Raw genomic sequence first — 57,245 nt, 5'->3', positions numbered from 1 at the left:
CGGCGATGGCGTTCATGCACGGAGCGCAGGACGGCCAGAAATTCATGGGTGTTTTCCTGCTGGGCGTCTTTCTCGCCAGGGGCAGGCGCATGTCGAATCCTTCGTGATCCCGCTGTGGCTGATGATTCTGTGTTCCGCCATCATGGGTTTAGGCACCAGTATCGGCGGTTACCGGATCATCAAATCCGTCGGCATGGACATGGTTCGTCTGGAAAAATATCAGGGCTTCGCAGCGGATACCGCGGCGGCGCTGTGCCTGTTGGTTTCCTCACTAACCGGTGTTCCGGTCAGCACGACCCACACCAAGACGACGGCGATCATGGGCGTCGGCGCGGCGCGGCGGCTGTCCAACGTCAACTGGGGCGTCGTCAGAGAAATGGTAATGACCTGGGTTCTGACCTTTCCAGGATGCGGATTGATCGGCTTTCTGATGGCGAAGTTGTTCTTTATTCTCTTTTAATGGAAGGAGTTGTTTATGGGCAAACAATTTGATTATTTCAACGCGTTTCTGGAAATGGGCCGGCATTCGTTAAGGGCTGGGGAGTTGTTGAAGGAAACGCTGGAAACGTATGACCCGGCTGTGCTCAAGGAGCGGATGGCACAAATTCATACTGTGGAACACAGTGCGGATACGCTGAAGCATCAGCTGACCGATCAGCTGATCCGCGAATTTCTGCCGCCGATTGAACGTGAGGACATCATGGAGCTGTCCGATGTGATCGACGATTTGACCGACGCGATCGAGGACGTTGTGATCCGGCTGTATATGTATAATATTCATCAAATCGACCCGCCGGCGCTGCAGTTCTGCGGCTTGATCATCGAGTGCATCCGCACGCTGCAGCAGGCGCTCGAAGAGTTCCGGCATTTCAAAAAATCCACGACGCTGGAAGATCTGATCCGCAGAGTTAACGAACTGGAGGAGAACGGCGACCGGCTGTATGCCGAAACGATGCACGAACTGTTCGCCACGCCGCAGGATCCGCTGGCAATCATGGTCTGGATGGAAATTTATGAACGGCTGGAAAAGTGCTGCGACCGATGCGAGGATGTGGCGAAGGCGTTGGGCCGCGCGGTGCTCAATAATTCATAGTCAAAAGACTCAGCTTCCATAACCTCTGGAAACTGAGCCTTTTTCTTTCTGTAATCTTATCCGTTATTATAAGGATCACCGGTGATGCGGCGTTTTTTCAATCGTGCACAGCCGGCGTAAAATCACAGATCTCAAACGATCCGGATTATTTCGCCTGCCACTGTATTTTTCCCTGACTGATCGTCATCCAGCTGCGGACATCCTTAAGCTTCTGCGGCGGCAGCGTAAACAAGTCCTGATCGCAGATCGTAAAGTCCGGCAGGGCCCCGACCTGAATTACGCCCTTGCGGCCTTCCTCAAAGCTTTGCCAGGCTGCGGTTTCAGTCATGCAGCGCAGCGCCGCTTTCAGAGAGAATCCCTCCTTTGGGCGGTAGCCGCTCGCTTCGGGATGGCGCAGATCCTTGCGCGTAACCGCACAGTACAGATTCGCAAATGGATTGAGATCCTCTACCGGACAATCCGTGCCGAACGAAACCGCCACGCCGCGCTCAGCTAATGAACGGAAGGCATAGGAAGTCTGCGCCAGTTCGTTTCCCACCCGCTGCGCGACGATATGTTGATCATAGTGAAGGAAGATCGGCTGAACCAGCGCCGCGGTATGCGTGGAGGCAAACCGGTCGATCAGCGCAGAATCGGTGATCTGGCAATGTACGATTCCATGCCGCAGCGGATTATCCGGACATGTCCGGTTCACGTGTTCAAACGTATCGAGCACCATTTCAATCGCCGCATCGCCGATCGCATGGCAGACGCATTGCAGTCCATGGGCATGCGCCAGTGACACCAGCGCGTCCAGCTGCACGCGGGTCATCGTCGCAATCCCCCGTGTCGATGGATCGTCGGCATACGGCTGACGCATCCAGGCTGTCCGCGCGCCCAACGAGCCGTCGGTCAACAATTTCAGCGGGCCGAACACCAGCACCTCGTCCGGCGGCGTTTGTTTCCTGATTTCCAGGTAACGCATTAATGATTCGGGATCGGTCAGCGTGCACTGCAGAACGACCCGCACCGGCATCCGGTCTTCCGCGCGCAGCTGGCGATAAGCCTCGAGCATCAGATCCAGGTTTTCACTGGTAATGTCATTGGAATGCACAGTCGTCAGCCCCGCCCGGGCCGCCGCGTCCAACGCCAGCGCCAACCGCTCCTTGATCTGGTCCACCGTCAGCGGCGGATCCAGCGGCTTTAACAACAGCATTGCGTTTTCGCGGAAGATTCCGGTCGGACAGCCTTGCTCGTCAACGTCGATCTGACCGTCCTGCGGCTGAACGATCGCCCCGGTGAAGCCCAGCCGCTGCAAAGCGCATGTGTTTACACAGGCAATATGTCCGCAGGCCCGTGTCAAAACCACCGGCACGCGCGTGCTGATGCGATCCAGATCCGTGCGGTTTAAGATCCGGCCTTCCGCAAAATAATCATGATTCCAGCCTCGGCCATGGATCACGCTGAAATCCGGATGTGCCAGAATATAATCCCGGCTGAGGGCAACAACCTCCTCAATCGAGGCAGCATTCTGCAAGTCGATGTTCTGCAGCGTGCAGCCCTTGTTGTAACAATGCAGATGCGTGTCGCACAATCCCGGCAGGACCAGCCGGCCCTGCACGTCGATGACCTGATCACTCTTTTGGCACCGGGCTTTTACCTGCGCGTCGGTGCCGACCGCCAGAATTTGAGATGAGTCAAAGAGCACGGCACTGGCAAATTGATCGCCGCCCAGCCAGATTTTCGCATTTCGTAAAATCGTTCGCATTTTCTTTCTCCTTTTCGCTATCGTGAGAGCAGGTCATCGCAGAAAAAAATCAGCGGTTCCCCAACCTCTGATTCCAATTTCTTTCCTTCAAACAGGAATGCAGTGAGCCCCACCAAGAGTTGTTGGCGATTCTAAATCACTGATTGATAAGCCGATGTTTATCAATGAAGTAATGATACACAATCCTGTAAAAAAAGTCAATCATTCGTGTAAGAAGAAAGCGTCATAAATCAGACGCTCATTTAATTTCTTTCATTTTCTTACATTTTGTTTCATTCCGTCAATTCGAAGTTTTCGGATCCAGAATCTTTTCCGCAAATAACTGGAATTGCAGCCCGACGTGCGGCACCACTTCGCCCTGAGCGATCATGTCCAAAAACATCCCGCGCGTAACCTTGCGTGTCGCGACCACTTCTTCCGGCTGCAGCGACAGTTTTGCCGCGTCAAATTCCTGATCACAGCGATACAAATCGACAATCGCACGCCCCTTCACGACCGTGCCGATGTAGACCAGCGCTTCCGGGCTGCACCGCAAGCCAACTTCCTCGCGCAGTTCGCGGCAGGCGCCTTCCCGGCTTGTTTCGCCAGCCAGCACCGAACCGCCGGTCATTTCCCACAATAATCCATGGGGTTTATCAGGATGGCGCTGTGTCAGCAGCAGCTCCCCCTGCCGGTTCACCGTCCAGATTTCCACGACCAGATGATACTCGCCTTCCGCCATCGGTTCCCCGCGGCGATGTTGACGGCCAAGCTTTTGCCGATCCCAGGTATAGCAGTCCCACATTTCCATAATCGAAAACTCCTTTACTTTACCGTAAGCTGATTCTTGCCTTACCCTTTCGCAGCATACAAAGCTTCGTCAGCGTGGCGAAAGCATTGCAGCGCCGATTCGCCCGGCTGCTGGCGATGAATCCCCAGGCTGAGCGTCATCGGGAACTGCGGGAACAAGTCCATCATCCGCTGGCTGAACTGGTTCTGCAGCCGCCGCAGCATCACTTCCGGCTCCTCGCTTTGCGGCTGCTTCAGCACCAGACAAAATTCATCGCCGCCAAAGCGGTAGGCATGCATGAATTCCGGAGTTTCATTTAACAATTTTCCAACGTACCGCAGCACCTCATCGCCGGAAAGATGACCGAGCTGATCATTGATTTGTTTGAAATCATCAAGATCCAACAAGACGAGCGTGTAATCCCGCTCCGTTTCCAATTCTTCAAAGCAGCGGTTCAGCGCGATCCGGCTGCCGACTCCGGTCAGAGCGTCATGACTGACTTCCCGCTCTAACGAAATCCGCTCCGCATCCCTGCGCCGGCTGATCTGTTGACGGCGGCGCTGGAATTCCAGCAGCTCCCAACAGGCAGCCAGCGTACCTGCCTGCACCATCAGGCAGATCAGAATATCGCTGAAGTAATACGCGGTGACGATCTTGTCCGGATCCCAGGAAGGCATAAACGCGCTGAGAACACATAACGCCATCCCCGTTGCCGCAATCACGACCGTCAGCCGCTTGCGCTCATATAAGGTTGTCAGCAACGTCGGCAGCACAAACATCATATAAACAGAACTGAACGCCCCGTGGATGACCGTGATGACAAAACACAGTAGGGTCATCGTCAGCGACACAAGTCCATCCTTTTTCGTTTCTTCCCAATGCCGGGTATTGATCAGCCGCCGGCAGCCCAGCACCAGCGTTGCGTTGATCAATGTTGGAACCGCGATATAGCGAAGCAGATATTCCGGCACAGTGCAGCTGATCAATGCCGCGGCGTTCAAGACAAAAAACAATAGAATCTCCGCCGCAGCCGTTCCCGCCGCCAGCACCGCGCACACCCGCCAATGCAGATTCCGCCAGTACGTTGAAAGCTGGCGTTCCTGTTTCTCAATTTCCGACAGTATCTGTTTCTCTTCCACGCACAGCTTCCTCCTGTCTTTTGCTCTAAGTTTATCACACTCCACAGCCTGTTCTCAAGGAATTTCCAGCTTCCATCCCACTTCCCCTTCCGCTTCGATCCGCCGCTTCGGCTTTTTAGGCTTCGCCATGCGCTGCTTTCGCTGAAACGCCAGCCTTTTTCAGCATGACGGATCGAACAAGAACCCGCAGCCGGACTTTACTGTCTTTTTCAACTCCTTTGGATCGGATGCCTGTTCGGTTATACCTGCGCTTCTTGCCTGCGCAAGGAAATGTATTGCATTGCCATAGTGGGTCTCTCTGCCGGTGCTGGCAAAACTTTCTCATGAAAAAAAGCCGCCGGACACGCCGGGCGGCTCATGGCTTATTCGACGGGAACCACCAGTCCGTTGTAATGCTCGCGGATATAGGCGCGGACTTCATCGCTGGTCAGAACGTCGATCAGAGCTTTTGTTTTATCGCTGTTTTCCTCGCCTTCGCGAACGGCGATAATATTTGCATACGTCTTCGCGCCTTCGGAATCAGCCTGTTCCGAGGTCAGAAGCAGATCGGTGATCTTGGCGTCCAGCGCATAGTTGCCGTTGACGATCGCAAAGTCCACGTCGTCTTTGGTCTGGGCTACCAGCGAAGCGTCTATCTCTACAATGCTGACGTTATACGGATTCTCAACGATATCCACCGGCGTCGCCTTTAAGCCCACGCCGTCTTTCAGCTTGATATAACCCAGGCTTTCCAACAGCTGCAACGCCCGCGCTTCATTGGTGCCATCGTTGGGCACGGCAAAGCTGCAGCCGCCCTGTTCGATCGCGGATAAGGCTTTTGACTTGCCGGCATAAATGCCTAACGGTTCAAAATGGATGCCCCCGGCCGTGACCAGATGCGTGCCGTGATCCTCATTGAACTGCTCCAGATAAGGATCATGCTGGAAATAATTCGCGTCCAGATCGCCCTGTTCCAGCGCGGTGTTCGGCGTAACATAATCCGAGAATTCCACGATTTTCAGCGTGTAGCCCTTTTCTTCCAAATACGGCTGGGCATATTCCAGGATTTCAGCGTGCGGGGAGGTCGAGGCCCCGATCGTGATCACAGTTTTTTCCGTTCCGGTTTGATCCTGCGGCGCGGCGGACGGCTGCGCAGCCGGTTTTGTGGAGCAGCCGGCGATCAATCCGGCGCAGGCCAACAGAACACTGACATGTTTTAACGTTGTTTTCATCTTCATTTTCTCCTTCTCATTTATAACAAAAGGCTCCCATCCTCGAAAAAGGACGGAAGCCTCCGTGTTACCACCTTTCTTTACCAAGCCATCGCTGACTCAGCCTCATCCGGTCGTTCTCTGTCCTGCAGGGAAGAACCGTGTTCGCGGTAACGGGCGAACCCGTCGGCCGCTCACCTGGACGTGTCCAGCTCACAGCCGCGGCTTGCAGATCATCTTTCCACGGACTTCCCTTCGGCCTTTCACCCTCTGCCGATCGCTTTTTCAGTTGGTTCCGCGGTACTCTTCTGCGCACTGCCTTTTTAATTGAATTTTAATTGGAATCTGATTTTACTGAAGTCGATTGCTTTATTTCCAAGCCGGAATCAGCGCGCCGTCATACTGATCGTTAATAATCTGAGCAACAGCGTCAGTCTGGAATAACTCGCAGATCTTCTTGTAAACCGCATCGTCCTTGTCCGCAGTACGCGCGGCGATGATGTTGATATACGGGTTATCCGAGCCTTCCTGAACCGATTCCATGAAGATCGAATCCTTGTTCGGGGACAGACCGGAGTCGATCGCGATTGTGCCGTTGATGAAGCCCGCGGTCACATCCGGCAGAATGCTTGGGATCGTATTCGCTTCAATTTCGATAATTTCGATGTTGACGTTGTATTTCGTAATGTCCGTGACGGACGGGGTATAACCCTTTTCCGGATCAACTTCGATAAAGCCCAGGCTTTCCAGCAGCTTGATCGCACGGCCGCCGTTGGTTACGTCGGAAGCGATCGCAATCTTATCGCCGTCTTTGATTTCGTCGATGCCGGCAATCTTCTTGGAATACAGGCTTAATGGTGCCAGCACCGTTTCACCAATCGCCGTCAGGTCGTAGCCGTTGGCTTCACAGTCCTTATCAAAGTAGGCGTAGTGCTGGAAGCTGTCGATGTCGATATCGCCGGCGGCCAAGGCTTTGTTGACCATCGCGTAATCGCTGAAGGTGACAAATTCGATTGTGACGTTGTCCTTCGCCATTTCATCAATGATTGGCTGCCAGTATTCGTTGTTTTCGCCGATGACGCCGACCTTGACGGTGCGGGCCTCAGAACCTTCCGGTGTCGTGTTGTTTTCTTTCGGTGCGGCGCTGCAGCCGGTTAAGACCAGCGCAGCCAGGATGCAGCAGAGTAGTTTTTTCATTTTCAGTTCCCCCTTAATGTGTTGTTTTCTTTATGATCACGTCGCCGATCGCCTGCGCGATCGTTACGAGAATCAAAATAATCAGGATCGTGACCCAGATGACGTCCGGTTCGCTGCGCTGATGTCCATAGCGGATCGCGAAATCGCCTAACCCGCCGGCGCCGACAACACCGGCCATCGCGGTCAGGCCGATCAGCGAGATGAACGTGATCGTGGTTGCCCGGACAATCGCAGGAATCGACTCTTTCAGATAGACCCGGAAGATGATTTGTAACGGCGAATCGCCCATCGCCTGCGCCGCTTCGATCAGGCCGCCGTCAACCTCCGCCAGCGCCAGTTCAATCTGGCGGGAGAAGAACGGCACCGTGCCGATGATCAGCGGGATGATCGCGCCTTTGACGCCGATGCCCGTGCCCATAATCGCCCGCGAGAGAAATAAGGTCGCCGGGACTAAGATGATAAACGGAATCGAACGCAGGATGTTGATAATTTTATCAAGAACCCAATAGACCGGATGACATTCCATGATGCCTTCCTTGCGGGTGACGATCAGCACGACGCCGAAGAACAGCCCGAGCACAAACGAGATCGATCCCGACCAGCCCATCATCTGGAAGGTTTCCAGTATGCTCTGGATCAGCTTGGGGATCTTCACCATCACGTTGGGAATTAATTGTTCCAGCATTTCAGCACCTCCACTTCAATGTTGTAATGCTTTAATTCAGCTTCCGCCTTGCGCATCGCGTCTTCGCTGCCCTCCAGCATGACGATCAGACTGCCCAGCGCGGCCTGCTGGATCACCTCGACGTTGCCGAACACAATGTTGCACACAACGTCGTATTTCTTGGACAGCTGCGAAATCAGCGCTTCCTTGGTTTCCTCAGCGCCATACGTCAGCTTCAATAACCGCTGGCCCTTATGCAGCCGCACGATTTCCGCACCGTTGTCGATCAGCTCGTAAATCTTGGTGATCGGATTGGTGGAATTGATGAAATCGATCGTCATCTGCGCTTTCGGATGCGAGAAGATATCCAGGATGTTGCCGGTTTCGACGACCTTGCCCAGCTCCATAACCGCAACGCGATTACAGATTTCCTTGATGACTGCCATTTCGTGCGTGATCAGGACGATCGTGATGCCCAGCTTCTGATTGACTTCCTTCAGCAGCTTGAGAATGCTGGAGGTTGTCTGCGGATCAAGCGCGCTGGTCGCCTCGTCGCACAGCAGCACTTTCGGATCGTTAGCCAGCGCCCGCGCGATCGCGACACGCTGCTTCTGTCCGCCGGACAGCTCCGAGGGGTAAGCGTTCAGCTTCTCGCTCAGCCCGACCAGTTCCAGCAGATCCTTGACCTTTTTGTCAATCTGGGCTTTAGTGAGCTTGCTTCCTTTTAACGGATAAGCGATATTCTGATAAACCGTACGCGAACGCATCAGATTGAAATGCTGGAAGATCATTCCGATCTTCTTGCGGATCTTGCGCAGCTCTGCTTCCTTCAGCTGGGTGATATCGACACCGTCGATCAGCACCTTGCCGGAGGTCGGCCGCTCCAGCAGGTTGATGCAGCGGACCAGCGTCGATTTCCCTGCGCCGGAAAATCCGATGATGCCGAAGATATCCCCGTCTTCGATTTTCAGGTTAACATCCTTGCACGCCTCAACGTTCAGGTCCTTCGTCGTAAAGGTTTTATTGACTCCGACCAGTTCTATCATGTTCCTCTTCCTTCCTTAAAATAAAAACTCCCGTCCCCAACAAGGACGAGAGTTGATTTCCCGTGTTACCACCTTAATTCGCAGTCCGCTTTCACGTTCTGCCTCTTCCGGTACGCGTTGAATAACGTTATACCGTATCACGTTAACGGGTGAATCCGTCATAGCCTAAGTTTCCCTCGGTATGCAGCTCCAAGACCATTTTCACAACGATTTTCACTGCCCTTTTTCAGCGCCCGGGCTCTCTGTCAAGTTTCCATCGGAGTTACTATTCTTTTCAAAGCCTTTGTTTATGTACCTGATTATAGTTCACTCTTTTTTCAGAGTCAACCCCTTTTTCAAAATTTCCCGCAAAAACGCCCTGATTTAAGCTTTATAGGCCTGCTCGTAAAGCTCCTGGAGAAGATGCATCTCCAGCGGAAATTCCTCGCGGTCATCCATGTCAAACTGAGTAATGCCTTCTTCCTTCGCAATCTTTCCGACCTGACGGTAACGGCCTTCCCAATCCTGCACTTTAATTTTTGGATCTTGTATCAAGTACTCCAGATACTCGCGGTTATCTTCCCACAAATTATAGCCTTTCCCGCTGATCAGCTCCGGCTCTGACAGAGGCTCACCCTCATTTATAACCTTGGTGACCACACAGTTAAAGCTCCAGCCTTCACCCAGATCATAGTCAATCTGGATCTTCGATTTTTCTTTGAGTTCCAGATGGCAAAGCGAAACCCGGCTGGAATCTTCATAATCCCCCAGCTCAAATTCAGATGGAGAATATTGTTTATTCTTCAACTTGAGCGTAAATAAATGTCCGCCCATTCCATGAAAGGCGGCGATCGCCGCACAGGCCAGCTCCGTTAAATTGAGAAGTGCCGGAAGGCGAACTTTGCGCCAGCTTTTTGTTCCCTCGAGCGTAATTTTAAATTCGATAACCTGCCTGCCGAATTGCTCATAATCGGGGAACGAGTTTAAAATATAGAAAAATTCCTCATCGGAAATCGACTCGTTTCTCATTACCAAGGATCTTAAAACGGCCTGCATATCCGCCTCGACCTGATCCGCATCCATCCCTAAGCCGATAAGCCGCTCTGTAAAGCTTTCAATTTCAGACGGGTACTTTGTCCGGATTTGAGCGGTTATCGCGCTGAGATGCTGTTCAATAAGTTGTTGGATCATATACTTTCTCCTTTTTTTAATATTCAGGCTCTTTTTACTTTAAGGTTAACACAGGCAATCAGAAAAATAATAGACCGGCGTTCTGATTCAGCAGTAGGTTATTGCCCCTCTATACAGGATTTGACCTCATGTGAGTGGAAACCCTCCGCTTTCTTCGTTAAGTCTCTCTTTGTTTCGCACTGCTGCCGGATGAACAGACTCACTGATAATCTTTATTGCAATTTGCTCCTCCGTGTAATCCGGATGTTGTGCTTTGATTTTCAGAATGGTTTGAATACATGCTTCTTCTTCCTCTAGAATATCCGCTATTTCAGCAGCTTGCATTCCTTTCTTCGCTTTTTTCAGTGTAATTGTAATAAGCTTCAACAGAGAACCTTGATCTTTACCTTGCTTTAAGGCCAGCTCCCGCGCCTGTTTCACAGCTCTTTCCCGTTCCTTGCGGATCTCTGAATTCCGCATCATTTCTCTGTCCAGCCGCTTTGTTTCCCACATGTACTCGATCGTGCTCATCGGAATCTCCATCATTTTCTCCACCGCCCTTCTGCATCCTTCATCCATCGCTATGATCTGTTGAATCCACGCCGCTTTGTCCGGATCGCCTGCAAATTTTAATACCACGCGCCACCGGTCCAACGGCGTTAAATCCTTGACTGGAATCCGCTGTAAGCGTTCCACTTCTGCTAATTCAATAATACTCACTTGAATGTGTTTTGTCAAGGTTCTTCCCGTTTTCTCACCGGCTAAATAAAACACATCGCTGCTCACATCCGGATCGTCAAAAAAGCAGAAATTCGTGATCATGATCACGCGCACTGGTTTCAGTTCCCGATAATCTTTTCCCTTTGTCTTCTGGCCGGAAAGCAGACGCGATAAATAGAAAACAATGCGGATTCCCTGCTCCTCGGGATTCCCGTTTTGCTGGATTTCCAGATCAAAATAAATCTCCTCGTTGATCACCCCGCAGATATCATAACGAATTGCTTTGTCGTCAGGATGTCCTGCTTTTTTCTCATTCGGCAACAACCGCACCTTTTTAAAATCAGGATCAATCGCATGGAAAAGACTCGTCAGACATATCAAATCCTCAGGATCACCGATCACAGTTTTAAAGACCCAGTCGTCCAACAAAGAAATCCTTCTCTTCTTTTGCTTCTTCCGTTCAAGTAGATTGATGGACATTCCCCCACCTCCTCTACAAGTTAATATTGCGGTAATTTCAAAAAAGCCTTCCTCTTTTTCATGAAAATTCAATTATTTTCGACAAAATCGCAAACTTATTTGTAACCATTTTCAAATTAAATTCCGAACACTGGAAATGGTCTTGCGAATCGACGAAGTAATTGAATCAGACATTCATTTCTTTTTGCTTTCAAACTTCTGATTATCCTTAACTTCACTTCAACGACTTTATTGAACCAAGAAAAGATAAGCATAAGCCCGAAAATCTTCAACATGTCTGACTTTATCCTGGCTGCGAAAAGATAAATTTGCCAACCCCTGAAAGCAAATGGGATTCAACAGAAAAAATCGACCCCGTCTTGAAGGGAATCGATTTCTTAACTATATTTTTCCTTTATTCTGTTAAACGCTTATCTTACTCGCATTACCGACTGTTTATTCGACTTTTAGATGAAAATATTCAAAAATCAGTTCCGGATTGGAATTCACGATCAGCGATGCTGGAAACTCCGCGGCGGCGCAGACTTCCTCACACCGCTGGAACCGGCCGATCGCGTCGCAGTAATGCGCGTCGCTGCCAAACAGGACCGGCACGCCGTGCTGCTTGCAATACCGCAGCATCCCAAGCATATTTTCCCGGCCGCCGACCCGCGAGCTTTTCGGATTCATCGAGGAATTGTTGACCTCGACTAACGTATGGGTCGCCTTGCATGCCAGAACGACCGCTTCCTGATCGATCGGATAGCGGGAATCGTCCGGATGGCCAAGAATCTTGACATAAGGATTCTGCACGGCATTGATCATCGCCTGCGTGTTTTCCGCTTCCGTATGCGCGGTGCCGAAGCATGGAACGTGCAGGGATGCGATCGCGTAATCAAGCATTTTCAGCGTGCTTTCGTCCAGATCGACATGTCCTTCAACATCCATCACATTCAGCTCCGCGCCTTTGAGCACGCGGATTCCCTGCACGAATTCCGGGACGACATGAAGGTTGCGGAAGTAGAACAGATGCGTAGAACCCGGCATCTTCGGCGTATGATCGCTGACGCCGTAAATCGTTAGACCGTGTTCCCTGGCTGCAGCGATGTTCTCGTTCAGCGTGCTGTACGCGTGTCCGCTGACGACGGTATGCGTATGCAGATCAAGGTAAATCATGCGTTTTCCTCCAGATACTGCAGGCTGATCTTACTGTTCAGTTCGCCGAAGAAACCGATCCGTTTGCCGCGCAGCGAAGTTGGCAGACCGCTGGACAACTGGCTGTCAAATTCCACCTGACCGTTTTCGTCCAGGACGACGACGCGGGCAATCCCATCAATTTTCAGCGTGTCAATCGGCGCGGCACCGATATACCAGTGAATCAGTGGATCGCGCAGCGTCATTTCCCGCACGTCCAACGGCGGCAGGTTCTCACAGAGAACATAGTGGTACTGACCGTTTTGAATCGAACCATCCGCCAGCCACAAAACGCTCGACATTTCGCGCGAATAATTGCCCGGAATCTCAATCGCCGGCACCGCCTCATAATCGTTGAGGATGCGCAGCGGATACGGGGCTAAAAGCAGGTCGTCGTAGCCCTTTTCCATCTGCACGGTAAAGGTCATCGGGACATTGCCCAGCGTGCGCTGCTGCAGATATTCGTTATCCATGATCCACGTCTTATCCGTCAGATTCTTCCAGCCGCTTACTTTACCGGACGGCTTGAGCTTCTGCAGAAAAACCTGGCGTTCAGCCTGTTCCGCCACGACGCTGCCCGGCATCTGATAAACAAGATACAGCTTTTCGCCCTGCGGCACAAACCCGATTCTTAAATCGGCCATGCCGAAGACCGACGTGCCGGGCTGTCCCGCAAACCAGCCGTGATCTTCCTGCAAGCCGGAAACTTCCAGCCGCCAGCCGCCCTTGGCTTCGCGAACCTCCAGCGTCAGATCGCCATGTTCAAAGCGTGCCCGCACGATCTGATCCTTATTGCCGTACAAACCAGTAATTTCCACCGGATGCACGACGGTTTTCAACGCCGGCAGCGGCGTCGCTTCAAACGCGCAGCCCTGAGCCTTGAGAATTTCATAAACCAGTGCCTGATTGAGCTTTGAAGCGCTGCCCTTATCCGTACACAGGACAACCGCGGCGCTCAGCTGACAATCCGGGATAATCAGGGAATGGGAGTTGAACCCGAACGTCGAGCCGGACTTGCACAGCGCCTGTTTGCCAAAGCCCTCAAACAGCCGCATCGACACGCAGTCCCAACCCAGACCATAACGTTCCGTGGTATTGTCCGCAACGATCAGCTCTTTCGGTTGTTGATCGCGATTCATTTCCGTCAGACCCGCTTCATCAACCAGTTTGCCTTCACGCAGCGCGTCTAAGAAACGGCATAAATCCGCGGCCGTGCTGTAAATCCCGCCGGAACCAATGCCGTTGACATATTCCTGCGGGAAGTCGAGACCAAACGGTGATTTCGCTTTGATGTATTTGCCATCCATGATTTCATGGATTGGGAAATCGGTATGCTCCATGCCTAACGGCTCGAGAATCTTCTCGTAAATATAGGAGGAATAGCTCTGCCCGCTGACCACCTCGACTAACAGCTCCGCCAGGGAAAACCCGTCGTTGCAGTAAACGCTGAACTTTCCCGGCTGATCCTTCAGCCGGCTCTGCGCCGCGTATTCAATTTCTTCCTTCAGGTGATTACGGTTGCGGGCGTTGGTGTATTTCCCCTTGAAGCAGTTGCCCGGCAGTCCGCTGCTGTGATTCAGCAGCATCCGGACCGTAATATTTTTATACCGGGCATCCGGCATCTTGAACATCGGCAGTTTTTTCACGATCGGCTCGTCAAGCGACAGCTTGCCTTCCTGCGCCAGCATCATCACGGCCGCCGTGGTGAACATCTTGCTGATGGAGCCGATTGAAAACATCGTTTTCTCCGTGATCTTCGCGCCCTTCGACGCCGTCCGGCCGCTGCGGTAATGATAAATTTCTGCTCCCTGCTGAAAGATCGCGACATCCATCGCACGGACCTGATGCTCGGTGAAAAAGGCTTCGCACAAAGCGTCCAGCTTTTGATTTTCCATTGAGTTCCTCCTCTTTTTCTATTTTCAGTATTCCTGCGCGGCAGCGCATCAATACAATAAAGTCTAAAGACCCATACATTATACTGGATTTACCCTTAAATCACAACCGGACGAAAGCGTTTCCGCGGCAATTTCAGGATGATTTTTCATCGCGTTGTGAGTATAATGAAAACCATGAGGTGAACGGAATGAAGGAATTTCAAATGTTTTTCTTTGACGTCGACGGAACGCTGCTGGATAATCGCAATCACCGGATTTCGCCGGCGGTCATGGAGGCGTTAACACGCTTGCAGAAAAATGGAAAAAAGATTGTGATCAGCTCGGGACGGGATGTGAATACAATCCTGATGATGCCGCAGCTGGCGGCGATTGCGTGGGACGGCTATATCTGCCGCAATGGCAGCGTCATTGCCGACGCACAGAAAACGGAGCTGTTCCGGGTTTTCTTTGATCAGGCAACGATGGCGGGGTTAGAAGCGGTCTCCGCGCAGCTCCGCTCACCGATCCAGTATATGGGTCATGACGACTGGCTGAATTGTCCGCCGACGCCGGATTTCATCGCGGCCTGCGAATTCTTTCACCGCGATCCGGCCGCGATCGACGTCCGGGCGACGCGGTCAGACGATCAGGCGACGATGGCGCTGGCCTTTGACGCAGCGGACAGCGATTATGCGGCTTACCGGACGATTCCCGGTTTGACGGTGTTGCCGACGCCGTTTCACTATGCCGATCTGGTTCTCCGGGGTATAGACAAGGGCGTCGGGATCACCCGGCTTTGCCAGCACTTCCATATTGATCCCCAGGCCACAATGGCGTTTGGCGATGGGATCAACGATCTGGAAATGCTGCAGGCGGCAGGAGTCGGCGTAGCGATGGGCCAGGGCCGGGAAGAAATTAAAGCGATTGCCGACTACGTCACCGATTCCGTCGAACAGGACGGCATCGTTACTGCGCTGCAAGCTTTCGGTCAGCTCTGAGCGGAAATTTTCGCTTTTCTTTGATTATTTTATTTGACTTAGTCAAATTTATGCTTATACTGAAGAAGTCAGGAGGTGTTTTATGTCCTATCCTTTCTCATATTTAATCTGCCAGCTGCGCCGGGAATATACGTCCACGCTGCAAACGCGGCTGGATGCCTTCGGGTTAACCGTAGGGTTGTTCCCTTATCTCATCTATCTTGAGCATACCGGCGCCTGTACGCCGTCCGCCATGGCCCGAAAGCTGCGTCAGGATAACGGCCACATCACCCGCTGTTTAGACAAGCTGGAAAAGCTCGGCTGTTTGATCCGCACGCGCAGCGCGCAGGACGGCCGGGCGTTCACCGTTTCGTTAACCGAAAAAGGCGAACAGATCTGCCAGGAAATCACTGTCGCCAACCAGCAATGGGAGCAGGGGGCGCTGGCCTGTCTTTCACCGGATCAAGCGAAACAGTTAACTGCGCTTTTAAGTCAGGTTGTCCTGAGCTTAAGGAGTGAAAAATGACGCACGCCTGCGTTAAGCCGATCACCATCGGCAAATGTGAACTGAAAAACCGGATCATCTTTGCCCCCACCACCCTGGGCTTAAAGCCGGAAGAAAAAGCCGCGAAGCTAAGCGCGATCGCTCAGGGCCAGACCGCCCTGATCATCCTGCCGGATATCCCGGTTCTCGGTTCCCAAAGTTTACAAAACCCCCGCACTTTCGCCGCTTACCGGCAGCTGATCAGCGAGCTGCATCAACAAGGCGCAAAAGTATCCGCCCAGCTGCATCTTTCAGACGCCAATTTCAAAGCGATGCTGAAATTAATTCCCGCGCTGCTGACACACAGACTCACCGCGGATCAGCTGCGTCAGAAACTGAACGACTCCGCCGCGGTCACGGTCAATCAAATGCGTGAAAAACGGATTCGCGAAATCCTTGCGGCTTTCGGTCTCAGCGCCCAGCAGGCTCAGGCCGCGGGCTTCGATATGATTCAGGTACACGGCGATCGTTTGATCGGCAGCTTCAGTTCGTCACTGATCAACAAGCGGACCGACGAATACGGCGGTTGTCTGGAAAATCGGATGTGGTTTGCTTTGGAAGCAGTGCGGCAGGTCCGGCAGCACTGCTCGCTGCCCATCGACTACAAGCTGGCCGTCCGGCAGATCAATCCGGATTATGGCAAAGCGGGCGTGCTGGAACAGGATCTGGATCCGGTCGTCGGCTGGCTGGAACAGGCAGGGGTCGATTGTTTCCACGTCACCCTGGCGAATCACGGCGCGCTGACCGACACGATTCCGCCCGCGAATCACCCGGCGTTTTCCGCAGAAGGTTGTTTTCTGAAATTTGCCGATCAAGTCAAAGCGCTGACCTGCAAACCAGTGATCGGCGTCGGGAATCTGCGCCATCCAGAATTCATCGACCAGGCGATCGAAAGCGGTCGGATCGACGCAGCCGCAATGAGCCGGCAGCTGATCGCTGATCCCGACTGGACCGCGAAACTGTTGGCTGGTCATCCGGAAACGATCCGGTATTGTGCCGGCTGCAATCAAAAATGTCTGCAAGGTTTGATGAGCCATCAGGGAATTCATTGTATTTATGATCAGAAAAGGAGTGATATCCAATGAAAATCGCAATCGTAGTTCAAAGTAATACCGGCAATACCCGTCAGCTGGCAGAAGCAATTCAATCCGCCCTGCCGGACGAAATGCTTATTTATTCCGGAGCGCCTGCGCCTGAAGCGCTGCAGGCAGACTTGATTTTTGTCGGTTCCTGGACAGACAAAGGCGTCTTCGCCAAGCCGGTCCTGGATTTTTTGGCCCAGTGTCATCAGAAGCAGCTGGCCTTGTTTGCGACCTGCGGCTTTGGCCAGTCGGACGAATATTTCCAGGCGATCCTGAAGCGAAGCGCCGATCAAGTTCCTGCCGACAACACGATCTTGGGCTGCTACGCCTGCCAGGGAAGAATGCCGGAAACCGTTAAACAGCGGTATTTGGCCTTGCAGGCAAAAGAGCCGGAGAATCCGCGCTGGGCTTCCCTGCTGGAGAACTTTGACGCCGCTTTATCGCATCCGGACAGCGCAAATCTTGAAGGTGGCCGGCAATTTGCCCAGCGTATTTTGACAGAACTCCAATAAACCGCAAACCTGAAATCAGCGAGGAAAGATAAACCTTCCCCCGCTGATTTTTATTTTGGACTGCCGCTTAGAATTCTCTTCCTTCCCGCTCGGCAAAAAACATATCGGTAATAAATTCCGGCGATTCCGCCCACAGCGCATTTTCCGTCGGCTGCAGCGTTTTGTACGTTTATGAACGGTAGAACTCCAGCATCGCGTCTTCAAAAGATAAATTGAGTTGTTCCTGAATGATATTCACAACGGCTCGGATCTGTAAACATACATTCATCGTTATGTCCTTTCCGTTAAACGTGTAAATAGCCTCCATCATAGACCTGTCTCCTTTCTAAAGTTAGACTTGTTAACCGAATTCTTTATTCTGTTATTTAATTATGCTTTCTTAGTTTGCAACCCATGCTGAAGCTTGATTATTTCTTCTTCATTCTCCTTCGTTAATTCGCTTATTTGATAAGAACGTATTCTTTCATTGACTAATACCGGAATAAGAAATCCGTGCTGAACAAGACCAGCAACTCTGTTGATAACCGTTTTATTGGTAACTCCTAATTTTTTTCCAAGTTCAATCGGAGTAAATTCTCTAATTCCATTTTCAAACAAATAACTAAGCAGCTCCTTCTCCCTTTTTTTCAAATAGGTCAAGCTCGAAACAACATTACTTTCCTTTGTTTTATATGACAAATCATAAACTTTCTTTGAGTAAAGCTCCATCATTCTTAAGAAATAAGTAAGCCAAATTTCTGGATGCGGCGGATTATTTCTGCCTGAATAATATAAAGCAGGCAACCCCATTTGCAGGGAATTGTAGTATTCTTCTGCATCATAAGCAAAATATTCTTCTAACGAACCAATCCCCTGAAATCCATATCCAAAATAATCGAGCAGATATCCAGAAATCAATCTTGCCGTTCGACCATTCCCATCTTCAAATGGATGAATTGTAACTAATTGATAATGGGCAATCGCCGCGATCAACAACGGATGATCATCAGTATGATCAAGATAGTCTACCAATTCATCAAGCAGTATCGGAACATCAATATACTCAGGCGGAATATAATCCGCGTTCCCGCTCAAAGAATCATAAACCGCAAATAAAACGCCTGCCGGCATGGGCCCCCGCAATCCTATTTTTTCTTTGGAAGCTCCCTTTTCCACGATCGCCTGAACTTCCAAAATCATTCTTTTTGTAACTTTTTCCTTTTTTTTCAACTTATTCTCTAAATATAAAAGTGCCAGATAATAATTTCTAACTTCCTGTTCTGGTTTTAGGAAATGCTTGTGAGGGCCGCTTTCCACTATTTTTCACTAAAATTACACTATTTTTCATTATTATCTTCTTGAAAATAGGATGAAAAAAAGCGGGATTTCCACTTTTCATTTCTTATGCACTAATTTATACGTCCAATTTTTTACCCTGTATTCTTAACCGCAATGATCAATCTTCGCCCATCCCCGCAGCTGCAAGCAGCGCTAACTGGACCTTGGGATCAGCGAAGCAATTCACAGAAGTTAACTCCACAGGAGGAACCGAAGAATCAATACATTCTCTCCAATAAGCCAGATGTACTTGATCAATCGGATGCGCAGAATCTTGGACATCCGTCCCCTCACCCTGCAGATCCACCCAGATCAAAGCCATTCCCTTCGCGTCTTCTTCCATGAAAATTGCTTCCAAAGCCATTTTTTCATCGCTCAGCGTTTCCTGAACCTCCGCCTGTCTTTGGTTCAATACAGCCATCCATTCGCGGGTCAGCTGCTCTTTCCCCGGGCGTACCGCATAGCGGGTCAATGTGAGTTTCATGATAAGATTTCCTTTAATAAATCAGATGTCAGGACTGAACAAGCGATGAATTGACCTGTTCGCATCAATTCGTCGATTTCGTTCACAGACGCCCAGCAGGCTTCTGTCACTTCTTCGCTTTGCAGAACAAGCTCGTAAATACTTCCATTGAACCGGACATGAAACAGGGAAATTTTCCGGCTTTGATGGAATACAATTCGTACAGAAAGACAAGTTTCAGAATTAACCAAAATTCCAAGTTCTTCCTTCAGCTCACGCTGTACTGCATCAAGACTGGATTCGTGAAATTTCACCATCCCGCCGGGGCATTCCCAGTGTCCCCCATCGCTTTTCCCAACTGCCCGGCGGGTGATCAAAACTTGATGCTGATCATTTTCAATCACTGCGACCACGCCCAGAAAGTATCCGTTTTTAAGCACCGCATCCCGCAAAACAGGATAAGAAAAGCGCCGGCCGTGTTCATCGCAAGCCGCTAATAGCTCCTGTTGAAATTGATGTGTTGTATCCATATCCCCGTCTCGCTTTCCTCAGAAATTCTCTTTTAGTCTTCCTTAACAGATCATTGCTTTAACGGCGCAAATTTCTCGTCATATTCATCCTTTGAGATCGCCGGCGCCTCATAGACCCAGTCAATGCTGAACGACAGCGCCTTCGGCGCGTCGATCTCGCTGTTCAAATTAAACACCCGGTGGATTGCTTTCTTGTTGTCTTCGATTGAGCCCTGATACAACCGGACAATCGACATCCGATTCGGCGCCCGGTCGTTGACGCCGGAAATCCGCGCGCCGATCACATTGAATATGTTCTGATTCTGCACATAGCTGCGGTTCATCTTCTTCATCGTTAAGTTAAACAAGCCGATCATCTGTTCCATGCTTAGATTAGTCGACACGTTCTCGCCCGCCGCATCCAGCACCTTCAGCGCCTTATTGACATCCTTCAGCCGCACCGCTTCCGTCAAAATTGCCTGAATCACCTGCTGCTGATTGCTCTGACGCTGAAAATCTCCGGAATTATAAGAATGCCGTTCCCGGGCAAACGCCAGCGTCTGTTCGCCATTCAGCCGGTTAACGCCCTGCGGCACCCACACTGTCTGATGTCCACGTTCATCGGAGGAATCCTGACCGACAAATTCCTTCGGATTGTCGATGATCACGCCGCCTAAAGCGTCGACGATTTCAATGATACCGTGGAAGTTGCTTTCAAAGTAGAAGTCCACATCGACGTCCAGCAGCTGTTTCACCGTATCAATCGTGCATTGGCGGCCGCGCACGCGGGAATTGTTGATCTTATCCGACTTTTGATTGGTATAGCAGGCGATCGGCACATAGCTGTCGCGCGGGATGGACGTCAGCAGCACCGTCATGCTGCCTGGATTGACCGTTGCCAACATCAGCGCGTCGCTCCGGTCGTCGTCCACGCCGATGATCAGCACGGTGAACGGCTCCTTCGTCACGTCCTTATCGCTGCCCTGCTCGGTATGAATCGTCAGCGTGCGGTTAAAGTTATGCACATCGCGCAGCGCCGCCAGCTCCGGCGCGATTTCCTCGTTCGTTTCAAACATGCCCTTATAGTTTTCCGGCAGGGCGGCCACGTCGATTTCCTTGTTCAGCAGCCCTTTTAAAAGCCGTGTATAATCGGAATATTCACGGTATGTTACCTTTAACTTTAATTTTTCAATCTCGTTCTTCGGCATTTGATAGCCCTGCTGCGCCTGTTCGTCATCCAGAATCCCAAACACCTTGCCGTTGAGATCCTGCGCGCTCTGCAGCGCGGCATGCTCATCATCACCCAGCACGACAAAAGAAACGCCGACGGTTTCCTGCGACGATCCCTGATCCATCATCTTGTCCAGATTGACGTTCAGCCGGCCTTCGACATACACGCCAAACGCGCTGATCAAGCCGATCACGACCGCCGCCGTCATCGCGGTCTTCAACAGGCTGACGCTGCGCCGGCCAACGGCCAGCATCGCCAGGAAATTCAAAATCAGCGCCGCCGCCAGAACGATCAGATTCAGACGGATAAACAGCGTCCGGCTTAACGAGCTGAACTGCGTCAGCCCGAGCATCGCCAGCACCAGAAACAAATCGGCGGTCAGCACGAAAAAAGCCATGATCTGATTGATCAAGGTTAAATCACGCCGGACCTTCTTTTTCTTGTGCGGCTGAGTTTTACGTTTGTCCATGTCGGCAGTCCTCCAGAGGTTTAGCATTTGAACATCGCGGATTGCGATGCGTTTATCCGATTTACACTGGATTTATTTTAACATAGAGTCCTGCGCCCTGCAGAAGTTTCTGCGCTTTGTAAGAAATTTGAAAAACTCCCGGATCAGGATTTCCGGGAGCGAGGACGCGATGAATGGTTGACAGGATTGAATAATTTGGAGATCTCGTTGATCAAAATCAGGCTTGCGGACAAACCGAACACGACGGCCCAGCAGGTCCAGTCCAGCGCTGCGGTTTTCAGAATCATCTGGAAGATCGGCAGATTCACCACCATCACCTGCAGCGCCACGCCGATCACAAACGTCGCTAACAACAGCTTATTGCGGAGAATCCCAACCTTGAAAATCGAGTGGTCCAGACTGCGCAGATTCAAGCTGTGGAACAGCTGCGCGATCGACAGGACCATGAACGTCATCGTATGTGCTGTACGGGGATCATAGTTTGATCCGAATTTGAACGCGACTAACGAGATCGTGCCGATATACAGACCATTGAGCACCATGAACGCCCAGCCGCCGTTGGCGAACAGACTTTCCGTCGCCACGCGGGGTTTCTGATCCATAATATAGGGATCCTGTGGTTCGGCGGCCAGCGACAGCGCCGGGAACGCATCGGTAACCAGATTGATCCACAGAATCTGAATCGCCGAGAGCGGCGCCGGGGCGATCGGCATCAGCACGATTGCCAGAAACAGCGTCGTGATTTCCCCCAGATTGCAGGAAAGCAGATACAGCACAGCCTTCTGGATATTGAGATAAATGTTGCGGCCTTCCTCGACCGCGCTGATGATCGTCGCGAAATTATCGTCCGTCAGAATCAGATCGGACGTCTGCCGCGATACCTCCGTTCCGCTGCCCATCGCGATGCCGACGTCGGCCTGCTTCAATGAAGGCGCGTCGTTCACCCCGTCGCCGGTCATCGCCACGATCTTTTCATCCAACTGGTAGGCTTTCACAATCCGGACCTTATCCTGCGGCGTGGCGCGTGCGACAATCCGGATGCGCTGACAGGCCTGAGCCAGCTGATCATCGCTCAGATCCTGCATCTGCACCGAGGTCAGCACCTGCGCCAGCGATTGGGCGATGCCTAACTGGCGGCCGATGGCCAGCGCGGTCTCCGGATGATCGCCGGTGATCATCACGACGTCGATGCCTGCTTTATGCGCCAACGCAATCGCTTCTTTGACACCTTCCTTCGGGGGATCGATCATCCCTGCCATTCCGATAAAACATAACCGGGTTTCAAACTGACTCTCGTCCAGCGAGGCGACGGTGCGCGTCGCCAGCACCAGCACGCGCAGCGCTTCGCCGGCCATCTGTGCGGCGGCTTCCTCAATCTGCCGCCGCATCGGCGTTGTCAGCTCCACCCGCCGGCCATCCTGCCACAAATGCGTACATAACGGCAGCACGCTTTCCAACGCGCCCTTGACATAGACGATTTTTTCCAAGCCCGTCTGATGCACAGTGCTCATCCGTTTGCGCCGGGAATCAAACGGAATCTCGGCAACACGCGGGAACTGCCGGATGATCTGCGCGGCGTCGACGCCGTTATCCAGCGCCCAGCGCATCAGCGCCACTTCGGTCGGATCGCCGATGACACCCTCTGCGTCAAGCTTGGCGTTGCCGCACAGATAGAAGCCTTCCTTCAGCCTCCGTTCCGTCACTTTCTGCGACGTTGTCTGGATTTTACCATTCAGATAGTACGCGACAACCGTCATCCGGTTCTGCGTCAGCGTCCCGGTTTTATCCGTACAGATGACCGAAACCTGGCCGAGTGTTTCCACGGCGTGCAGCTTGCGCGCGATCGCGTGATGATCGCTCATTTTCTGGACGCCCAGCGCCAGGGAAATCGTCACGACCGCCGGCAGTCCCTCGGGAATCGCCGCCACCGCCAGGGAAATCGACGTCAGCAGCATTTCAAACAGATCGCGTTTCTGAATGACGGCGATCACAAAAATTGCCGCACAGATGATGACCGACAGCGCCCCCAGCACCTTTGACAACTCAGCCAAACGCCGCTGCAAGGGCGTCAGCAGCTTTTCCTCATGCTGCAAAAGCTTCGCGATCTTGCCGATCTCGCTGTCCATTCCCGTCGCCACGACCAACCCCGCGGCGTTGCCGTCCAAAACGATCGTCGAGGAAAACGCCATGTTTTTCTGATCCGCCAGCGGCAGCGTCTGATCCTTAGGGTAACGCGCCGAGGCATCCTTATCGACCGGCACCGATTCGCCGGTCAGGCTGGATTCCTCCACTTTCAGATGTACGGTTTCAATCAGGCGCAGATCCGCCGGCACGAAGTTGCCGGCTTCCAGAAACACCAGATCGCCCAAAACCAGCTCGGCTGCGTCGATCTGCTTCAGCTGTCCGTCACGCTTGACCACAGCTTTCATCGCGGTCATTTTTTCCAGCGCGTGCAGCGCTTTTTCCGCCTTCCATTCCTGGAATACCCCGATCAGCGCGTTGATCGTAATCACCGCAACGATGATGACGGAATCCATCACCTCATGCAGAAAAATGGAGATCACGGCCCCGAGGATCAGAATCAGGATCATCGGATCATTGAATTGTTCCGCGATTTTTTTCAGCAGTGATTCTTCTTTTTTCTTTTCCAGCTCGTTGCCGCCGAAGCGCTGCAGCCGGGCGGCCGCTTCTTTTTCACTCAGGCCCTCGCGGGCATTAGTCAGTGTTGCTGCTTCCAGTTCCTGTATAGTTTGACGATAGGGCATAGCACTTCTCCTTTACCTATTCCCATCTATATCGCAAATCCCCTCGGATTAGAACGCGGCGCAGCGCCGGATCGTCCGCAAAGCGTGCCAAAAAAAGCCGGATTCCTCCGGTTTTGGACTTTCTTTGACAAATGTTTATGAATTGCGGCGGCTGCCGCCCCATTCCACAACAGTAAATCCGGTTCTGGCCGGGGCCGGGTCTAACGTCTGCGGCTCCATTACAACCGCCTCGTCCAGACCTTCCGAGAGCATATAGACGCGGATCAGTGTATCCGGCTGCGGCTGGCATTGAAGCGGAACGAGCCGGGCATAATCGGCGCAGGGAAACGTAATCCGGTTATAGTCGGATTGGGAGAGGACCGGCAGCCAGTAGGTGATGAAATCGGCGCTCTCCCTTTCATTTAAGCCCAGAATCGCCAGCTTTTCCTCTAAGAAACCGACGGTATCCTCACGGGCTACGACAAACCCTTAATCAAAGTCGAAGTCATCCGGGATCTGCGCTTCGTAATAGAGATATGGATAGCGGCGATCCTGAATAATCAAATCCTCTGCCGTCACCGTGCCTGACCATCCCTGCCGATACTGCGGATAGCTGAGCGTCGGCGGCGTCCCCAAGGTCAGCGTGAAGTCGATTTCCGTATCCTTATAAAGATAAATCACCGGTTTATCCGCGCCGATTTCAGACTTTTCCGGTTCTCCTTCAAAGCAGGCCGGAATTTCTTTTAAATCACACAGGTTCATCAGCGCAGCCCGGTCAGCGTCTGTCAGCGGAGCATCCCAGCCCTGAAAGTAAATCTGTTGGCAGGAATTCGGTTCTTCCTTCAGCATCGGCCAGAGCTGTTCCCACGTCAGCTTCTGCGCTTGTGCCGCTTCCCATTGCGCCGGGGTGAACGCATAAACATCGGGAGTACAATACAAAAGCCAGTAGGGATGATCTGGATCCTCTGACTTCATCAGCGAATAAGTTCTTAACAGGGCATATTCCTCCATGATCCTTACCGGATCATATTCGCCATTATAAGCGTAATCGCAGTCATAGCGAAGCATCAGGTTCTCGATGTACGCTTTTTCCTGATCCCCCAGCTCCAGCTTTGTGTCTACAAAGCTGTAAAAGAGCTTCTTGCCATAGCGATATTGATTGTCAAGCAGCTCATCCTCCAGCGGGAGAATCCCCCGGCGCCGTTTCTGTTTTCTGCGAATCAAAATCATATTTTGTCACGCTCGCGGCGTCCTCGCTGGCAAACGTCACCGCCGCTACCGGATCGATATCCTTGCGATATTCCCCCGCAATGAAATAACAGCCCATTTCCTGCGGTCCCAGTGTGCGGTTGATCGGAATTTCGCGGATTCCGCCTCGGTTGCCTTTAAGATCCAGAGAAAGGATCTGAATTTCCTGATCGGTATGATTGGTGATCGCAACTTGATTTAAGGGTTGAGTAATATCGCGGCCTGTTTCATCCGCAGGTGAAAGTGTAATGGTAAACGCCGTCTCTGCCGAGATGACAGCCGGCGAAACGACGGGAGTCGGTTCTATCGGCGAAGAAGCTGGTACGCATCCGCCAAACAGGACAGCCAGCACGGCCACGATCCTGAGGCTTCGCTTTTTCCGCTGCATAATTTTCCCCCATTCCCACGTCTTGAATTCTTAGTCAGCCTGCGTTTATTGACATTGCCGAAGCAGTTCTTCCGCCTGACGGCGCTGTTTCGGATAGTAGAAATATTGATCCTCATGCAGGGAGTAGCCGTGCACCGCCAGCACTAAAAACCGCCGCGCCTGCCGTAAATCTGCTTCGGTCCCTTTCCCTTCCAAATAACATCGACCTAAGCGCAGGCAGACCTCCGGATAATCCATAAGCTCTCCCGTTTCCCGCAGATGCTGAAACAGCTTGCGGTAAAACTGAAACGCCCTGATTTCATCCTTTTTAACAAATTGACCACATTGGTAAGCGTCGGCAACCTTCATAATCGCTTCGGGATTTCCCAGCTTCGCCGCCTGCACAAAATAGCGGAATCCTTCGGCCGGATTCTTCGTCACGCCCCGCCCATAGGTATAACAATAACCCAAATTCGTCATCGCCTGACCGTTGCCCAGACTGGCGGATTCCAGATAATACCGCACAGCCGTCCTGAAGCCTTCCGGCGTTTCGCTTTGATACGCTTTTGCACCTTGATTCAATAATTCGTCGCTGCGTTCTTTTTGCATAATATAGTCCTCTTTATCTGCTTTAATCATACCGCAAAACAAGATGATGTTCATTTACAAATTGTTTATTATTCATATGAAATAAAGATGGAAACCTATTTTCGCAGCATTCCCATCTTTTTAACTTTTTGTGCTTTTTCCAGCCTTTGTTTACTGACCTTCTATATCTCACATTAAATTCCGTTTTTCTTACTCTGCGCTGAGTTCACGCAGCTGTTCCAGAAGCAGAACCCCGCAAAGCAGCACCGTCACCGAGGACAACGGACAACGCCGCTGACCGTCGATCGTCAGACAGGCATCCTTGTTGACACAGCAGTTGTCGATCACGATATCCGCCGTTTCAAACAAGCGCCGGCCGCTGGGATGATCGGACTTGATCACCGGCGACTGCTTCATGTTCGTGATCGCCGCAACTGTCGTTTTATTCGACCACAACAACCGCGCCAGCTCGACGTTCATCACACTTTTTCCGGTGTTGGACGGCATCAGGAATACGTCCTGGGGTTGAATTTTATATTTATCAATCAACATCTGGGCATAGTCGCGCTGCTTCTGCGTCCAGCCGCTCTGGACTGGATCGAATACCATCAATTCCTGTTCCAGAATCGGAACGACGTTATCCAGCGTCTTCTCCTGCGCCATCAAATCCTGAAGCATGTGCGAATGACCGCTGCCCATGACGATCAGCCGGCCTTGCTTCCGCTCCAGCTCCTCGGTGACTTTGGTTATCGAAGGCAGTTGGGTCTGTTCAAATTGTTCCAGAATTTCCAGCATGCTTTTATTCAGCTCATGCACAGCGCTGGCGGGATCGATCCCGGCCGCCGCCGCAAAACTGACGGCATTGACCGCCTGGGCGCCATAGACCTGCAGCATAGGCAGAAAACGTTCTTCTACGCTGAACAATCCCGGCGCTTCCGTCTGCCGGTCCGCCTGCAGCATCTGCCACTGAATCCCCAATCGCCGGCAGTGCTTTTCCATCGCGGCATACAGCGGCGTATCCTGACTGTGGAAGGACAAAACCAAATCATTCCGCTCTATTTTCCAGGCTTCGATCAGCACCCTGGCATATTCCGGACACCGGATTAACGAGGCATAGCGGCGATCGTAGGTCATCAGCTCACGGGGAAACAGACCGATGATTTCAGGATGTCCCTGCAGCCGGGCCGTCAGCTCTTCCGCAAACCAATGATCCTCGCCGATCCCGAAGGCATACACCTTCCTGCCTTCCGCCAGCGCCTGCGCTAACTGTGTCCCGATCCGGACAAACTGATCCATCTGCGATTCTGTCCAGCCCAGCCAGACCTTCTGGAACAAACGGCACTCTTCTTTCAGCATATTCAACACCTCTTCTCTAATTATACGGACAACGACGCAAAAAGGAAGCCTTCGCTTCCTTAAAATTGAATGACTATTCGACGACGATCCGAACTTTGTCGCCTTCCGCCGAAACCACGTCGACCAGTTCGCCGACCTGACCGTCTTCAACCAGTTTCATGATCAAGTCAAGATCCACGCCTTTCAGATCCACGTCCATTCCGCTGAGCTTCATCTGTTTGGTGAAATCCAGACCTGCGCGGATTAGCGACACCGGCACATTGACGCGCACCCGATCGTTATTGGCCGACTCAACCTGAATCCGCAGCATTTTCGGATGGGAAGGCGCGCTGTAAATCAGCGGACGCACCTCCGATTCAGCCGGTTTGGACGTCTTCTCCGTGCGTTTTTCACTTTCTTCGATCGCGTCCAGCAGCCGCAGCCCTTCTTCCACGCTCAGCGTGCCATCTTTGACCATTTCCATAATTTTTTCTCGGGAGTTCATGTTGTTCCTCCTACTTTTTTAACAGCGCAATCGCTTCTTCGGCGCTGATCTCGCCCTGCTGCAGCCGTGAGAGCACATCGTCGGCACGGACGGCAGGTTCTGCTTCCTGTTTGACCGGAAAGCCCATCTTGGTAATGATCGTATCCAGCATTTTCTTCACAGTCGGATAGGAAATATTGAATTCCTTTTCCATTTCCTTGATGTTGCCCTGAACCCGGATAAAGGTCTCGACGAACTGCAGTTCATCTCGATTCAGATAACTGAAACGGGATAAGGCAAACTCGCCGGTAATCTCCGTATGACAGCGGGTACAGGTTAACCGTGTCGCAAGCAGCTGATTGCCGCAGACCGGACACGTTCCGAACACTTCATTTCGCATCGTGTTTCCTCCTTATCCTAAAATATCAATGAGCACCCGATTCGGGCCGGATTCCACCTCGACCAGCCGGAATGGCTCGCAGGCTTTCAATTCCCTGACCGACGTCTGCACCAGTTCCAGAATCGCGTCGCGGTTATCCAGCAGGAGCTGCACGCTTTCATCGCGCGACTGAGCCGGAACATACTGCGATCCCCACAGCACAACTTTCAAGATTGCCGCGGCGGCGCTCAGCGGAATTGCCGGAATCACGACATTTTGTTCAGGCGACTCCACAATGATTTTAATCTTTTTGGCCATCCTCGTGTCCTCCTGAGAACATTATAAATTATATTTGAATTATTTCAAGAACTTTTTAATATTTTTAATATATTTATTAATTATTTAAATATCATTAATTCAAAATTTTATGAATTCCGTTTCGAATTCGAATGTAGACATAGGCCGAATGCAGGTCGGAAAACGTCTTCATGTGGTGATAATAGGAAAACGCCGGATCGCTTAACATATCCAATACGATGTAGCGCCAGCTGACGCCGGTTTCCGCCTGAATCCAGGCAGCCGCGCCCCGTTCCGGTTTGATCTGCCAACTTCCGCATTGCAGACACTGCTCCTGAAGCTCAACCACCATCCCGTCAAGCTGCTCGCACGGATGTTGATCGTCAAGAAAATAACGCACAAAAGAACATGCCTGTTTCAGGCTGTTCCAGACTTCTCTTTCCGCTTCGCCAACCCGCGCAACGGCGATTAATACCGGCGGATGATCCTGCGCATAACGAATAAAACGTTTCCGGCAAAGCTGCGCGTCATAACTGTCGCCGAGAATATCAGAATCCAGGTAAACCAGATCCATGACTGGGACCTCCTTCCGCATTGCTTCTATTCTTATTTTACCACGATCAAGCGCTTTCAACCAGAACAAGAAAAAAGACGGAACCAAAGCTCCGTCTTCATTCACATTCATTTATTTGCGGGAGAGAAAGAAACTTGGGATACCGCTGTTGTCTTCCTCGTCTTCTTCCGTTTCCTTTTTGATTTCTTCCGTGATCTTATTCGCGACCTTGACCGACGGTTTCGCCTGGGAAGGCACCTTGATCTTCGGCAGATCAAAGCCGGTGGCGATGACTGTCACGATGATCGATTCGCCGATCTTCTCGTTAATCGCTACGCCGAAGATGATGTCGATGTCATTGCCGGCCGCTTCGCGGATGTATTCGACCGCGTCGTTCGCGTCGTAAATCGAAATGTTCGCGCCGCCGGTGACGTTGACGATCGCCTTCTTGGCGCCGTTGATCTGAGCTTCCAATAACGGCGACTGAATCGCTTTCTGCGCCGCTTCCTGAGCCTTGTTATCGCCTTGGGAAATACCGATGCCGATCAGCGCGCTGCCCTGACCTTCCATGACCGAGCGCACGTCCGCAAAGTCGAGGTTAATCATGGCAGGAACCGCGATCAGATCGGTGATCGTCTGCACGCCCTGACGCAAAACGTTATCCGCTTCTTTAAACGCTTCAACAAACGGAATCCGGCCGATGACCTGAAGCAGCTGGTTGTTGGAAACGATGATCAGAGAATCAATGAATTCGCTCAACTGACTTAAACCGGCTTCGGCCTGCGCCATCCGCCGCGGTCCTTCAAAGGAGAACGGCTTGGTGACGATGCCGACGGTCAGCGCGCCCATTTCCTTGGCGATCTTCGCAAACAGCGGAGAAGCGCCGGTGCCGGTGCCGCCGCCCATGCCGGCGGTGATAAAGACCATATCGGAACCCTGCATCGCTTCACGGATTTCTTCTTCATTTTCCAAGGCCGCCTTGCGTCCCATTTCCGGGTTCGCGCCGGCGCCTAAGCCGCGGGTCGTTTCCCGGCCCAGTATAATTTTGTTTTCTACCGGAGACTTGTTGAGATCCTGCATGTCGGTATTGGCGACATAGAATTCAACGCCCTGAACGCCTTCCTCGACCATGCGGTTCACGGCGTTGCAGCCGGCGCCGCCGATGCCGAAGACTTTAATTTTCGCAACCTGATTGTATTCTAAATCCATCTTCATTCATCCTCTCGTTTCCTATTTCTGTTTGGCTTCAAAAAGCATGTCTTTTAATCGTTTTGTAATCGAATCGTCAACGCTGGTTTTTTCTTTCTTCAACCCGCCGATCGTCACCGCTTTTTCAAACTGTGCGGCGTTCACGCCGACCTGATCGGTATTTAACAGCGGCTGCTGATCCTTGTAGGCATAGAACAATCCCAGACACCCGGTTAACGCACTGTCGCGCACACCCAGGGTTTCCGGATAATACACCTTCGCCGGCGCTCCCAGATGATCCTGGACATATTCCGCGATTTCCTGCAGCTCGCCGCCTTCGCCGACGATCACAATCTGCGTCTTGCCCGCTTTGAGGATCGGACGGCACATTTGTTCAATCTGTTCCATCCAGGATTCCAGCGGTTCCCGAATCGCTTCGCACAGTTCCTTTTCGGAAAGCGTGTACGTTTTTGTATTTTTTGACCAGATATAGATCGGCGTCTGCACCGGACGACGCTGATTCAATCGCGTGTTGTATTTGACCAAGCGGACGGCTTCCGCCAGCGGCAGTTCGTACCGTTCCACCAGCGCCTGGCTCCACTGATCGATTCCCTGTTCGATAATCTCACAGCTCGCCAGCTTGCCCTTGGACAACAGCGACAGAGTCGTCGTCTGTTCTTCCAGCCGGATTAAAATTAAATTCTGATCCATCGTCTGCTCGAACAACGCCGCTTCCTTCGCGATCGCAAAGCTGTCCAGACTGATATCCAGCACTTCCAGCCCCGCCTGTTCGACACAGCTGACATATTCAAACGCGATCTTACGGTTCGCGCATAACAAATCGACGTCCACCGTCAGCTCGTCGCACAGCTCGCCGATCGGCATCCGCCGCGTCGAGATCCCATTGCACGTATACCGCACGCACACTGCGCTGATCAGCGCCAGTCCGTTCTCAATTTTCGTTTTCATGGCGTTTTTAACCGCTTCCCGAACATCAAGAACGGTTACCCGGCGGTCAAAAGAAGAAACCGGCACCGTAATCTTCAGCGATTTGCGCATCATATCCCGCGAGGGAATGGATAACAAAACCCGTTCAATCCGTGCACCGATCATGCGGGAAGCGTTTTCCGCCGCCCTCCGGATCGCTTTGACAATTTCATTGGGTTCCGTCAGCTGATGAAACTGAACGCCCGCCACAGGAACCCGTTCGACTTTGATTATATTAAAGCGAGTATTGAAGAACTCGCCTACCAGCAATCTAACTTCGTGATCCGCTATCTCCAGCGCCGCGAAAATCTGCTTGTCCATGCCTTTTTCGACCCCCTGAGCTACACATATATACTATATCATAAAACACTATTCAACAAAAGAATTTTTCCAACAATTCGCTTTGCCTTCCACGCCGGATAAAAATGATGTCAGCTTCCTGCGAACGCTGGCGATTTTGGCAGAAATCCGGCGGTTTTTCGTATTTCCAAGCCGCCGTTGTAAAAAAATCCTTTTTCTTTATCACCTTTTTCGGATAACGCCTTGCATTTTTTGGATGATCATGTTATAGTTTACAAGCGAAATTAAGACAGAAAGGGGGGTTACGGTTAATGTCTAGAGTATGTGCCGTATCCGGTAAAAAAGCCTTATCAGGAAATAAGCGTTCTCATTCCCTGCACGCATCCCGCCGCAAGTGGAACGTTAATTTACAAAAAGTTAAAGTGATGGTTGATGGTAAGCCACAGCGAATCCGTATTTCCGCCCGTGCTTTAAAAACACTGAAGGCTCAGCAGAAAAACGGTTAATTAAAAAGGAGTTCACGCTCCTTTTTTTCTTGGCTCAAGTTTCTCTCTGGCTGGTCTCTGTCAGGTTAAAGCCGGAAGACGCTGCTGCAAGCAGGCTAATTATTTTAATCTCGGTATTTAGAAAAAAAATTATTTAACAGGACCGCAGCCCAGGAAAATTGTTCTTTTTCCGATCGTCTGCGGTCTTTTTTTTCCAGATACTTCCAGGCGTTTTTCACTCAACTTTTGCTTTATTTCAGGATCGAACGATTACTCCGGCTGGGCATTGTTTTCCGCTTCCCGGATCGGGATCGTGTACTCCCCTTCGCTTTGCCATAGGCCGTCGCAATGCAGCCAGTCCGGTCCTTCGCAGCGGACAAGCCAGAAACGATAGTGAAGCCGGTCTTCCGCGATCCCATCGTAAAGCAGCCACAGCGTCTGACCGCCGTCGCTTTCCAGCAGCGCCTGCTGCCCATCGGTGCTGAGCGAAGCTTCCTTTTGCGCAAAGGCTTCATCCAGCAGGATCTGCATCGCCTGTGCGGGGGAACGGCGGTTAATATACATATAGGTTGTATCATAAAGACCGCTGACAAAATAATGCACCAATTCCGGCACCGCTGGAAACTCAGGTTCCAGCTCCACGGGCTCCAGTCCGCTCATTCCTTCCTCCAGGGAAGGCATCAGCGCTGCCAACACGGCGTTCTCCGCCCGCATCAAACGGAGCTTATAGGTCATCGTAAACGCTTCGCCGCTGGGTCCGGCGCCCTGGTTGCCTGGGGAAACCGCCCATTCGTTCGTTTTGACCTCCACGAGCTGATCGGCATCGGTCCCCGCCAGCACTTGTACAGAAGCCAGTTCCACGCGGATATCGACGCCGTTAACCCGATAGCCTTCATCCCGCTGACGCAGGGTCAACAAACTCAGCCAGAGCGGATCGGTGCTGGCGGTGTCCAGCTTCATTGCGCCGTTGGGTAATGGCTGCGATAACGTCGGATCCGCAAGGATCGTCTGACGCATCACTTCAACCAACGGCGTTTCGTCTTCCTCCGGAAGGTCCGGGGTCTGAAATAAACCGACATCAGGCAGGGGCGAGGTGCGGACAAAGTTCAGCGGCGCGGTCGGGTTCATTGCGACCGGACAGAGAATCAGCGAACCGTCGATGAACAGATCCTGTTCGTTCAACGTTCCCTCCTCGCTTAACACCAGCGTCCACTGCGGCAGTCCGTCCCGGCACAACGCCAGCGCCAGCGTCCCGAACGGCACCGCGTCGTCATAAGCATAATCTTCCTGAAGCGTTCCATTTTCCAGATGAATTCCCGTGCGGTCGACTACGATTTTCCAGCCGGCCGCGTTGGTTTCCATCAACGACCATTCGCCCTGGATCGCCGAAGCCATGTTATGATAGCTGATCGGATCGCCGCGGTCGCCAAACGTCGCGATCATCTGATGAACGCTCCGGTCCAGCGTTTGATAGGTGATTGCACAGACATCCTCGGCCAGCCACTGCAGCTTCACCGGCCCTTCCACCGTATAGGGAAACGTGTCTTTTTCACGCCGGTAAAGACCATAGCGGCTGCGGCAGAGCACAGTCTTCCCGGTTGTTTTATCCTGCTTGATCACGACCTGATGACGGCCGTCAGCGGAAAAGCTGATCGTTGTCGGCCGCTGCTGGATCGCCTGCTGCAGCTGCCAGCCAAACCCCGCCATCAGCACCAGCGCGATGCCCAAGCCGCTTTTTCGCCAGCTGGGCGTGCGGATCACAACGCTGCCGGATAAAGTCAATGCCAGAACCAACATTAAATTTAACAGCGGTGAAATCCAGTCCGCAATGTATTCCCAGCCTCGGGCACGGACGATCGTGTACGTCACAATTTGAAGCGCAAGAATTCCGACCGCCACGATCAGGCATACGATGGCCGCCGCAGTCCAGCCGTGGCGTCGCTGCCGGGTTTGCCGCGCCTGATCCAGCTCGACCAGTGAAGGCGATTCGGTTTGAGGCGTCTCCGTCTGCGCAGCGGCAGGGTCATCCTGAACGAGCTCGTCGACTGAAATTCCAAAGCAATTCGCTAACTGACGCAGCTTGTCCAGACTGGGAACTGATTGTCCGGCCTCCCACTTTGACACCGCCTGCCGGGAAACCGCGCATTTTTGAGCCAGCTGTTCCTGTGTCCAGCCGGCCGCTTTGCGCCTCCGCTGAATATTTTCCGCTAATTTCACCATCGTCCACTCCTTCCGACAGAAATCAGTGTAGCACGATCAAAACGGCATTTCCAGCCCAGAAACCGACAAAACAAAAAGGCAACCGACGGTTGCCAGGATCCTTCATCCTTCAGATTTATTCAACATGAAAAAGCAGGGAGATCTGATCTTCCGAACAATCCGCATGCCCGCTTTCCCGAGCGATTTCCACGCCACCCTGCCGGAAGTAAAACGCCAGCGCGCGTTCGTTGTGCTCATTGCAGCGGCAGCCAAAGACCGTGAATCCCGCCTGCTTCACCCGGCGTTCAATTTCCTGCCAGACCTGCCGTCCCAGCCCACGATGTTGAAAATCGGATATCAAATAGAGGGCGTTGACGCTGATCGGCGGCCCGGTCCATCCCGGACGGGGTTTTCCCAGCACAAAATAACCAGCGTCCTCCCCTTCCTCGCAAAGCAGCACGACCTGATTTGCCGGATCCGCGATCAACCGCCGGAATTTTTCCGCGTGCCGGGCTTCGTCAAACTTCAGGAGTTTTTGCGCTGGATAAATTCCCGTATAGGTTTCCTGCCACACCCGGCGTTTCAGCTTTGCCAGCCGGTCCGCCAACCCGGCGTTAGCTTCGATCATGATCATGCGTCCATCTGCTCCCGGATTTGTTCCGCCAGCCTTTCCACGTTGATGCGCGCCGGATCCGTGCAGTCAACCGGGATCAGCGTACCGATCGCAAAGCGCCGGTATCCGCGCTGCGCAATACTTTGTTCAAAAACATCAAAGCTCAGCGTCTTCACTTCTGTCGGTGCTCCGACTTCCGGATACCGGTCGTTCACGACATGGCCGCGGTGCCGGGTCGGCGATTGATCACGCTTGACAAACCGCTCATAAACCGCCCGGGTTTCCCCATCGAACAGAATTGTGATCATCCGGCAGCCGGTTCGCTCCTGCAGCGCCTGCAAGCCCGGCTGGGAAAGATCCTCAAAATTATTCTCCAGAATCACCGACTGACCGGCCGCTAAACAACGCTCTGCCGCATAATAAAGAATTTCCATCGCCGCCAGACCGAGCTGAACCTTTTCCTGCCGGCTTTGAAAACCAATCCGGTCGAACAGCTTCTCTTTGATCTCATCCTTGGACAACATCGCGATCCCCAGCTTTTCGCTGAGCCGGAGCGCCGCCGTGGTTTTTCCGCTGGCCGGCATCCCGGCAATACAAATACAAGTTTTCATCGTCATGTTCAAAATCAAGACTCTCAATCAGGAAGGCTTGATTATTTACTCCTTTTTTTCATTATACCGCACCGGCGGCATTCCGCCAACGGACTCACGGTCTTGATTCCTGCGGTTAAGTCGGATCATCTTCATCAGGCAGGAAAACGATGCCGCATCCTCAATCCGACTATCCTTACAATCGCTTCAGCTTACCCTTTTCAAAATAATAGATGTCTTCCTGCTTAAAGCCATAAAGCGAACCCGGCAGACAAATATGGGGTTCAAAGGTAAACATTTTAACGTCCGACAATTTCGTACCATTCCCTTTTTCAATGTAGATCCGATCTTGTTTATCCTGAACGATCGAATGGCCCAGATTTCCCAGATAATCCAGGTTCACAAAGCCTTACTTTGTGATTTCTTCATTCATGACATAATATAACTCCTCAAACGTCATGGCTTCCGTTGCCGCCTCCGTCAAAACGTGATGCAAATGATCTTCCATGCGCAGTCCCCGCTTCCATTCCGGATGGCGGATATCCGCCGGATGAACAACCACTTTCCCGGCTTCGATCACAATCGTTCTTGCGTAATCGCCCCAGATCCGCTGACACTGCGGGCTCAGATCTACGGTCAGAAGATCATTTTCATGAATCCGCCGGTCCGCGGTTGTATAGTCTTTCCCGGAAATTGAAATTGTCGTTTCCTCCCCGGAAAAAACAAACGCCCCGACATCATAGTACCAAAATGAATCGGCCCCGTTTTCCAGCATAAACCGCTCGCATAAGCTTCTTACTTCCACTAACGACATCCCCGCCGATAAATTCTGCATCAGGTATTCCATCGTCGCCCGGCTTAAATTCTGCATCGTTAAAGAATCCACGCTGATCTCTCCTTTTAAAGACAAAGCCTTACTCCCCGTTGAGGAAATAAGGCTGTTCAGATAATTTTATTTCAAACATGCGTTTGTGCGGCTTTCCTTCGCTGAGAATTGGATTATTCGCCTTCGTCGCGGCTGCGGACGACAAGCAGCCGGCCCTGATCCAGCGTCAGTACCGCTTCGTCCGCCGCGATTTCATTCGAGATGCCGATCGTGTCGCCGCGCTCCATCACATAATGATCGAGCGGATATAGAAACCCTTCCAACGTCAGCACCGCCGGCTCCACCGCGAAAAAGGAAATGAAGCGGCGGGCATCGGGATGAAACACATGCCGTCCCGAATCCAGACAGAACAATTCATTGTTTTTCTCTCGCAGAATGACCGGCAGCTTCTGATGCATGACCAGAAGCAGATTGGCCAGCTGATGATCCTGTCTTCCGCCGACCCCGCCGATCAGAACCATCGGATTATAGCCTTGCCCGGCAGCCCAGCGCAGCGCCGACAGCGCGTCGGTTTCATCCTTCATCGCCGGCAGCACCTGCATCTGATCGGCATATTGCCGGATCAGTTCCTTTTGCGGCGGAGTGACCGAGTCAAAATCGCCGATCGCCATTACCATTCGCCGGTGTGCTTGAGCGCAGATCAGCGCCCCGCGGTCCGCGCCGATCAGATCCCCTTCAGCCAGCGTACAGTCCTGCGCCAGCCCCAGCACGATCGTGCACGGCTTTAACATAACGAATCAACGGCTTCCACAATGTTGTTTTTAAAGATATAGCTGCCGGCGACCAGCACATCCGCGCCGGCCTCACGGCACAGCTTCCCGGTTTCGGCGTTGATCCCGCCGTCGACCTCGATCCGCAGATCAGCGCCGGCCGCCTGCGCCCACTGGCGCAGCACGGTAATTTTATCCAATGCCGACGGATCAAACTGCTGCCCGCCGAAGCCCGGTTCCACCGACATCACCAACACCAGATCGAAATCCTGCCACAACGCTTCCAGCACGGACACCGGCGTTTGCGGCTTGATCGAAATGCCCGGCTTCACGCCTAGCGCACGCAGCTCTTTGGCCAGCGCGCGGCAGTCCTGGGCATCGTTCATCGCTTCGTAGTGAAACGTGATCCACTGCGCTCCCGCCTGGGCAAAGACCGGCGCGTACTTCCGCGGATCGCTGATCATCAGATGCACGTCCAGCTGGCGGTCGGTCAGCTTGCGGAACGCCTTGAGAATGTCCGGGCCGAACGTCAGGTTCGGCACAAAATGGCCGTCCATCACATCATAATGCAGCCACTGGGCGCGGGAAGCGTTGACCGCGTCCATCTGGGAATTCAGCTGGGAAAAATCCAGCGATAAAATCGAGGGGGATATGATCGTCATCAATATTTCTCCTTTCGGCCCTGCACCAGGGTCAGACAATCCAAATAGTCCGCATAGCGGATCCGGGAGACCTGCCGGTCTTCTACGGCCTGCTTGATCGCGCAGCCCGGTTCGTTTTGATGAATGCAGTCGCGAAACCGGCACCGGCCTAAATACGGCGCGAAGTCCGGGACGCTCTGCGCCAGCTCGGTCGGCGTCATGCGGCTGAAATCCAGCGAGGAAAAGCCCGGCGTATCGGCCACCCAGCCGCCGGCCACCTCGTGCAGCTCGACATGCCGGGTCGTATGCTTGCCGCGGCCCAGCGCTTTGGAAATCTCCTGAGTCTGCAGCTGAAACTCAGGGTTCAGCTTATTCAATAAGGAAGACTTGCCGACGCCGCTCTGACCGGTCAGCACCGTCACCTTGCCCCGCAGCACCCCGGCCAGGTTTTCATCGAGCTCTTCCCGGCCGCTCAGCACAACTTCATATCCGCTCTGGCGGTAATCCTCAATCCAGCCGTGAACCGGGTCGTCCGGCTGAACTAAATCCATCTTGGTGATGCACAGCACCGGCTTGATCGAAGCGTTGACGATCAGAAACAGAATCCAGTCGACGAGCGTGCAGGAAAAATCCGGATCCTTTGCGGACATGACGATCAGCGCCTGATCGACATTGGCAACCGGCGGACGGATCAGGGAGTTCATCCGCGGACGAATCCGCTCGATTCCGGTCTGATCGCCGAAATCCGTATATTCGACCCAATCGCCCACGCGCGGTTTGTCCTGCCGCCGGACCTTGCCCATCGCCACGCATGCCACGCGGCGGCCTTCCTCGTCCGCAACCAGATACTGGTTGGAAATAATTCTGATTATTCTTCCGATCATAACGCTCCTTTTCTAATCGTTCCGATGGATGCTTTAATAATAATATAAGGTAATATAGCTGTCTTCATTTTGTTCATACAACGTGCCGAAACCCGGCGAACAGTTGATCACGACGCCCCGCGGCAGATTCGCGGCTTCTTCCTCGCTCATGCCGCTGGTATCCAGCACGGAAAGCATGACTTCCCCACCCTGGCTTTCCAACAGCGACTGGGCCTCAAAGACGTCCATGCCTTTGATCGACCAGTCAATCTGGAAGGTCGGATACGCGGCGATCACAAACCGGATCGTATTGGTTTTCTGCGGATCGATCTTGGTCTGTGGATCGAGCAGTTCCTGTCGCAGGATCGTGCCCGGCGCGCTGTCGCTGGCTTCCTGGCTTGTCTGAATGCGGATATTGGAACCCTCCAGCTTTTCGCGGGCCTCGCCGATCTTCATTCCGACGTAATTTTCAACGACGACATAGCGGCCCAGCGATACCTTGATCTTCACCTGACTGCCGCCCGTCAGTGCCGTACCCGCGGCCGGATCGCTTTCATAGATTCGGTCTTTCTCCACGTCGTCGGTTAACGCGTAGCTGATCTCCGCGCGGTTCAGCTCCAGCCCGGCGTCGCTGAGCGTGGAAGCTGCCTGCTCGACCGTCAGGTTGATCAACGGCGGCACTTCGACCAGCTGGCTTTTGCCGCCCCAGTTGCCGGTCAGCGCGAGGATAAAGACCACCGCCGCGATTGACAGAACGACTAACCCGGTGATCAGCAGGCCCACCCAGGCGTTGCTTTTCTTCTTCCGTTTCTTTTTCTTTTTGTTCGGCTTGGCCGAGGGATGTGAGGAACCGTTCTCCTTGCGCCGGGCCGTGTCGATGGCGATCGTCTTGTTGCCCTCGCTCGGTGTTTTGAACACGACGCGCGGCTCATCAGCGCGCTGCGGGGACAGGCAGGTCGTTAAATCCTGAAGCATGGCCTCGCAGCTGGGATAGCGGAAATTCTTATTTTTCGCGGTCGCCCGCAGGATCACGTTTTCAACGGCCTGGGGCAGCTGCGGATTGAGCTTGCGGATCGAGGGGATTTCCTCGCGCATGTGCTTCATCGCGATCTGTACGGCCTGTTCGCCATGGAACGGCACCTCGCCGGAAAGCAGCTCGTAGAACACGATGCCTAAGGAATAAATATCGCTCTGGCGCGTTGCGGCTTCCCCGCGCGCCACCTCCGGGGCAAGATAGTGAACCGACCCCATGACCGAATCCGACTGCGTCAGCTGCAGCGCATCCTGCGCCAAGGCGATGCCGAAGTCGACGACCTTGAGCGTACCGTCATCTTTGATCAGTACGTTCTGCGGCTTGATATCACGGTGAATGATATTGCAGCGGTGCGCTTCGGCAACCGCGCTGACCAACTGCTTCATAATCGCCACGGCTTCTTCCTTGCACAAAGCGCCGCGCTGGGCGATCAGCTGTTTCAGATCCTTGCCGCGGACGTATTCCATCACGATGTAATGGTAGCCGTTTTCCTCGCCGACGTCGTATATGTCGACAATGTTGGGATGCGAGAGCGCCGTGGAGGCGTTGGCTTCCCGCTGAAACCGCAGCAGCGCAACGGGATCGTTGCTTAATTCCCCGCGCAGCACCTTTACCGCGACCTCCCGGTTGAGCAGCGTGTCGACAGCGACATAGACGTCCGCCATTCCGCCCTGGCCGATGTGCTTGACGACCATGTAGCGCTTGGCAATCATTTTGTTCATCGCTTATCCCCCGCTTCCTTCTGGATCAGGATGATCGTGATGTTGTCGTAGCCGCCCTGCAGCAGCGCCAGATTCATCAGCTGTTTGCTTTTGGCCTGCAGCGTCTGGCGGCTGTCGAGCATGACCTTGGCGATCACACTGTCGGGCACATAGCCGTGTAGTCCGTCGGAGCATAATAAAAACGTATCCGCCAGATCGTCAATCCGCGTCAGATCGATGCGGATGTTGGACCAGATGCCCAGGGCGTTGGTCAACATATTCCGCTTCGGATGATTCATCATTTCTTCCTCGCTCAGCTCTCCATGGTTGACCATGTCCTGAACCAGCGTGTGATCCTGCGTCAGGCAGCGGAAGCTGCCATCCTGAAACGAAGCATAGGCACGGCTGTCGCCGACGTTGATCACGTAGCTGCCCTGCGGGATCAGCAGCACCCCGACCAGAGTCGTGCCCATTCCCTGATATTCCCGGCGGGTTGTCGAAAGCGTGAACACGGTGTCGTTGGCCTTGCGGATCTGATAGCGCAGCCAGGTCAGAGCTTCCTCCTCATCCTTAAAGCCTTTGTTCGCGCTGAACACCTCGCTGAAATACTGGATCGCGGTCTGTGACGCCACGTCGCCGGAATTGCCCCCGCCGATGCCGTCGCAGACCAAAGCGAAAACATCGCCTACCTCATTGGAGGCGATGACATAGCTGTCCTGATTGTTTGCGCGGACCAAGCCGGTATCGGTAGCGCCGAAGCACTTCATTGCCCGCGCATCCTTTCATGCTTGGCGCGCAGCTGCCCGCACGCGGCGTCGATGTCGTTGCCGTGCTCCTGGCGCAGCGTCGCTTTCACGCCCTGCTTCATCAGCACGTCGTAAAAGCGCATCGCGGATTTGTAATCCGTACTCTTATAGCCGTTTTCATCGACTTGATTGTAGGGAATCAGATTGACGTAAGCGTTCATGCCGCGGATCAGGGAAGCCAGCTTCACCGCCATCTCGTTGGTGTCGTTGACGCCTTGAAGCAGAATGTATTCAAACGTCAGGCGGCGGTTGTTCTCCACCGAATAGCGCCGCAGACAAGCCATGAGCGGCCCTAACGGATAAGCCTTGTTGACCGGCATGATCCGGCTGCGCAGCTCATCGGTCGGGGCGTGCAGCGAGATCGCCAGGTTGTACTGCTTATGCTCGGCCGCAAACCGATCGATGCTCGGAATCAGCCCGCTGGTCGAAATCGTGATGTGGCGGGCGCCGATCGCCAGCCCCTTGTCATGGTTGATCGTGTTGCAGAAATTCAGCACGTTGTCATAATTGTCAAACGGTTCGCCCGTGCCCATGACGACGACGTGCGAAATCCGGTCTTCTTCCTTGTCCAGCTCCAGCTGCACGGTCATGACCTGTGCGACCATTTCACCGCTGGTCAGATCCCGCTGTTTTTTCAGCAGACCGCTGGCGCAGAACGTGCAGCCCATGTTGCAGCCGATCTGCGAGGTTACGCATAAGGAGCGGCCGTAATTGTAGGTCATCAAGACGCACTCGACCAACGCCCCGTCGCCCAGCTCAAACAAAAACTTGATCGTGCCGTCGCGCGACACCTGCTTTTCAACAAGCTGGATCGGATTGATGCAGAACTGTTCCTTCAGCGCTGCGATCATCTCCTTGCTTAAATCGGTCATCTGATCGAAGGACGTCGCATGCTTGCGGTACAGCCATTGAAAAATCTGATCGGCCCGGTATTTTTTCCATCCCAGGCTGAGGACGAGTTCCTCAAGTCCGGAATAACTGTAATCATAAATTGTTTTCATTCTATCACCGTCCTTTATTCTATCATATTTTTAACCGCGGCGGGTCATTTTCGCGATATAAAAGCCATCCTGCGCGCCTTCATCCGGGAAGATCGTTTGTTCCGCCAGCAGCTTAAATTCCGGATGCTGAAGCAAAAACGCGGCGACCTGCTTGTCGTTTTCCTTGCGGTTGAGCGTACAGGTGCTGTAAACCAGCGTCCCGCCCGGTTTGCACAGCGGCGCGCAATGAGCCAGGATCGCAGCCTGCAGTGCGACGATCTCGTCCAGCGAGGCGGGCGTCAGCCGCAGCAGAATTTCCGGCTTATGCCGCAATACGCCCAATCCGCTGCACGGCACGTCCAGCAGCACGCGGTCAAACTGCCGCCCGGTCAGCTGCTGGTCCGCCTGCGCGGCATCGAGCGTCCGGGTCTGAATGATCGTCGCACCGCAGCGCTGCGCCGCTTCCTCGACTAACGCCAGCCGATGGGCATGCAGATCGCAGGCCAGAATTGTGCCTTCGTTGTTCATCATCGCCGCCAGCTGCGTCGTCTTGGTGCCCGGCGCGCTGCAGGCGTCAAAAACCGTGTCGTGCGGTTTGGGATCGAGCATCAGCGCGACTTGTTGGCTGGAACGGTCCTGAATGACGATTTTTCCTTCCTTCAGCCAGGGATCGCTGACCGGATTGCCCGCGGTGCGGATCGTCCAGCCGTTGGGCTCCAGCGCCCAGTCCGGCCGCTGCGCCAGCGCTTCCCGGCTTAATTTCAGCGGATTGATCCGCACGCTGACCGCCGCTTCTTCCAAGTCTGCCAGCGCGATCCGGCGCATTTTTTCTTCGCCATAGTGGGCCTTCCACAGCTGCAGCAGCCACTGCGGATGACTGGTCACTAACGCCAAATCCGCGATGGATTCCGGCTTAGGCAGCGGTTTGGGTCCGCGCCGCAGCAGCTGGCGCAAAACGGCGTTGACCAGACCTTTTTTGCTTCGCGGACACAGCTCGACCGCGTCGTTGACGATGGCGTACTCAGCGCCTTTATCGAGATAAAAAAGCTGGTACACGCTCATGTCGAGCAAGACCGCGACGCTGGGTTCGGGCACGTTGCGCACTAAATCCCGCCATTGCCAGCGCAGCGGTTCACGATGGCGCAGCACGCCGTAGATCACGGCGGTCACCCAGCGTTTTTCTTCCTCACTGAGCGTCTGGCCGTGCTGGCGCAGCCACAGATTGGCATACTGGCCTTCGTTGAGGATCGCGTTCAGCCCCTGCCACGCTCTTTTTCTTGTTGTGTTCATCAGCCTGCTCCTTTGCTTGTTTATGCTTGATCTTCCTGCGAAACCGCCGGCTGAGACAGAGCGGGCGGTTCTCTAAAGAGGAAACGGAATGAATGAAATCCGCTACTCGAGAATCAGCGGATTGACGTCGATGCTTAAATGGGCCTGAGAGCGCTGCCTGCGGTATTCCTGGAGAACCTGCGCCAGCGCGGTCTTCATCTGATCCAGATCCTTGCCTTTCAGCACCAGACGGCTGCGGTAGCGATCCTGCAGCTTAAACAGATCGCTCGGCCCCAGCACCTTAAACAGACTGGATTGCCGCAGCGCCTGCGCCACGACCTGCGCCGATTGCTTCGGACGGTCCGGCCGGATGTCGGAAAAGGTCAGCGCGATCAGGTAGGTATACGGCGGATAGCCGCCTAAATGCCGGTACTGCATCTCCTGATAGAAAAAGCTTTGATAATCCTGCCGGCTGCCGGCGACAACCGCGAAATGGTTCGGGTCAAACGCCTGGATGACAACCTCCCCGGGCGTCTGGGAACGGCCGCTGCGCCCGGCCGCCTGCATGATCAAATCGAACGTCATCTCCACGCTGCGAAAGTCCGGCCGGGCCGTACCGGCGTCGGCGTTAAGGATACCGACCAGCGTGACCTGCGGAAAGTCCAGACCCTTGGCGATCATCTGCGTGCCGACCAGGATATCCGCTTCATGCCGGCCGAATTGTTCAAGCAGCTTCTGATGCGCTTCCTTGCGCGATGTCGTATCGGCGTCCATGCGCAGCACACGGGCCTGCGGAAACAGCCGCGTGACTTCTTCCTCCAGCTTCTGCGTGCCGTAGCCCGGCGCCGCAAACGTCCGCGATCCGCATTTCGGACAGACCGTAACCAGCGGGAACTCCGAGCCGCACAGATGACACTTCATCTTCTGAATTGATTTATGATAGGAAAGGGCCACGTCGCAATGCGGGCACTGCAGGGTTTCGCCGCACTGGCCGCATTTGATCAGCGGACTGTATCCACGCCGGTTCAATAACAGGATCGCCTGCTCGCCACGCTTGATCCGGTCCGCAATTTTCTGGCGCAGCACGTCGCTCAGGATTCCCGACTGCGCGCGGTTCTGGTTCTTCATATTGACCACTGTGCAGACTGGCAGCTGACGGTTGACCCGTTCTTTCAGCTCAGCCAGACCGTACACCCCTTTTAGCGCCCGGGCGTAGGATTCCAGCGACGGCGTCGCGCTGCCCAGGATCACCTTGCATCCGAAATGACGTGCGCGGTGAATGGCGATATCGCGGCAATGGTACTGCGGCAGGGAATCCTGCTTATAGCTGGAATCGTGCTCCTCGTCCAAAATGATCAGGCCGAGATGGTCAAATGGCATAAACACCGCCGAGCGGGTACCGACGACAATCGAAGCCTGCTTTTCAAATACCCGGCAGTATTGTTCGTATTTCTGTTGATTGTTCAGCGCGGAGTGATAAATCGCCACATCGTTCTGGAAACGGCCTTTGACGCGCGCTACCATCTGCGGGGTCAGCGAGATTTCCGGCACTAGAATTAACACCTGTTTGCCCGCGTCGAGCACCTGACGAGCCAGATGCAGATAGACCTCCGTCTTTCCGCTGCCAGTCACCCCATGAAGCAGGATCACGTCTTGAATGCTCGTTTGAATTTCCTGCACGACCCGCTTCTGATCCGCGTTCAGCGGCAGAAAGGCTTCCGCCTGACCGGCCTGTTCTTCCCGCGCTTTTACCGTCCGGCTGTCCAGCCGGACGCAGCCCAGCTTTTCCAGCGTGCGGGTGATCGCCGGCGACTGTTTGCGCCATTGCGCCAAAACTGTCGGGCCTTCCGTCCGCAGCCAGCCCAGCACTTCCTTCTGCCGGGGCGTTAAGAGCGGATGCTCACCCACGTACACGGCAATCTGTTCCATTTTAATTTTCTGATTCGAGCTTTTCGGCTTGAGCTTGCTCGGCAGCATCGCCTGAAAACAGGAAATCACCGGGGAAAGCGTATCCTCCGCCATCCATTTAGCCAGCTCAAACAATTCCGGCGTGATCAGCGCGTTCTCATCGAGCACGGACAAAAGCGGTTTCAAAGGACGCCCGTTGACCTGAGTCTCCGGCTGACCGTCGTCCACCTCCGTCACCGCATCGACAAACCCGACGTTCTGACGGCCGTTGAAATCAACAGTCACCCGCTTGCCCTTTTCTGCCGGCAGCTGCAGCGCGTCATAAGAAAACACCTGATCGAGCTGTAAAACCGGATGTTCAATCCAAACTTTCGCGATCCGCATGCGCTCTCACCTCCGAATTCTGTCCTTTATCATATCATAATTTAAGCGCCGCGAAAACGGAAGTTCGGAAAAAGCCGGCAGAGTTTGGCGGACAATAAAAAGAATCCAGCGCGCCGGTTTAACGGCTGGCATTCGTTTCCCGCTGGCGAAGTTTCCGGCAGGTGCGGTAGAATTTCTGATACGACATTCCGCTTTGGGCAATCAGCTCCTTGGATGGCCGGCTTTTCTGCCGCCATTGTTGATACAGCGGCATGAACTCCGGCGGCACCGCCAGCTGCGGACGGCCCAGATGCACGCCCTTTTCCTTGGCGATCCGGATGCCCTCGGCCTGGCGCTGGCGAATCATCTTGCGCTCGTTCTCCGCGACAAACGAAAGCAGCTCCAGCACAAGATTGCAGATGAGCGTGCCGACCAGATCCTGATCGACGCTGGTGTCCAGAATCGGCATATCCAGAATTTTGATATGGACTTTACGGGTACGCGTAATCCATTTCCATTCCTCCAGAATTTCTTCATAATTGCGGCCTAACCGGTCCAGGCTTTGAACGACGATCAGATCGCCCGGCTTGACCTTGCGGCGCGTCAGCTTCTGATAACCGGGACGGTTAAAATCCTTTCCGCTGAGCTTATCCATATATATCCGCCGTGGCGCGACGCCATAGGCGATCAGCTCCTTCCTCTGACGCTCGATATTCTGATCCTTTGATGAAACGCGGATATATCCGTAAACGGTCTGTGACATAACTTCCTCCTCCATGCATTCATTACATCATAGACACAGAAAAAAGGGAGATGGTAAACTTTTTCTCCCTTTGATCAACCGCTTTGTTTTAAAAAGGTGTACCTTTCTGACACATTGGAAACAAGCTGTAAAAATTACCAAAATAGGTTTTGACAGGAAACGTTCTACCTATTAAAATAAAGAATAGAGTGATTTGCTGGGTGTTTTATTAAAGTACACTTTACTGAAACGATAAAGGAGTGAGAAGGATTATGGCACTAATTGATCAGATCGCAGACCAGTGCGGTTTATTCATTTCTGATTTAAAGGCGCAGGATAATTACTCCGTTATTGCCGAGGTCCTGACGCAGATTGACCCGGATTCTTTCCCGGTTACGGACTGGAATCATTTTATAACGTATTTATTTGAAAAGGATGTTGCGTTCACTACCGCCAAGCAGGCCCGGCAGACATGCCTGGAACAATTAGATCAGAAATGAGAAGCGAAAGCTTCTTTTTTTATCAAATCAAAAACCGGAGCGTTCACCCCGGTTTTCATCGTTGTTTCTCATTTTAAGAGATCTTTGTTTACAAGGAGCCCTGCTCCGTGATGATCATATCCAGCGGAACATCGAAAGCCTCCGGCTCAAAATCAGCCACGCGCTGCATTGTGTAGGCCAGTCCGACCTTCAAGCCGGGAAAGGTATCTAGCACCGAGTCATAATACCCTTTGCCGTAACCGATCCGGTTCTTGCGCCAATCGAATCCGACGACCGGGACGATCATCAGCTCCAGCTCGGACAACGCCGCTTTGCGGGACGGCTGCGCCACCGGTTCCAACAGCTCGAAGCGGGAAGGAATGCAATCCTCCAACCCTTCGATCCAATAGAAATCCAGCGTGTTCCGCCCTTCGCGCACGACGCACTTGGGAACGGCGATCTGTTTGCCCTGATCGAGCAGATGCTGCAGGATCCGGCGGGTATCCGCTTCATCATTGATCGAAATATACATTCCGATCTTCTGATACGGTTCCTGCACCTTCATGAGCTGCGACCGGATATTTTCATCAAACTGCGCTTTGAGCAGCGGCGGCAGCTCGTGCCGCTTCATCTGCGCCAGCTTCCGCAGTGCTTTTTTATCCAACGCTGCCCTCCATATCCAGCTTCAGCAGCTGGTTCAGCTCGACCGCGTATTCCATCGGCAGCTCGCGGGTAAACGGTTCCAGAAAGCCCATGATGATCATTTCTGTCGCCTGCGATTTCGTCAGTCCGCGCGACATCAGATAAAACAGCTGTTCCTCGGAAATCTTCGAGACTGTCGCTTCATGCTCGATCGTCGAAGTCCGCGAAGACGACACGTTTGTCGGAATCGTGTCGCTGCGGGACTGCTCGTCCAGGATCAGCGTATCGCATTCCACCTTCGAACGGGCGTATTCCGCTTTCGGCCCATGCTGGACCAGACCGCGGTAATTGACCTCGCCGCCCAGCCGGGAAACCGACTTGGAGATAATCGTACTGGAAGTATGCGGCGCCAGATGAATCATCTTGGCTCCGGCGTCCTGGACCTGATGACGGGATGCCACGGCGATCGAAATGCACATGCCGCGGGCATATTCGCCGACTAACAGACAGGCCGGATATTTCATATTCGTCTGCGACCCGATGTTGCCGTCGATCCACTCCATCGCCCCGTGCGCATCGACCTTGGCGCGCTTGGTGACGAGGTTGATGATGTTGTCCGACCAGTTTTGAACAGTCGAATACCGGCACTTGCCGCCTTCCTTGATGATGATCTCGACCACCGCGGCATGCAGCGATTCCTTGGAATACGTCGGCGCCGTACAGCCTTCGACGTAATGCACGTCGGCGCCCTCATCGACGATGATCAGCGTCCGTTCAAACTGACCCATCTGTTCCGAATTGATGCGGAAATAGGACTGCAGCGGTTTTTCCAGCTTTACCCCTTTCGGGACATAGATGAACGAACCACCCGACCACACGGCGCTGTTGAGCGCAGCGAACTTGTTGTCGGTATACGGTACAACCGTCGCGAAGTATTCCTTCACCAGTTCCGGAACCTGCTGCAGAGCGGAGTCGGTATCCAGGAAAATGACGCCCTTCTCCTCGACTTCCTTCAGCATGTTGTGATAAACCGTTTCCGATTCATACTGGGTGTTGACGCCGGCTAAGAACTTCTGTTCCGCCTCCGGGATGCCCAGCCGGTCAAAGGTGTCCTTGATCGTCTCCGGTACCTCTTCCCAATCCGTTTCCTTCTTGTTGCTCGGACGGATATAGTAGGTGTAATCGTCAAAATTCAACGTGCTTAAGTCAGGACCCCAATCCTGGATCGGCATCTTGACGAACGCGTCATAGGCTTTCAGACGGAAATCCAGCATCCACTGCGGTTCCTTCTTGATCGTTGAGATCTCGATCACCGTTTCCCGGGTCAGGCCCTTTTTTGTTTTGAAGACGCTGACGTCCTCGTCGTGAAAGCCGTATTGGTAATCGTCCTGCGTCTTCAGGACTGTTTCTTGTTCGCGGCTCATTGATTTTTCTCCCATTCTTCGATCATTTCCTTCATCGCTTTCCAACCGATCGTCGCGCATTTAATCCGGTTGGCCTGCTTGCTGACATTCTTGAAGGCAACCGCCTCCTGCAGCCGTTCCGGATCATATGGCTGTTCCTCGATCATCGCGAAATACTCGTCGATGATCGCCTTGGCTTCGGCAACGCTTTTGTCTTTCAACAGCTCCGTCATGATCGAGGTCGACGACGTTGAGATCGTGCAGGCGACCCCGTCGAAGCGCACGTCTTCGATGCTGCCCGCAGGGTTGATTTTGGATTGAACCGTAATATCGTCGATGCAGGATTCCGAAGCCATATGCACCTGATGGTAGCCCGCGTCGTCCGTCAGCTTATGATTGTGCGGATATTGATAGTGATCCATGATGATCTCGCGCAAGACCATCGGATCCTCCAGCAAACTGGACATAAACTTCCTCCTTTCAATCAGAAGAACAGTCCGACGCAGTTTTCCAGCGTAATTTCACTGCACGCCTGGACAAACCGGTCGACGTCCTCCTTCGTGTTATAGAAATACAAACTGGCACGGATCGTTTCCGAGGTCTTCAGCACATTGAGCAGAATTTTAGCGCAATGATTGCCGGAGCGCACAGCGATCCCCTTGGAATTCAGATATCCGGCCGCATCCTGAGCGAACACATCCTTCACATTGAAGGCGATGATGCCGGTCGGTGAGGTTGGATTATACAGGATCAGGTTATCCAGTTTTTTCAGTTTTTCAATCGCGTAGGCCTTGAGCTCATGCTCGTAGGCTTCAATCTTGTCCATGCCGATGTTTTCGAGATAGCGCACAGCCTGCTGCAGGCCGAGCACCCCTTCGATATTCGGCGTCCCGGCTTCAAATTTATACGGCGCGTCCTTTAACAGGATGTTGCCGCACATGTCAAAGCGGGCGTTGCTGCCGCCCCCGAGCATGAACGGATCGGTTTTCTGCAGCAGCTCAAATTTGCCATACAGCACGCCGATGCCGGTCGGGCCGCACATCTTATGCGCGCTAAACGCCAGGAAATCCACGTCCCAGGCTTTCACATCCGTCGGCGTGTGCGGCACGGACTGCGCCCCGTCGCAGACGACGATCGCTCCGTGTTCATGGGCAATCCGCGTCATTTCCTCGATCGGCGCGACATAGCCCAGCACATTGGTGATATCCGCGACAGCGACGATCTTCACCTGCTCATGCATCGCCTTGCGGAAGTTCTCCAGCGTCAGCCGGCCATCCTCCGTCAGGGGAATGTATTCAAGCTTCGCACCGGTTTCCTCCACGACTTTAAACCACGGCAGGATGTTGGACGCGTGTTCCGCCTCCGTCGACAGAATCACGTCGCCCGGCTTTAAATACTTCCGCCCGTAGCCATACGCCACCAGATTCAGCGACGCGCTGGCCCCGGCCGTAAAGACGATTTCCTTCGGCTCGGCATGGATAAACCGCGCCACGTCTTCGCGGGTTTTCTCATAGGCTTCCGATACCTGATAGGAAATTTCATAATCACCGCGGTGAACGTTGGTCGTCTGCTCGGTGTAATACCGCACGACGGCGTCGATCACACACTGCGGCTTGAACGTCGTCGCGGCGTTGTCCAGATAAACTAGCGGATGCGACTGCATCGTGCGGTTGTGAAACATTGGAAAATCCTGTCTTATTTTGAGGACGTCAAACATACTTCATTCACCTTCGTTTCAATTTCCTGAGCCAGGGCTTCCTGAAGTTTTGGATCGTCGCTGATCCGGGCGATCGGCAGCAGATAGCCGATCGTGACCAGGCGGATCGCTTCGTCTTCGCTCAAGCCGCGGCTCTGTAAATAATACATCTGGTTTTCATCCATTTGTCCGATCGTCGTCGCATGGCTGGCTTCCACATCGTTTTCATCGATCAATAACTTCGGCAGAATCGTCGCGGTCTGCTGGGCGTCAAAGGTCAGTGCGCGGCTGGTCTGATGACTCTTGGCACCGCGGGCGCCCTTTTCGATCTTGCCGGTCGCTTCCATGCGGTAGCGTCCGCCCTGCAGGACAATGCTGTAATTCTCCATGATTCCCGTCGTCTGTCCGGCCTGGTGAATGAGATCGACGACAAACTGCTTCTGAGTCTGTGCGATCACCGCCGACTGAACCAAAGCCTCGGCCCCGCTTTCCTTCAGCAGGGTCTTGGACTGATGATCGACCGTGCCCGGATTCAGCTGCACATACGCCGCTTTGAAGCGGGCGTCACGGTAAATTTCGTTGCTTTCGCGAATCGTGATCGGCGCGCTGCTCTCATTCCAATACAAGAGCGTGAGCTGGCTGGCCGCTTCCGCCCGCACCTGAATCGTCAGAGCTTCGGCTTGACGGATCCGGACGACCAGGGAGCAGGCCGTTTGCGCAGGCGCGGTCAAAGTCAGCGTCAGCGGCGCGGAAGCGTCGATGACAAGCTCGCGCAATGTTTCCTGTAAAACGACGGGGCTGACCGGACTTTCATGCAGGGTCAGCACTGTTTCAGCCATGCTTGCGGCCCCTTGCGCTGGCGGCGCAGCTGCCCAGGGTGAAGGTCAGCTTCACTTCTTCTTTGGCCGGCTGCAGATCCAGCTGTTGATACAGCCAGTCGTAGCCGTCCTGATCAATTTTCTGAACCAGCGTTTCATCGCCTTCCATGACGATCCGGCCGTTGATCAGCACGTGTGCGTGCGTCGGCTTTAATAACTGATAGAATCGTTCGTAATGCGAAACGACGATCATACCCAGCCCCGTTTCCTGCTGCATCTGCGTCACGGCGTCGGCCACGATTTTCAGAGCGTCGACGTCCAATCCGCTGTCAATCTCATCCAGCATCGCCAGCGACGGCTTCAGCATTTTCATCTGCACGATTTCGTTGCGCTTTTTCTCGCCGCCCGAAAAGCCCTCATTGAGGAAACGATGTGCTAAATCCGGCTTCATCTGCAGATCTTTAATCGTCTTTTCCATTTCCTTAATAAAAGAGAACAGGGAAATCGGATTTTCCCGGCGGGCGTTCATTGCCGCACGCAGGAAATCGGAGTTCGTGACGCCCGGCACTTCCTGAGGATACTGCATCGCCAGAAACAAACCAGCGCGGCTGCGCTCGTCGACGCTCATCGCCAAAACGTCGCGTCCGTCGTATTCAATCGTTCCGCTTGTCACAGTATATTTCGGGTGCCCCATAATCGCCGCCAGCAGCGTCGATTTTCCGTTTCCGTTAGGACCCATTAAAGCATGTATTTCATGATCGGCGACCGTCAGATCGATCCCTTTGAGGATCTCCTTGCCTTCGACCTCAACATGAAGATTTTTAATCATCAGCTGACTCATTCTCTCATCCTTTCCGCTCATGATTCGAGTTGTTATCCAGACAAAAAATGTCCAGAATGATTATAGCATATTCTGTTTCAGGATGTGCGGATTATTATCTGTTCAAACGGCTTTACCAAGCACTCTTTCGGCCTTTTTCTTCCAGCGATGATGGAAAAAAGCGGGAAAATGGGGTTGTTCACACAAAATTCAGATAGAAAGCCTGCCGATCAAATTGCAAAGTCCCCTGAAATACCCTATAATAATAAAGTTCATTAGGAGGTACATTCATGTTACAAACACTCAAAAAGTACTGGTTTGTGTGCCTTGTTGGCGTTCTGTTAATCGGAGCCAGCATTTATTTTGCATACGACCAGAACAAAGGAAAGCTCCCAGGAAAATCAGTCGGCGGCGAGGACGTCGTATTCTCGATCGGCGATCAGGATATCACAGCCGGAGAATTCTACGACACGCTGTTTAACGAAATGGGCGTCGCCGGCGTCTATCAGTTCATGGAGAAAGCGGTCGTTGACCCGTCCATTGAAACCACGGAGGAAATGAAGACGCAGGCCCAGTCGTATGCGGATTCGATTACGGCGCAGTATCAGTCGACCTACGGCGATCAGTACAAGGAAATGCTGCTGACAGCGCTCAACGGCGTCGGCTACAGCAAGCTTTCTGATCTGACAGACTACTTCATCCACATCCAGAAGACGCAGCAGATGATCAAGGATTACATCAACGCGCATGCCGACGAATACATCCCGGCGTATGTTGAAGCGAAGAAGCCGCGGATTGTCAGCCATATCTTAATCAAGATGGATGATCCGGCCAACCCGACAGAAGAAGAAACCAACCGTGTCAACGCGGTTAAGGACGCGCTGGCCAGCGGCCGCGACTTCGGCGAAGTGGCGCAGGAGTTGTCAGAAGATTCCGGCTCTGCCGTCCAGAATGGTTCGATCGGCTACATGGACGCCGACAGCCAGTTAGTCTCCCCGTTCCTGGAAACCGCACTGGCGATGAACGAGGGCGAGGTCAGCGAATGGATTCAGACGACCTATGGCTGGCACATCATCAAGTGCGATGTTTCCGACACGGAGACGCTGAAAGGCTATGATGAGTTCTACGACGCCCTGGCGACCTACTACCCGAACCTGCAGCCGAAGGTTGTCTGGGAGAAGGCTCAGGAAATGAACCTGGACTTCAAGGGCAACGACGAACTGCAGAACAAACTGTTGATCTACATGGGCTTAAATGAAAAAGACGAACCGGAAACTCAGCCGGAAACTACGGAAAACACGGAAAATCCTGAAGGTCAGGGCGAAGATCAGAACAACGCCGAAGATCAAAACGGTGAAAACAACGGCGAACAGGGAGGAAACGAATAATGAAGAAGCTTGTTCTTTTAGCCCTCGGGGCCTTATTGTTAGCGGGCTGCAGCGATGCGCGCGCGTCCCTGAAAGATCCGAAGACAGCCGTCTTCTCCGTTGGCAATCAGACGCTGACCAAAGGCGACATGTACAACTTCATGTTGGCGCGGGATGCCGGCTATTTCACGATCAATGAAGCAAAGAAAGTTATTTTTGAAAAAGAAGTTCCAGTAACGGATGAAATGCGCAGCGAAGCGGAAGAAACGCTGAACACGTACAAGACGATGCTGGGCGATTCGTTTGCCAGCTACCTGCAGTCCTATGGCTTTGCGGATGAGGAAGAATACCTGAACAACAGTCTGTTAGTCAGTCTGCAGGCTCAGGAACTGACGAAGGTTTACGTCAACGAAAAGTTCGGCGATCTGGTTTCCCGTTATTCCCCGAAGAAAATCCGGATCATGCAGTTCACTGATGAAGCAACGGCCAACCAGGCCCTGGAACAGGTCAAGAGTGGCGCGAACTTTGAAGAAACGGCGACAAGCTTAGGCTCCAGCGTTTCCGCCGCCGAGACAATCGCAACGACGCAGAGCAGCTATGCGACCAACGTCCTGTCGACGCTGTCGGTGATCACAGATCCAACACTGACCGACGTGATCGCTGATGACAACGGCGCGAACTTCTACATCGTTCAGGTCATCGCGACGGATGCGGAAAGCTTCAAGGATGAAGCGGTCGATACGATCGCCTCGATCAGCGCGCTGTCTTCGGAAGCATCGATCTTCTATTTTGAAAAATACAATTTCACAGTCTATGATAAGACGATCTATGATCAGTTGGAATCCAACTACGCGGATTATCTGATTCAGGCAAAATCGAAGTAAAAAGAGACCTTAAACACGAAAGCCCCAGGAGCTGCAAACGCAAATTCCCAGGGCTTTTTTCTGACTTTGATCGGTGACGAAAAGATAAAAGTTTATCAATCTATGTATTTGAAAAAGGTCTGCGAATATTTTTCCAATCCGCAGGTGATCGCTGGAAATGCATTCCACTTTCCTATATAATAAGGGACATGGAGGGATAATAAATATGGAAAAAGCAAAGGTTTATACAACGAACCTGAGGACCTATGGAACGACCAGCCTGTTGGACAAGCTGGAACGACTGGTGAAACAGGCGGGAATTGAAAAACTGGATTTTCAAGATAAATATGTCGCGATTAAAATTCATTTTGGCGAACCGGGAAACCTGGCTTACCTGCGGCCGAATTACGCACATCGAATCGTAGATCTGATCAAGTCGTTGGGCGGTAAGCCGTTTCTGACTGACTGCAACACCTTGTATGTCGGCGGACGAAAGAACGCTCTGGATCATATTGAATCAGCGTATCAGAACGGCTACAATCCGTTCAGCTGCGGCTGCCACATTCTGATCGCCGATGGTTTGAAAGGAACGGACGAAACTTTAGTGCCGATTCATCAAAAGCATGTCAAAGAAGCCAAGATCGGCCGGGCAATTATGGATGCGGATATCTTCATCACGATGACTCATTTTAAAGGGCATGAATCCACGGGATTCGGCGGGACGTTGAAGAATATCGGGATGGGCTGCGGTTCCCGTGCCGGAAAGATGGAAATGCATAACAGCTCAAAGCCGCAGGTCAATCCTGAACGGTGCCACAGCTGCGGCATGTGCCAGAAGATCTGTGCCCACAGCGCCTTGAACTTCGATGAGAATCACAAGATGCACATTGATCACAGCCGCTGCGTTGGCTGCGGGCGCTGCATCGGCATGTGCAACTTCGATGCGATTGAACCGATGAACGACGAGGCTAACGATATCCTCAACGAGAAGATTGCCGAGTACTCGCTAGCGGTTATTCAGGGTCGGCCACACTTCCATATCAGCTTTGTCATGGACGTCTCACCATGCTGCGATTGTCATGCGGAGAATGATTTGCCGATCGTTCCGGATATCGGGATCTTTGCCTCCTTTGATCCGGTAGCCCTAGATCAGGCTTGTGTTGATGCGGTAAACCAGGCTCCGGTGATTGCGGGCAGCGTCTTGGATGAGCATCAGCATGATCACCACGATCACTTCACCGACACGCATCCGGATACTAACTGGCAGACGTGTCTTGCCCATGGCGAAGAAATTGGTCTGGGCACGCGTGAATACGAATTAATCCATTGTTAAGGAGGAGCTTCCCATGTGTGTATTCTGCAGCATCATCAACCATGAAATTCCATCAAAAGTCGTCTACGAAGATGATCTGGTCTTAGCGATCCTGGACATCTCCCAGGTTACAAAAGGTCATACTCTGGTTATGCCTAAGAAGCATGTCGACAATTTGTTGGAATGTGACGATGAAACAGCCGCTCACCTGATTCAGGTCGTCAAGCACTTAGCGAAACGGATTCAGGAAAAAACAGGAGCTTCGGGGATCAATATCCTGAACAACAACGGCGAGGCCGCAGGCCAGACTGTGAATCATCTGCATTTCCACATCATTCCCCGTTACAGCGAAGACGATGCGTTCGTATGCGAATTCAAAGAATCAAAAAAACAAGATCTGGATGAAGTTTTAGAGTTAGTCAAATAATCAAAACTATACGTTTATCCTATAGTTTGTTCTATCTTAGTTAGGGTTTGAAGCTTTGGAAACTTAAATATTATAGCGAATAAATACAGTCTTCTCAAACTAGCGCCTCGGCGCTTTTTTTATTTAGTTTTAAAGTCGTAGATATTTCCTTATTTATAAATTAAATTAGCAATGTTTAGAACATTTAATATTAATGAAGTTATTGTTATAATTATTTCTAAAATGTAATAATTATATTTTATTTGATCTTTACTAAGTTCTGAAATATAAGTTATACACTCTTGAATTTTGTTTTTATCATTATTAATCTCAGCAATGTTAAGATTCTCCTCTAAGCTTTGTAATTTAACCATTTTCCAATAGAAAACCATTCTATTAATATAAATTTTGGGTAAAATTGTTATTACTATGCATGTAAAAAAGCTAAGAACTACTAATGTAACTGTTAATAATTGAAAATTAATCATTCCAGAAATTTTAGAAACCATATTCGAATTATCACATAACAATGTTGTTATATACAAACAATTATACAGTATAGATACTATTAAAAATGTAAGTGAATTCTCTGAAGAATGACTGACTAATTGCTGAATTTCACTAGAACATGAAGGTAGATAATTATTGTGCTTCAGATCATCTAATTTTAGTGGTTCTATAAATTTTGGTGTTGGTAGAAACCAACGCCTTTTTTTCTTGAGCATAAAAAAAAGAGACATAGGTAAGAATTTCCGTTACAATAAAATCACCACAAATTACAGAAAGGAAATCTCACTATGTCCATTACTCATTCTATCGTATCTGTTCTCAATTT

60 protein-coding genes and 2 other annotated features (1 of these 62 running past the window's edge) are annotated in these 57,245 nt (G+C 52.6%); of the genes, 13 read left to right on the top strand and 47 right to left on the bottom strand.

Features of this window, described 5'->3' with window-relative positions:
• The 3 genes in view from I2G61_RS09600 to I2G61_RS09595 are tightly spaced (at most 15 nt apart) and all read left to right on the top strand, a layout consistent with a single transcriptional unit that may run on beyond the window.
• Positions 1-107, top strand: the 3' portion of a protein-coding gene (locus I2G61_RS09600) for an inorganic phosphate transporter (protein WP_200798779.1). It extends 592 nt beyond the left edge of the window; the window shows 107 of its 699 coding nt (coding positions 593-699); the start codon falls outside the window, past its left edge; the stop codon is at positions 105-107.
• A complete protein-coding gene (locus I2G61_RS16490) occupies positions 104-460 on the top strand; it encodes an inorganic phosphate transporter (protein WP_295769845.1) in 357 nt (118 codons plus the stop codon). The genes I2G61_RS09600 and I2G61_RS16490 overlap by 4 nt, the downstream gene beginning before the upstream one ends.
• Positions 461-475: 15 nt before the next feature.
• Entirely contained in the window at positions 476-1,093 is a 618-nt protein-coding gene (locus tag I2G61_RS09595) for a DUF47 domain-containing protein (protein ID WP_072684220.1), read from the top strand.
• A 145-nt stretch (positions 1,094-1,238) separates the two neighbouring features.
• On the opposite strand, the gene I2G61_RS09590 is transcribed toward I2G61_RS09595, so the two are convergent.
• The 11 genes from I2G61_RS09590 to I2G61_RS09540 all read right to left on the bottom strand — a co-directional run bounded on the left by I2G61_RS09590 (position 1,239) and on the right by I2G61_RS09540 (position 14,262).
• Positions 1,239-2,840: an amidohydrolase gene (locus tag I2G61_RS09590; RefSeq protein ID WP_072684219.1), complete on the bottom strand. Its 1,602-nt coding sequence runs from the start codon at positions 2,838-2,840 to the stop codon at positions 1,239-1,241.
• A gap of 280 nt (positions 2,841-3,120) precedes the next feature.
• Positions 3,121-3,630: an NUDIX domain-containing protein gene (locus I2G61_RS09585; RefSeq protein ID WP_072684218.1), complete on the bottom strand. Its 510-nt coding sequence runs from the start codon at positions 3,628-3,630 to the stop codon at positions 3,121-3,123.
• Positions 3,631-3,671: 41 nt separating this feature from the next.
• Entirely contained in the window at positions 3,672-4,748 is a 1,077-nt protein-coding gene (locus tag I2G61_RS16785; RefSeq protein WP_072684217.1) for a GGDEF domain-containing protein, read from the bottom strand.
• Positions 4,749-5,110: 362 nt separating this feature from the next.
• Positions 5,111-5,959, bottom strand: coding sequence for a MetQ/NlpA family ABC transporter substrate-binding protein (locus I2G61_RS09575; protein ID WP_229100732.1), 849 nt, complete (start codon positions 5,957-5,959; stop codon positions 5,111-5,113).
• 45 nt (positions 5,960-6,004) lie between these two features.
• Positions 6,005-6,263: a binding site (T-box leader), on the bottom strand.
• 44 nt (positions 6,264-6,307) lie between these two features.
• Positions 6,308-7,135: a MetQ/NlpA family ABC transporter substrate-binding protein gene (locus tag I2G61_RS09570; protein ID WP_006058988.1), complete on the bottom strand. Its 828-nt coding sequence runs from the start codon at positions 7,133-7,135 to the stop codon at positions 6,308-6,310.
• A gap of 13 nt (positions 7,136-7,148) precedes the next feature.
• Complete coding sequence (locus I2G61_RS09565) at positions 7,149-7,820, bottom strand: methionine ABC transporter permease (RefSeq protein ID WP_072684215.1); 672 nt, start codon at positions 7,818-7,820, stop codon at positions 7,149-7,151.
• Positions 7,805-8,845, bottom strand: a complete 1,041-nt coding sequence (locus tag I2G61_RS09560; RefSeq protein ID WP_039864305.1) for a methionine ABC transporter ATP-binding protein — start codon at positions 8,843-8,845, stop codon at positions 7,805-7,807. The genes I2G61_RS09565 and I2G61_RS09560 overlap by 16 nt, the downstream gene beginning before the upstream one ends.
• Before the next feature lie 38 nt (positions 8,846-8,883).
• Positions 8,884-9,132 (bottom strand) — a binding site (T-box leader).
• A gap of 76 nt (positions 9,133-9,208) precedes the next feature.
• Complete coding sequence (locus I2G61_RS09555; protein WP_195548217.1) at positions 9,209-9,907, bottom strand: hypothetical protein; 699 nt, start codon at positions 9,905-9,907, stop codon at positions 9,209-9,211.
• A gap of 234 nt (positions 9,908-10,141) precedes the next feature.
• Positions 10,142-11,266, bottom strand: coding sequence for an Rpn family recombination-promoting nuclease/putative transposase (locus I2G61_RS09550; RefSeq protein ID WP_139248597.1), 1,125 nt, complete (start codon positions 11,264-11,266; stop codon positions 10,142-10,144).
• A 363-nt stretch (positions 11,267-11,629) separates the two neighbouring features.
• On the bottom strand, positions 11,630-12,349 hold the full coding sequence (locus I2G61_RS09545; protein WP_072684212.1) for a phosphatase: 720 nt from the start codon (positions 12,347-12,349) through the stop codon (positions 11,630-11,632).
• Positions 12,346-14,262 carry a serine hydrolase gene (locus tag I2G61_RS09540; protein ID WP_072684211.1) on the bottom strand — a complete coding sequence of 639 codons (1,917 nt, stop codon included), beginning with the start codon at positions 14,260-14,262 and terminating at the stop codon, positions 12,346-12,348. Before I2G61_RS09540 ends, I2G61_RS09545 begins: the two co-directional genes overlap by 4 nt.
• A gap of 188 nt (positions 14,263-14,450) precedes the next feature.
• On the opposite strand from I2G61_RS09540, the gene I2G61_RS09535 reads away from it, so the two are divergent.
• The 4 genes from I2G61_RS09535 (at position 14,451) to bilS (ending at position 17,356) form a co-directional block, all read left to right on the top strand.
• Entirely contained in the window at positions 14,451-15,239 is a 789-nt protein-coding gene (locus I2G61_RS09535; RefSeq protein WP_072684210.1) for an HAD family hydrolase, read from the top strand.
• A gap of 82 nt (positions 15,240-15,321) precedes the next feature.
• Positions 15,322-15,744, top strand: coding sequence for a bilirubin utilization transcriptional regulator BilQ (gene bilQ, locus I2G61_RS09530; RefSeq protein WP_072684209.1), 423 nt, complete (start codon positions 15,322-15,324; stop codon positions 15,742-15,744).
• Positions 15,741-16,847, top strand: coding sequence for a bilirubin reductase (gene bilR / locus I2G61_RS09525; RefSeq protein WP_072684208.1), 1,107 nt, complete (start codon positions 15,741-15,743; stop codon positions 16,845-16,847). Before bilQ ends, bilR begins: the two co-directional genes overlap by 4 nt.
• Positions 16,844-17,356, top strand: a complete 513-nt coding sequence (gene bilS, locus I2G61_RS09520) for a flavodoxin family protein BilS (protein ID WP_072684207.1) — start codon at positions 16,844-16,846, stop codon at positions 17,354-17,356. The genes bilR and bilS overlap by 4 nt, the downstream gene beginning before the upstream one ends.
• Before the next feature lie 169 nt (positions 17,357-17,525).
• Here bilS and I2G61_RS16480 read toward each other — a convergent pair whose 3' ends face one another.
• The 16 genes from I2G61_RS16480 to I2G61_RS09440 all read right to left on the bottom strand — a co-directional run bounded on the left by I2G61_RS16480 (position 17,526) and on the right by I2G61_RS09440 (position 31,836).
• A complete protein-coding gene (locus I2G61_RS16480; protein ID WP_229100731.1) occupies positions 17,526-17,666 on the bottom strand; it encodes a hypothetical protein in 141 nt (46 codons plus the stop codon).
• Positions 17,667-17,725: 59 nt separating this feature from the next.
• On the bottom strand, positions 17,726-18,565 hold the full coding sequence (locus I2G61_RS09510) for a Fic family protein (RefSeq protein ID WP_200798777.1): 840 nt from the start codon (positions 18,563-18,565) through the stop codon (positions 17,726-17,728).
• A gap of 226 nt (positions 18,566-18,791) precedes the next feature.
• Positions 18,792-19,157, bottom strand: a complete 366-nt coding sequence (locus I2G61_RS09505) for a DUF6176 family protein (RefSeq protein WP_072684206.1) — start codon at positions 19,155-19,157, stop codon at positions 18,792-18,794.
• A complete protein-coding gene (locus tag I2G61_RS09500) occupies positions 19,154-19,549 on the bottom strand; it encodes an NUDIX domain-containing protein (RefSeq protein ID WP_295770195.1) in 396 nt (131 codons plus the stop codon). The genes I2G61_RS09505 and I2G61_RS09500 overlap by 4 nt, the downstream gene beginning before the upstream one ends.
• A 167-nt stretch (positions 19,550-19,716) precedes the next feature.
• Positions 19,717-21,345: an LCP family protein gene (locus tag I2G61_RS09495; RefSeq protein WP_072684204.1), complete on the bottom strand. Its 1,629-nt coding sequence runs from the start codon at positions 21,343-21,345 to the stop codon at positions 19,717-19,719.
• Between the two features lie 143 nt (positions 21,346-21,488).
• Positions 21,489-24,110 carry a cation-translocating P-type ATPase gene (locus I2G61_RS09490; RefSeq protein WP_195548215.1) on the bottom strand — a complete coding sequence of 874 codons (2,622 nt, stop codon included), beginning with the start codon at positions 24,108-24,110 and terminating at the stop codon, positions 21,489-21,491.
• 468 nt (positions 24,111-24,578) lie between these two features.
• The gene (locus I2G61_RS09485) at positions 24,579-25,319 is read right to left on the bottom strand and encodes a hypothetical protein (RefSeq protein WP_195548214.1); all 741 of its coding nucleotides are present in this window, start codon (positions 25,317-25,319) and stop codon (positions 24,579-24,581) included.
• On the bottom strand, positions 25,261-25,725 hold the full coding sequence (locus I2G61_RS09480; protein ID WP_195397057.1) for a hypothetical protein: 465 nt from the start codon (positions 25,723-25,725) through the stop codon (positions 25,261-25,263). Before I2G61_RS09480 ends, I2G61_RS09485 begins: the two co-directional genes overlap by 59 nt.
• A 45-nt stretch (positions 25,726-25,770) precedes the next feature.
• The gene (locus I2G61_RS09475) at positions 25,771-26,313 is read right to left on the bottom strand and encodes a tetratricopeptide repeat protein (protein WP_195397058.1); all 543 of its coding nucleotides are present in this window, start codon (positions 26,311-26,313) and stop codon (positions 25,771-25,773) included.
• 189 nt (positions 26,314-26,502) lie between these two features.
• On the bottom strand, positions 26,503-27,648 hold the full coding sequence (locus tag I2G61_RS09470; protein ID WP_195548213.1) for an SIS domain-containing protein: 1,146 nt from the start codon (positions 27,646-27,648) through the stop codon (positions 26,503-26,505).
• Between the two features lie 73 nt (positions 27,649-27,721).
• A complete protein-coding gene (locus I2G61_RS09465) occupies positions 27,722-28,132 on the bottom strand; it encodes a hypothetical protein (RefSeq protein ID WP_072684198.1) in 411 nt (136 codons plus the stop codon).
• 10 nt (positions 28,133-28,142) lie between these two features.
• A complete protein-coding gene (locus tag I2G61_RS09460) occupies positions 28,143-28,511 on the bottom strand; it encodes a DUF2089 domain-containing protein (protein WP_006058960.1) in 369 nt (122 codons plus the stop codon).
• 12 nt (positions 28,512-28,523) lie between these two features.
• Positions 28,524-28,808: a hypothetical protein gene (locus tag I2G61_RS09455; RefSeq protein ID WP_195397060.1), complete on the bottom strand. Its 285-nt coding sequence runs from the start codon at positions 28,806-28,808 to the stop codon at positions 28,524-28,526.
• 94 nt (positions 28,809-28,902) lie between these two features.
• Positions 28,903-29,361: a hypothetical protein gene (locus tag I2G61_RS09450; protein WP_195397061.1), complete on the bottom strand. Its 459-nt coding sequence runs from the start codon at positions 29,359-29,361 to the stop codon at positions 28,903-28,905.
• Positions 29,362-29,472: 111 nt separating this feature from the next.
• A complete protein-coding gene (gene ftsZ / locus I2G61_RS09445; protein WP_083538534.1) occupies positions 29,473-30,549 on the bottom strand; it encodes a cell division protein FtsZ in 1,077 nt (358 codons plus the stop codon).
• A gap of 21 nt (positions 30,550-30,570) precedes the next feature.
• Positions 30,571-31,836, bottom strand: coding sequence for a hypothetical protein (locus I2G61_RS09440; RefSeq protein ID WP_072684194.1), 1,266 nt, complete (start codon positions 31,834-31,836; stop codon positions 30,571-30,573).
• A gap of 290 nt (positions 31,837-32,126) precedes the next feature.
• Between I2G61_RS09440 and rpmB the strand changes: the two genes are divergently transcribed.
• Complete coding sequence (gene rpmB, locus I2G61_RS09435) at positions 32,127-32,321, top strand: 50S ribosomal protein L28 (RefSeq protein ID WP_006058954.1); 195 nt, start codon at positions 32,127-32,129, stop codon at positions 32,319-32,321.
• 249 nt (positions 32,322-32,570) lie between these two features.
• On the opposite strand, the gene I2G61_RS09430 is transcribed toward rpmB, so the two are convergent.
• The 14 genes from I2G61_RS09430 to I2G61_RS09370 form a co-directional block, all read right to left on the bottom strand.
• On the bottom strand, positions 32,571-34,520 hold the full coding sequence (locus tag I2G61_RS09430; protein ID WP_229100730.1) for a helix-turn-helix domain-containing protein: 1,950 nt from the start codon (positions 34,518-34,520) through the stop codon (positions 32,571-32,573).
• A gap of 115 nt (positions 34,521-34,635) precedes the next feature.
• Positions 34,636-35,133 carry a GNAT family N-acetyltransferase gene (locus I2G61_RS09425; protein ID WP_195548212.1) on the bottom strand — a complete coding sequence of 166 codons (498 nt, stop codon included), beginning with the start codon at positions 35,131-35,133 and terminating at the stop codon, positions 34,636-34,638.
• Positions 35,130-35,729, bottom strand: coding sequence for an AAA family ATPase (locus I2G61_RS09420; RefSeq protein ID WP_195548211.1), 600 nt, complete (start codon positions 35,727-35,729; stop codon positions 35,130-35,132). The genes I2G61_RS09425 and I2G61_RS09420 overlap by 4 nt, the downstream gene beginning before the upstream one ends.
• Positions 35,730-35,898: 169 nt before the next feature.
• Positions 35,899-36,105: a hypothetical protein gene (locus tag I2G61_RS16475; protein ID WP_229100729.1), complete on the bottom strand. Its 207-nt coding sequence runs from the start codon at positions 36,103-36,105 to the stop codon at positions 35,899-35,901.
• A gap of 6 nt (positions 36,106-36,111) precedes the next feature.
• Complete coding sequence (locus I2G61_RS16470; RefSeq protein ID WP_295769981.1) at positions 36,112-36,588, bottom strand: M24 family metallopeptidase; 477 nt, start codon at positions 36,586-36,588, stop codon at positions 36,112-36,114.
• A gap of 113 nt (positions 36,589-36,701) precedes the next feature.
• The gene (locus I2G61_RS09410; protein WP_195548210.1) at positions 36,702-37,319 is read right to left on the bottom strand and encodes a thiamine diphosphokinase; all 618 of its coding nucleotides are present in this window, start codon (positions 37,317-37,319) and stop codon (positions 36,702-36,704) included.
• Positions 37,313-37,960: a ribulose-phosphate 3-epimerase gene (gene rpe, locus I2G61_RS09405; protein WP_006058947.1), complete on the bottom strand. Its 648-nt coding sequence runs from the start codon at positions 37,958-37,960 to the stop codon at positions 37,313-37,315. Before rpe ends, I2G61_RS09410 begins: the two co-directional genes overlap by 7 nt.
• Positions 37,960-38,823 carry a ribosome small subunit-dependent GTPase A gene (rsgA, locus tag I2G61_RS09400; protein ID WP_195548209.1) on the bottom strand — a complete coding sequence of 288 codons (864 nt, stop codon included), beginning with the start codon at positions 38,821-38,823 and terminating at the stop codon, positions 37,960-37,962. Before rsgA ends, rpe begins: the two co-directional genes overlap by 1 nt.
• Positions 38,824-38,856: 33 nt before the next feature.
• Positions 38,857-40,557, bottom strand: a complete 1,701-nt coding sequence (gene pknB, locus I2G61_RS09395; RefSeq protein ID WP_195548208.1) for a Stk1 family PASTA domain-containing Ser/Thr kinase — start codon at positions 40,555-40,557, stop codon at positions 38,857-38,859.
• Positions 40,554-41,303 carry a Stp1/IreP family PP2C-type Ser/Thr phosphatase gene (locus I2G61_RS09390; protein ID WP_195548207.1) on the bottom strand — a complete coding sequence of 250 codons (750 nt, stop codon included), beginning with the start codon at positions 41,301-41,303 and terminating at the stop codon, positions 40,554-40,556. Before I2G61_RS09390 ends, pknB begins: the two co-directional genes overlap by 4 nt.
• Complete coding sequence (gene rlmN, locus I2G61_RS09385; RefSeq protein WP_072684187.1) at positions 41,300-42,343, bottom strand: 23S rRNA (adenine(2503)-C(2))-methyltransferase RlmN; 1,044 nt, start codon at positions 42,341-42,343, stop codon at positions 41,300-41,302. Before rlmN ends, I2G61_RS09390 begins: the two co-directional genes overlap by 4 nt.
• Positions 42,344-42,373: 30 nt before the next feature.
• A complete protein-coding gene (gene rsmB / locus I2G61_RS09380; RefSeq protein WP_195548206.1) occupies positions 42,374-43,612 on the bottom strand; it encodes a 16S rRNA (cytosine(967)-C(5))-methyltransferase RsmB in 1,239 nt (412 codons plus the stop codon).
• A gap of 102 nt (positions 43,613-43,714) precedes the next feature.
• On the bottom strand, positions 43,715-45,883 hold the full coding sequence (gene priA / locus I2G61_RS09375) for a primosomal protein N' (protein WP_195548205.1): 2,169 nt from the start codon (positions 45,881-45,883) through the stop codon (positions 43,715-43,717).
• Positions 45,884-46,001: 118 nt separating this feature from the next.
• Positions 46,002-46,625 carry a recombinase family protein gene (locus I2G61_RS09370; protein WP_072684184.1) on the bottom strand — a complete coding sequence of 208 codons (624 nt, stop codon included), beginning with the start codon at positions 46,623-46,625 and terminating at the stop codon, positions 46,002-46,004.
• Positions 46,626-46,876: 251 nt separating this feature from the next.
• Here I2G61_RS09370 and I2G61_RS09365 point away from each other — a divergent pair, with 251 nt between their 5' ends.
• The gene (locus I2G61_RS09365; protein ID WP_072684183.1) at positions 46,877-47,104 is read left to right on the top strand and encodes a hypothetical protein; all 228 of its coding nucleotides are present in this window, start codon (positions 46,877-46,879) and stop codon (positions 47,102-47,104) included.
• Between the two features lie 88 nt (positions 47,105-47,192).
• On the opposite strand, the gene I2G61_RS09360 is transcribed toward I2G61_RS09365, so the two are convergent.
• The 6 genes from I2G61_RS09360 to sufC are packed head-to-tail and all read right to left on the bottom strand — an operon-like array spanning position 47,193 to position 52,483.
• Positions 47,193-47,747 (bottom strand): 5-formyltetrahydrofolate cyclo-ligase, encoded by a 555-nt coding sequence (locus tag I2G61_RS09360; RefSeq protein WP_072684182.1) that lies wholly within the window; start codon positions 47,745-47,747, stop codon positions 47,193-47,195.
• Positions 47,740-49,149, bottom strand: coding sequence for a Fe-S cluster assembly protein SufB (sufB, locus tag I2G61_RS09355; RefSeq protein WP_139248594.1), 1,410 nt, complete (start codon positions 49,147-49,149; stop codon positions 47,740-47,742). Before sufB ends, I2G61_RS09360 begins: the two co-directional genes overlap by 8 nt.
• The gene (gene sufU / locus I2G61_RS09350; RefSeq protein WP_072684180.1) at positions 49,146-49,595 is read right to left on the bottom strand and encodes a Fe-S cluster assembly sulfur transfer protein SufU; all 450 of its coding nucleotides are present in this window, start codon (positions 49,593-49,595) and stop codon (positions 49,146-49,148) included. The genes sufB and sufU overlap by 4 nt, the downstream gene beginning before the upstream one ends.
• Positions 49,596-49,612: 17 nt before the next feature.
• Complete coding sequence (locus I2G61_RS09345; RefSeq protein WP_195548204.1) at positions 49,613-50,845, bottom strand: aminotransferase class V-fold PLP-dependent enzyme; 1,233 nt, start codon at positions 50,843-50,845, stop codon at positions 49,613-49,615.
• Positions 50,824-51,663: a SufD family Fe-S cluster assembly protein gene (locus tag I2G61_RS09340; protein WP_072684178.1), complete on the bottom strand. Its 840-nt coding sequence runs from the start codon at positions 51,661-51,663 to the stop codon at positions 50,824-50,826. Before I2G61_RS09340 ends, I2G61_RS09345 begins: the two co-directional genes overlap by 22 nt.
• Positions 51,656-52,483 (bottom strand): Fe-S cluster assembly ATPase SufC, encoded by an 828-nt coding sequence (sufC, locus tag I2G61_RS09335; RefSeq protein WP_039864287.1) that lies wholly within the window; start codon positions 52,481-52,483, stop codon positions 51,656-51,658. Before sufC ends, I2G61_RS09340 begins: the two co-directional genes overlap by 8 nt.
• Before the next feature lie 269 nt (positions 52,484-52,752).
• Here sufC and I2G61_RS09330 point away from each other — a divergent pair, with 269 nt between their 5' ends.
• From I2G61_RS09330 to I2G61_RS09315, 4 genes are all read left to right on the top strand, one after another.
• On the top strand, positions 52,753-53,850 hold the full coding sequence (locus I2G61_RS09330) for a peptidylprolyl isomerase (RefSeq protein ID WP_072684177.1): 1,098 nt from the start codon (positions 52,753-52,755) through the stop codon (positions 53,848-53,850).
• Positions 53,850-54,713 (top strand): hypothetical protein, encoded by an 864-nt coding sequence (locus I2G61_RS09325; RefSeq protein WP_072684176.1) that lies wholly within the window; start codon positions 53,850-53,852, stop codon positions 54,711-54,713. Before I2G61_RS09330 ends, I2G61_RS09325 begins: the two co-directional genes overlap by 1 nt.
• Before the next feature lie 205 nt (positions 54,714-54,918).
• A complete protein-coding gene (locus tag I2G61_RS09320; protein ID WP_072684175.1) occupies positions 54,919-56,025 on the top strand; it encodes a DUF362 domain-containing protein in 1,107 nt (368 codons plus the stop codon).
• A gap of 13 nt (positions 56,026-56,038) precedes the next feature.
• Positions 56,039-56,431 (top strand): HIT family protein, encoded by a 393-nt coding sequence (locus I2G61_RS09315; protein WP_072684174.1) that lies wholly within the window; start codon positions 56,039-56,041, stop codon positions 56,429-56,431.
• Positions 56,432-57,245 lie beyond the last annotated feature (814 nt).

It is taken from the genome of Holdemania sp. 1001095H_141210_F2, assembly GCF_015558105.1.
Classification (GTDB): domain Bacteria; phylum Bacillota_I; class Bacilli_A; order Erysipelotrichales; family Erysipelotrichaceae; genus Holdemania.
This window is presented reverse-complemented; position numbering and strand designations above follow the sequence as displayed.

Coding starts and splice junctions, on each gene's coding strand:
- I2G61_RS09535 (WP_072684210.1), top strand. CDS start 14,451: ATGAAGGAATTTCAAATGTTTTTCTTTGACGTCGACGGAACGCTGCTG.
- I2G61_RS09570 (WP_006058988.1), bottom strand. CDS start 7,135: ATGAAAAAACTACTCTGCTGCATCCTGGCTGCGCTGGTCTTAACCGGC.
- I2G61_RS09565 (WP_072684215.1), bottom strand. CDS start 7,820: ATGCTGGAACAATTAATTCCCAACGTGATGGTGAAGATCCCCAAGCTG.
- rsgA (WP_195548209.1), bottom strand. CDS start 38,823: ATGATCGGAAGAATAATCAGAATTATTTCCAACCAGTATCTGGTTGCG.
- I2G61_RS09425 (WP_195548212.1), bottom strand. CDS start 35,133: ATGATCATGATCGAAGCTAACGCCGGGTTGGCGGACCGGCTGGCAAAG.
- I2G61_RS09455 (WP_195397060.1), bottom strand. CDS start 28,808: ATGGCCAAAAAGATTAAAATCATTGTGGAGTCGCCTGAACAAAATGTC.
- I2G61_RS16480 (WP_229100731.1), bottom strand. CDS start 17,666: ATGATGGAGGCTATTTACACGTTTAACGGAAAGGACATAACGATGAAT.
- I2G61_RS09315 (WP_072684174.1), top strand. CDS start 56,039: ATGTGTGTATTCTGCAGCATCATCAACCATGAAATTCCATCAAAAGTC.
- rlmN (WP_072684187.1), bottom strand. CDS start 42,343: ATGAAAACAATTTATGATTACAGTTATTCCGGACTTGAGGAACTCGTC.
- I2G61_RS09590 (WP_072684219.1), bottom strand. CDS start 2,840: ATGCGAACGATTTTACGAAATGCGAAAATCTGGCTGGGCGGCGATCAA.
- I2G61_RS09540 (WP_072684211.1), bottom strand. CDS start 14,262: ATGGAAAATCAAAAGCTGGACGCTTTGTGCGAAGCCTTTTTCACCGAG.
- I2G61_RS09545 (WP_072684212.1), bottom strand. CDS start 12,349: ATGATTTACCTTGATCTGCATACGCATACCGTCGTCAGCGGACACGCG.
- I2G61_RS09560 (WP_039864305.1), bottom strand. CDS start 8,845: ATGATAGAACTGGTCGGAGTCAATAAAACCTTTACGACGAAGGACCTG.
- I2G61_RS09505 (WP_072684206.1), bottom strand. CDS start 19,157: ATGAAACTCACATTGACCCGCTATGCGGTACGCCCGGGGAAAGAGCAG.
- I2G61_RS09410 (WP_195548210.1), bottom strand. CDS start 37,319: ATGTTAAAGCCGTGCACGATCGTGCTGGGGCTGGCGCAGGACTGTACG.
- sufB (WP_139248594.1), bottom strand. CDS start 49,149: ATGAGCCGCGAACAAGAAACAGTCCTGAAGACGCAGGACGATTACCAA.
- sufU (WP_072684180.1), bottom strand. CDS start 49,595: ATGTCCAGTTTGCTGGAGGATCCGATGGTCTTGCGCGAGATCATCATG.
- I2G61_RS09495 (WP_072684204.1), bottom strand. CDS start 21,345: ATGGACAAACGTAAAACTCAGCCGCACAAGAAAAAGAAGGTCCGGCGT.
- I2G61_RS09480 (WP_195397057.1), bottom strand. CDS start 25,725: ATGCAGCGGAAAAAGCGAAGCCTCAGGATCGTGGCCGTGCTGGCTGTC.
- rpe (WP_006058947.1), bottom strand. CDS start 37,960: ATGACGATCATATCCCCCTCGATTTTATCGCTGGATTTTTCCCAGCTG.
- I2G61_RS09485 (WP_195548214.1), bottom strand. CDS start 25,319: ATGATTTTGATTCGCAGAAAACAGAAACGGCGCCGGGGGATTCTCCCG.
- pknB (WP_195548208.1), bottom strand. CDS start 40,557: ATGAACAAAATGATTGCCAAGCGCTACATGGTCGTCAAGCACATCGGC.
- sufC (WP_039864287.1), bottom strand. CDS start 52,483: ATGAGTCAGCTGATGATTAAAAATCTTCATGTTGAGGTCGAAGGCAAG.
- I2G61_RS09465 (WP_072684198.1), bottom strand. CDS start 28,132: ATGAACTCCCGAGAAAAAATTATGGAAATGGTCAAAGATGGCACGCTG.
- rpmB (WP_006058954.1), top strand. CDS start 32,127: ATGTCTAGAGTATGTGCCGTATCCGGTAAAAAAGCCTTATCAGGAAAT.
- I2G61_RS09330 (WP_072684177.1), top strand. CDS start 52,753: ATGTTACAAACACTCAAAAAGTACTGGTTTGTGTGCCTTGTTGGCGTT.
- I2G61_RS09325 (WP_072684176.1), top strand. CDS start 53,850: ATGAAGAAGCTTGTTCTTTTAGCCCTCGGGGCCTTATTGTTAGCGGGC.
- I2G61_RS09320 (WP_072684175.1), top strand. CDS start 54,919: ATGGAAAAAGCAAAGGTTTATACAACGAACCTGAGGACCTATGGAACG.
- I2G61_RS09555 (WP_195548217.1), bottom strand. CDS start 9,907: ATGGATGCGGATCAGGTCGAGGCGGATATGCAGGCCGTTTTAAGATCC.
- bilQ (WP_072684209.1), top strand. CDS start 15,322: ATGTCCTATCCTTTCTCATATTTAATCTGCCAGCTGCGCCGGGAATAT.
- I2G61_RS09450 (WP_195397061.1), bottom strand. CDS start 29,361: ATGGATCTGGTTTACCTGGATTCTGATATTCTCGGCGACAGTTATGAC.
- priA (WP_195548205.1), bottom strand. CDS start 45,883: ATGCGGATCGCGAAAGTTTGGATTGAACATCCGGTTTTACAGCTCGAT.
- I2G61_RS09440 (WP_072684194.1), bottom strand. CDS start 31,836: ATGGACAAGCAGATTTTCGCGGCGCTGGAGATAGCGGATCACGAAGTT.
- rsmB (WP_195548206.1), bottom strand. CDS start 43,612: ATGAACACAACAAGAAAAAGAGCGTGGCAGGGGCTGAACGCGATCCTC.
- I2G61_RS09390 (WP_195548207.1), bottom strand. CDS start 41,303: ATGAAGTGCTTCGGCGCTACCGATACCGGCTTGGTCCGCGCAAACAAT.
- I2G61_RS09430 (WP_229100730.1), bottom strand. CDS start 34,520: ATGGTGAAATTAGCGGAAAATATTCAGCGGAGGCGCAAAGCGGCCGGC.
- I2G61_RS09340 (WP_072684178.1), bottom strand. CDS start 51,663: ATGGCTGAAACAGTGCTGACCCTGCATGAAAGTCCGGTCAGCCCCGTC.
- I2G61_RS09575 (WP_229100732.1), bottom strand. CDS start 5,959: ATGAAAACAACGTTAAAACATGTCAGTGTTCTGTTGGCCTGCGCCGGA.
- I2G61_RS09345 (WP_195548204.1), bottom strand. CDS start 50,845: ATGTTTGACGTCCTCAAAATAAGACAGGATTTTCCAATGTTTCACAAC.
- bilR (WP_072684208.1), top strand. CDS start 15,741: ATGACGCACGCCTGCGTTAAGCCGATCACCATCGGCAAATGTGAACTG.
- I2G61_RS09460 (WP_006058960.1), bottom strand. CDS start 28,511: ATGCGAAATGAAGTGTTCGGAACGTGTCCGGTCTGCGGCAATCAGCTG.
- bilS (WP_072684207.1), top strand. CDS start 16,844: ATGAAAATCGCAATCGTAGTTCAAAGTAATACCGGCAATACCCGTCAG.
- I2G61_RS09490 (WP_195548215.1), bottom strand. CDS start 24,110: ATGCCCTATCGTCAAACTATACAGGAACTGGAAGCAGCAACACTGACT.
- I2G61_RS09420 (WP_195548211.1), bottom strand. CDS start 35,729: ATGACGATGAAAACTTGTATTTGTATTGCCGGGATGCCGGCCAGCGGA.
- I2G61_RS09475 (WP_195397058.1), bottom strand. CDS start 26,313: ATGCAAAAAGAACGCAGCGACGAATTATTGAATCAAGGTGCAAAAGCG.
- I2G61_RS09470 (WP_195548213.1), bottom strand. CDS start 27,648: ATGCTGAAAGAAGAGTGCCGTTTGTTCCAGAAGGTCTGGCTGGGCTGG.
- ftsZ (WP_083538534.1), bottom strand. CDS start 30,549: ATGGATTTAGAATACAATCAGGTTGCGAAAATTAAAGTCTTCGGCATC.
- I2G61_RS09365 (WP_072684183.1), top strand. CDS start 46,877: ATGGCACTAATTGATCAGATCGCAGACCAGTGCGGTTTATTCATTTCT.
- I2G61_RS09585 (WP_072684218.1), bottom strand. CDS start 3,630: ATGGAAATGTGGGACTGCTATACCTGGGATCGGCAAAAGCTTGGCCGT.
- I2G61_RS09370 (WP_072684184.1), bottom strand. CDS start 46,625: ATGTCACAGACCGTTTACGGATATATCCGCGTTTCATCAAAGGATCAG.
- I2G61_RS09595 (WP_072684220.1), top strand. CDS start 476: ATGGGCAAACAATTTGATTATTTCAACGCGTTTCTGGAAATGGGCCGG.